Here is a 57457-nt window from a genome sequence, read left to right on the forward strand (position 1 = left end):
ATGGCGGGCTACCTGAAGGCCGGCACCATGAAGAGCAAGGAAGACATCGTCGTGGGCCTGGACACCTTCCCCGAAACGCTGCTCAAGCTTTTCAATGGCGAGAACTTCGGCAAGCTCGTGCTGCAGGTCGCCAAAGACTGACGCGACAGAAACCTGACACGCCAACTGCTCCCGGCGTCCGGTTCGCTTACTTCGCGCTGCGCACCAGGCGAATGGCGGCAGACGTGGCGCGCGGGGCTTCACCCGCGCTGCCGTCGCTGAAACCCACAAAGGTGAAATAGCCCGGGCCGGTGCTGCTGGACGTCCAGAAGCGCGCCACCGGCGTGCCGGGGAAGGCATTCGGGTCTATCGCAGCCTTGTCTACATCAGCTTCCCGCGCGGAAACGATGCTGGAGAGTTCCTTCAAGATGGGCAGGCGCCATTCGGCCCCCGGCGTGGAGGCTGCCTTGGCGCGCGCGGCCGCGTCGGGCGCGCTTAAAAAGGTCGCCTGCCCGGTGCAGGTTTTGCCTTTGAAGACCATGCCCTCCGCGCAACGCCGCCAAATCAGTCCGGTGCGGCTGTCGGTGATGTCCTGGCCGTCGGCGGAGGGGCTGAAGCGCTCTTGCGCAAAACTGAGGCCCGTCAGCGACAACAGCAAAAGGAAAAGACCCACGGTATGAGCAGGAATGCGGTGCATAAAAATCCTCCATGGCCGAAGCGGCCCAGCAAGCCCGTACGACTTGTTACATATGCTAGGCAAATTACGCCTGGTCTGCCATAGGGAAGTTATCTAGTGGGTTGTACCTAGCAGTCAACCCCTGTACACCCCAGTACACCTCGCCCCGAGCAAGTCAGGGCTGGTGCAACTGATAGTCAGGCGCGAGCCCGCCGCCGTCGAGCACCTTCTGCGTGACCTGCTCCACGAGGAAATCCAGCAGCACACGCACACGCGCCGGCAAGCGGCCGCCCCGCCCGACGAACACCGCATGAATGGGCTCGCGCTCACCGGGGTTGAGGTCTTCAGCCACCGGCACCAGACGGCCCGCCTCAATATCGCGGCCGACATGGAACATCGACATGCGAGCCAGCCCCGCCCCTGCCAGCACCAGATGGCGCATCGCCTCGCCGTCGCTGGCTCGCGCATAGCCGGTGATCGGCAACTGCTGGATCTGCCCCTCCACACGCACCGGCCAGTAATGCATATTGCGCTTGAAGGTGTGGGCCAGGCGTTGATGCGCCTCGAGCTCCTTCAGCGTTCGCGGCGTGCCATGGCGCGCAAGGTAGCCAGGGCTGCCGACAATCACCTGCGCCGTGTCGCCCAGCCGCCGCGCGACCAGCTGGGATGACGCGAGCGCCCCCCAGCGGATCGCCACGTCGGTGCGCTCGTCCAGCAGGTCAACTACCCGGTCGGTCAGGGTGATGTCCAGCGTGATGTCGGGATAGCGTTCGTGAAAGGCCGGCACCAGCGGGAGCAGCAGGCAATGGGCAGTCGGCATGCTGGCATTGATGCTGACGCGCCCTCGCGGCATGGCGCCGGCCGCCGCGCCGCGCTCGGCCTCGTCCATGTCGGCCAGCACGCGCGTGCTCTGCTCATAGAAAGTGGTGCCTTCGGGCGTGAGCTGCAGCTTGCGGGTAGAGCGATTGACCAGCCGCGTGCCCAGCCGCGCCTCCAGCCGGGTGACCAGCTTGCTGACGGCCGACGGCGTCATGCACAGCTGCCGGGCAGCGGCGGAGAAACCGCCTTTCTCCACGACCTGGACAAAGGCTTCCATTTCGCCGGAGCGGTTGACGTCGATACGGGGCATATGGTTCCTGCAGGCTTTCCTTGGGGTTTTCGATTGCCATCTCGCCGTTCATTGCCGTTCCGCAGCTTTCGGGTGAACGCCTGAATGCTATGTTTTTAATAGCTGCTTGCGCAAGTATTTAAAGGGCTAGCGGCCGATTTGATCAATAAAACGGCTCTTTTCCGCTCCAGAGACGCGCTATCAAGCAGGCATGTCAAGTAAGCGTTGCAGTGGGCTATTTGGGCCATTTCCGGCGATCAATTTGCCAGTCTTAATGTGAATTGAATTCACAAATGATTGTCATCAAGTCATTCTAGTCAAACTACTATTTCGTTTCCATACTAGTCGCATCCTCTTTTGAAAGCGACTTTCATGGCTGCGAGCAAATCACTTCCTCCTCTGGGCCTGCTGGCCCTCACCGCCGGATCTTTCGGCATCGGCACGACCGAATTCGTCATCATGGGCCTGCTGCTGCAGGTCTCTGCTGACCTCGGTGTCACCATTGCCTCCGCCGGGCTGCTAATTTCCGGCTACGCCCTGGGTGTGGCGGTAGGTGCACCCCTGCTGACGCTGGCCACACGCAAGCTGCCGCGCAAAACCGTGCTGCTGGCGCTGATGGCCATCTTCACGCTGGGCAACCTGGCCTGCGCGCTGGCGCCGGACTACGGCAGCCTGATGGCCGCCCGCGTGATCACCTCGATGGCGCACGGCACCTTCTTCGGCGTGGGCTCCATCGTGGCCACCGGCCTGGTGGCGCCCGAGCGCAAGGCCTCGGCCATTGCCACCATGTTCAGCGGGCTGTCGCTGGCCACGCTGCTCGGCGTGCCTGCGGGCGCCTGGCTGGGCCTGCACTACGGCTGGCGCTCCACTTTCTGGGTCGTCGCGCTGATTGGCTTGCTGGCCTTTGTGGTGCTGGCGATTTTTGTACCGCGCAGCGCGGCCGAAAACGGCACCTCGTCCATCCGCCAGGAGCTGGCCGGAGTGGCCCGCGCGCCGGTGCTGCTGGGACTCTTGATGACCGTGCTCGGCTTTGCAGGCCTCTTTGCCATCTTCACTTACATCCAGCCCATCCTGACGCAAGTCACCGGCTTCAGTGAAGCGGCGGTGTCGCCCATCCTGTTGGTGTTTGGCGGCGGCTTCTTTGTGGGCAACCTGCTGGGCGGGCGCCTTGCCGACCGCGGGCTCCGGATGTCGCTGCTGGTCACGCTGGGGGCGCTGGCGCTCGTGCTGGGCGTGATGGGCTTTGTGTTGCATTCGCCAATCGCCACCGTGCTGTTTGTAGGGCTGCTGGGCGCGGCTTCTTTTGCCACCGTGGCGCCGCTGCAGATGCGCGTGCTGCAGCAGGCGCACGGCGCGGGCCAGAACCTGGCGGCCAGCCTCAACATCGGCGCCTTCAATGTGGGCAATGCGCTCGGCGCCTGGCTGGGCGGCCTGGTGGTGAGCAGTTCCTTTGGCCTGGGCGGCTTGAGCTGGCTGGCCGCACTGATCACCGTCGCCGGCATCGTGGTTGCGCTGTACAGCCTGTCGCGCGACAAGTCTGAAATCCCCGCTAACGCGGCTACCTGCTGAGAACCATCACCATGAAAACCTTCTTTTCTCGGCTACACGTGCTGCAGGCAATACTCTCATTCGCGGTCCTATGCGCCGGCCTTATTCCTCACGCACAAGCAGCCGATGCCGGCGCATGGACCCCAAGCTGGACAGCCAGCCCCCAACCCGTCTGGGGCGGTGATTTTGTGCTGCCACTGGGCCTTCCCGCCACTTTGCGCGACCAGACGGTGCGCCAGGTTGTCCGTGCCAGCGTAGGCGGCCCGCGTGTGCGCATCGTGCTGTCCAACGAATACGGCACGCAAGCTTTGCAGATTGGCGCGGCCCACATCGCGCCAGCAGGCGCTGCAGCGGGCAGCATCGGCGGGCCGGGCCAGGCCGTGACCTTCGGCGGCCAGCCCACGGTGACCGTACCAGCAGGCGCGCCCGTCATCAGCGATCCGATTCAGATCGCGGTCGCGCCGCTGGACCGTCTGGCCATCAGCCTGTACTTGCCACAAACGGCGCCACTCACCACCATCCATTGGGAAGGCTTGCAGCCAGCCCAGATCGCTGCGGGTAATGTCGCGAGTGCAAGCACCATCAAAGCGGACAGCATCGTGAACAGCCGCCTCTTCCTCAGTGCAGTACTGGTGGAAGCCGCGCCCGGCACGCGCAGCGTCGTGGCGTTTGGCGACTCCATCACGGATGGCGCTGCGTCCACGCCGGGCACCGACCAGCGCTGGCCGGATTTCCTGGCACGCCGCCTGGCAGGGCGCAACGTGGCTGTGATCAATGCCGGCATCTCGGGCGGCCGCGTGCTCAAGAACCACATGGGCATGAATGCACTGGCGCGCTTTGACCGCGACGTGCTGAGCCAGCCGGGCATCAGCAGCGTGGTGCTGCTCATGGGGATCAACGACATCAGCTGGCCTGGCAGCACCTTTGAGCCCAACGAACCGGCAACGCAGGCCGACGCACTGATCGCCGGCTACCGGCAACTGATCGCGCGAGCCCGCAGCCGCGGCGTGCGCATCGTGGGCGCCACACTGACACCCTTTGAAGGCGCACTGACCATGCCGGGCTCACCGATTGCCAACTACTACAGCCCTGCAAAAGACGCCGTGCGCCAGCGCATCAACCACTGGATACGCAGCAGCGGCGAATTCGATGCGGTGGCCGATTTTGATGCGGTGGTGCGCGACCCGCAGAACCCGCTGCGCATCTTGCCCGCCTATGACTCGGGCGACCACCTGCACCTGGGCGACGCCGGCAACCAGGCTGTCGCCGAATCAATCAACCTGAAGCTGTTACTGGGTGAACGCTAGAGCCTTTAAAGCTCAGCCACCCACCACCAGGCGCAGGCCGGGCATCAGGCTTTCGGTTTCGGCGCGCCGCTGCAGCGCCATGCGCATGTTCATCTGCGCGACTTCGGTGTGTTCCACGGCCAGGGCCTGGGCGCGCGCGCCCTCTCCAGCCTTGAGCGCAGCGAACAGCATGTGGTGCTGCCGGTGCGCGTAATGCATCCAGTCGCGGTCTTGTTCCAGCGTGGACTGCATGGGCAGCATGGCCGACGCCGAGGCAAAAGGCAGCTTGTCGTTCAGTTCGATGGCGCGCTGCAACGCCCGGTTGCCGCTGGCATCCAGAATCAGCGCGTGAAAGCGGTCGTTCATGGACGCATAAGCCGCGTAGTTGTCATAACCCAGCGGGTTGGCGGCCAAAGCCCGGTCGCCTTCGTCCAGGCAGGACTGCAAATCCAGCTGCAGCTGGCGTGACACGCCGTGCTCGGCCACCAGCCGTGCCGCCATGCCTTCGAGGTGGCCGCGCACCGCGATGGCATCGGCCACTTCGCGCGGCGTGAACTGGCGCACCAGGTATTTGCCGGTGTCGTTGGCCTCGACCAGCCCCTCTTGCTCCAGCGTGACCAGCGCGGCCCGCACCGGGGTACGCGAGGCGCCCAGGCGCTCAGCCAGTTGCTGCTCGGCCAGACGCTGGCCGGGCTCAAACTCGCCGCGCAGAATCAGGTCACGCAACTGCATCAAAACGGTTTCTTGCAAGTTCATGGCGGTGAATGTACACTGAATTTTAATTTTGGTATACCGTTTTAAAGACTGCCCATGAACGCTGAACAAAATGAGTTGTTGACCCGCATCACGCCGGGCACGCCCTGCGGCAAGCTGCTGCGCCAGTACTGGCAGCCCGCCGCACTGGTGGATGAGTTCAACCCGGTGCTGGACCCGCGCATGGCCCTCCGCCCGGTCAAGGCACTCAAGCTGTTTGGCCAGGATTTGGTGCTATTCAAGGACGCATCCGGCGCATGGGGTTTGCTGGACCGCGACTGCGCGCACCGCGGCGCCGACCTGTCCTTTGGCCGCCGTGAAAGCCTGGCCCAAGGCGGCGGCCTGCGCTGCCCTTTTCACGGCTGGAAATTCGCCACCGACGGCCGCTGCCTGGAGACGCCAGCCGAGCCCAGCGGCAGCAAGCTGTGCGAACGGGTCCGGCAGCGCAGCTACCCCGTGATTGAAAAAGCCGGCGTGCTGTTTGCCTGGCTGGGCGACGAAGGCAGTACCCCACCACCCTTCCCCGCTTTTGATTGCTTTACCGCGCCGGCCACGCACAGCTTTGCCTTCAAGGGTTTGTGGAACGCCAACTGGCTGCAGGCGTTTGAAGTGGGCATTGACCCGGCGCACCCGTCTTTCCTGCATCGCTTTTTGCAAGACAACCCGCTCGACGAAATCGGCGAGAACCCGGCCGGCAAACAGTTTCGCAGCGCCAGTGCCGGCAGCAAGGACGGCGAGCAGTGGCCGATGACGCGCATCATGCGCGAGTTCGCCCAGCCCGACATCAGCTTCGAGAACAAACCCTGGGGCATGCAGCTGACCGCGCTGCGCGCCATGACCGACAAACTCACGCACGTGCGCGTGACCAACGCCATCTTCCCGGCCACCTTTGTGATCCCGCTGTCGGAAACCATGACGATCACGCAGATGCACGTGCCGGTGGACGACACCCACACCTACTGGTACACCTTCTTCACCAGCTTTGCCGGCCCGCTGGACCGCGAAAGCATGCGCGCACAGCGTCAGCAGTTCATTGAACTGCCCGACTACATTCCCAAGGCCGGCCGCCACAACGGCTGGGGCTTCAATGCCCAAGAGCAGATGAGCACCACCTACCTGGGCATGGGAGAAGAAGACATCAATGTGCACGACCAGTGGGCCGTGGAAAGCATGGGCGCCATCCAGGACCGCACGCGCGAACACCTGGGCACGTCCGACAAGGTCATCATGGCCAACCGGCGCGTGCTGCTCAAGGCGATTGACACCGTGCAAAACGGCGGCGTGGCGCCCGGCATTGCCGACCCCGCGCAGGCTGCCATGATCACCGGCCCCGATACGGTGGACGGCATCGCACCGGCCGGCGAATGGTCAGACTGGTGGCAGCAGACCGCCCGAGCCAAACGCGACGGTGCGGCGTGGCTGTACACCCAACCCGCGTCACCCGCTCCCGCAACTTCTGCCAGCGCCGCCACGCAGCCATGAGCAGCTTTGCAGCGCAATGCGGCGTACACGACGCCGCAAGGCAGGCTGCACAGGCCCATGCCGTGCGGCGCATAAGGGCCAGCGGACTGGAACTGGTGCGCTTTGCCTGGTGCGACCTGCACGGCATGTTGCGTGGCAAAACCCTGGTGGCGTCTGCAGTCGAGCAAGCCATGACAGACGGAGTCGGCATGGTGAGCACATTGTTGCTCAAGGACACAGCCGACCGCACCGCCTACAAGGTGTTCGAAGCCGGCGGCGCCGCGGAATTACCGGGTTTTGAATTTGGCGGCAACGTGATGTTGCTGGCCGACCCGTCCAGCCTGAAAGAATTGCCCTGGACGGAAAAAACCGGCTGGCTCCAATGCCAGCCGTGGTTTCCCGACGGCAGCCCGGTGGCATTCGACACACGCCGCGTACTGCAAAGCGCGCTCGCCAAACTGGCCGAAGCTGGCTACGGCATGAAGTGCGGGCTGGAAATTGAGTTCCACATTTACCGGATCACCGAAGGTGGGCACACCCCTCAACTCGATCCGGAGCTGGCTGCCTGGCCAGGCTTGCCCCCCAATGTGAGCATGATCCATCCGGGCTACCACCTGCTGTCTGAGCAGTGGTTTGACATGGCGGAAGAGCCTTTGCGCATCGTCCAGCAAACGGTACAGGCACTGGGATTGCCTCTGCTGTCGCTGGAAATCGAACTGGGCCCCAGCCAGGTCGAGGCCGTGTTCGACGCCACCGATGCGTTGACAGCCGCAGACAACATGGTGCTGTTTCGCAGTGCGGTGAAGCAGGCCTTGCGGCGGGCCGGTTACCACGCCACCTTCATGTGCCGCCCGCCTTTCCCGAACATCATGTCCAGCGGCTGGCACCTGCACCAGTCACTGGTGGACCTGAAAACCGGCGCCAATGCCTTTAAGCGCCAAAGCCCCGCAGCCGGAACAACCCCTGAAGATGCACAGTACACATTGACCGAAACCGGTGAACATTACCTGGCCGGTCTGCTGGCGCATGCACGCGGCATGACTGTGCTGTGCACGCCCACCATCAATGGTTTCGGTCGCTTTCGGCCGAACGCACTGGCGCCGCAATCCATCTTGTGGGGCCGGGACAACCGCGGCGCGATGCTGCGCGTGGTGGGCCAGTGCAATGACAACGGCACGCGCATCGAAAACCGCATCGGCGAACCCGCCGCCAATCCGTATCTGTATCTCGCCTCGCAAATCCACGCCGGGCTGGACGGCATGGCACGCCGCCTCAAGGCCCCGCCGGCCACCGATGCACCTTATGGCGATGCCGCCGAAAAAATACCCACCAGCCTGGGAGAAGCCCTGCAAGCCCTGCAAGGCGACACGGCACTGGTGGAGGCATTCGGCAGCGCATTCGTTGCTTGTCTCACGCGGATCAAACAGGCTGAAATCACCCGCCATGCTGAAGCCGACGACCAGGACGACTGGCAAAAACGAGAATACTTCAGCCGGATCTAGCCGCTGCGTGCCCCATTAAAAAACCATGATCACCATCCATTTCATCGAACCGGGCGGCCGCTCCACGCCGGTCAAAAGCAAGGTCGGGAAAAGCCTGATGGAGGCCGCCGTGGCCGCCGGCATTGACGGCATCGCCGCCGACTGCGGCGGCCTGCTGACTTGCGCCACCTGCCATGTTCATGTGCTCGAGCCATTTTGTTCTGACCCGGCAACACTGCCACCGCCTGACGGCGAAGAGCTCGGCATGCTGGCATTCACCGCCTCGCCGCGCCTTGCCAACAGCCGTCTCAGTTGCCAGATCACGCTCACGCCAGACCTGGACGGATTGAGGGTAGAGTTGCCTGCTACCCAATATTGAACGGCGGGGGTACACACCCCGGCAAAACAACCAAACAGGACCTTCATGATTCTCGAACTCGCCGACATCCGCATCCACCCCGGCCAGCAGGCCGCTTTTGACGAAGCCATCCAGCGCGGCATCCGCGAAGTGATTTCCAAGGCCAAGGGGTTTCAGGGTTTCAAGGTCAACAAGGGCATTGAAAGCCCCGAACGCTACATCCTGCAGATCTTCTGGGATACGCTGGAAAACCATACCGTCGACTTTCGTCAGTCCCCGGCATTTGCCGACTGGCGCGCCATCGTCGGGCCGTTTTTTGCCGGCGCCCCGACGGTGGAGCATTTCGACCTTGTCGCCAAGTCTGCGTGAACCCTTGAATCAGCCCGGCGGGCAGATGTAAAAAGGGGCCATTCGGCCCCTTTTTTTTATGCTTCACCCCTCAGGCTAGCTCGCTGCGTTTTCGTGTCCGGTGATCAGCTTTGCCAGCAGCCGGCCCAGCTGCGCCCGCTCATCCGCGTCAAGCGGGCTCACAATGCGCTGTTGCGCCTTGCCGACAGCACGCTTCATCTGCAGCGCGACTTTCTCGCCTTCGGGTGTTGTCCACAGCAGCTTGCGGCGTTTGTCAGCCGGGTCCGCCTGGCGCTTGACCCAGCCCTTGACCTCCAGCCGTCCAATCACCGAACCAAATGTGGCCGGGTCAAAAGCCACCCGGCCTGACAGGGTGATCTGGTCTTCGCCAGGGTCATCCATGAGCGCGTTCAGAATGGCAAACTGCACGGGAGTGACATCAAAACCGGCGGTCTCTTCCATGAAGATTGAGACCGCGAGTTGTTGCGCCCGACGGATCAGGTGCCCAGGGGCCTCGCTGAAGTTAAAGCTTTTTGCCATTTGCCGAGTTTACCGTTCGGGTCTGCGCTCAGGGTATGTACTAGGGAATGCACATCGTATGCATACTTATCATAATTGAACTCTCAGGCTCACGTTCTTATGGCAAACACATCCCCCCTCCTCGTCTCGGGCGGCGGCATTGGCGGACTCGCCGTGGCCATGGTGCTTGCCCACGATGGTCACGCCGTGACCGTGCTGGAGCAGGCAACATGTTTTGGCGAGATCGGCGCCGGCATCCAGCTCGGCCCCAACATTTTTCGAATGTTTGACTACCTGGGTCTCACGCAAGCCGTTAACCGGGTGGCTTTCTTTCCTGCCGGGCTCGGCATGAACGATGTGCGAACGGGCGAGAAGGTGGTCCGCGTTCCGCTGGGCGATCTGGCCCGGGCCACTTATGGCTTTCCTTACGGTGTGATTTACCGGGCCGATCTGCACCAGGTGTTTCTGGACGCCTGCCGCGCACAGCCAAACGTGACACTGCGCACCCAAGCCAAAGTCGAGTCGTTTGAACAATCTGCAGACGGCGTGACCGTGCACCTGAACGGAGGCGAAACGATTCACGGCAGTGCCTTGATTGGCGCTGACGGCATGTGGAGCCGCATTCGCGAAGCGGTGGTCGGCGACGGAAAACCCCGCGTGTCGGGCCACATCGCCTACCGCGCGGTGCTCAAGCGCGAGGAAGTGCCGGCCCATCTGTGGAGCGACGATGTGCTGCTGTGGGGCGGCGAGAAAACCCACCTGGTTCATTACCCCCTGCGCCGCGGCGAACTCTTCAACCTCGTGGCCGTTTTTCACAGCAACAAATACGACGAGGGATGGAATACGTTTGGCGACACAGCCGAGCTCAACGACCGCTTTGCCGATGCTTGCCCGCAGGTCAGGGAACTGCTGGGAAAAATCGACACCTGGAAAATGTGGGTGCTGTGCGACCGCGAGCCCGTAAAAAACTGGACCGACCGGCGCGTGACGCTGCTGGGCGATGCGGCCCACCCCATGTTGCAGTACCTCGCCCAGGGCGCTGGCCAGGCCATAGAAGACGCCGTCGTGCTGCGCGAGGCGCTGCGTTTTACGCGAGGGGATGTCCCGCAAGCCTTCCAGAAGTACCAAAAGGCCCGGTACTTGCGCACCGGCCGCGTGCAACTGACCGCCCGTTTTTACGGCGACATCTACCACGCGGCTGGCGTGCAGCGCGAGCTGCGCAACCAGCTGTTCCAGAGCGGCACCGAGAGCGCGGGCTTCGCGGGCCTGAAATGGATGTATGACGGAATCGAGCCGTCAAAACTGTTCCAATGACGGTTTCAAAAGTCCCAGGGATTGTCATGACTCTTCTTCCCAGCATCTCTTTTCCCAGCCCCTCTGTTCTCCGGATTGTTGCTACGCTTTTGATAGCTTCTTGCGCTCATTCCTCCTGGGCCGCAGGCCCAAAAGACTTAAAAAATTCGGTTTGGCCGACCCGGCCATTGCGTATCCTGGTGGGCTTTCCGGGCGGCTCCACGCCCGACATGGCGGCCCGCACGCTGGCCGAGCCCCTGAGCCGCGCCTTGGGCCAGCCGGTGATCGTGGAAAACAAACCCGGGGCGTCAGGCAACATCGCGGCCGACCAGGTCGCCAAGGCCACCGACGACCACACGCTGGGCGTCGTGATCAACGGCAACCTGACTTCCGCCAAGCTGCTGTACCCCAAGCTGCCCTATGACCCGGCCAAAGACTTTGCGCTGGTTTCGCTACTGACCACCGCCCCGCTGGTCTTGGTGGCACCCGCAGCTGAACCCGGCGGCGCTGAATTCTTCAACGCCGCGCGCCAGGGGGGCAGCCAGTGGAACTACGGCTCGGTCGGCAACGGCTCGGTCGCCCACCTGGGCATGGAGCTGCTGAAAAGCCGCGTACCCGGCCTCACGCCGGTGCATGTGCCTTTTGCCGGTAACCCGCAGGTCGTCACCGCCATGCTGGGCGGCCAGATCCAGATGGCGCTGATTCCACCGGGCGTGGCCATGCCGCATGTGCGCTCGGGCAAGCTCAAGGCGATTGGCCTGGCCGGCGGACGCTCGTCTCTCGTACCCGAAGTGCCACCGCTGGCCGATGCCGGCGTGACCAACGTCAATCTTGAAGTGTGGACGGCGCTGATCGGTCCGGCGAGCCTTTCCAAAGCCGCCCAGGCGAGGTTGGCGCAAGAAGTGCCGCGCATCATCCGCGATGCGGACACACGGCAAAAACTGTTCAACCAAGGCTGGCAGGCTGTGGGCACCTCGCCCGACGGCCTGAACAGCCGCGTGAAGGATGAAGCCGCCATCCTCGGCGGCATCATTCAGTCGCGCGGCATCAAGATCGAATAAATGATGCCCCCACGTTCGCTCACTGCGTGTAGCTCTCGAGGCCTTGCAGGCCGCGGCTCGCGAGACGCTTCGCCTCTGTCGCCTGTCCAAAGCTGCTCAAGCAGCTTTGGAGCCGCAGGCTCCAGCCCCTCGGGGGCCGCCCGCCTGCGGCCCGGCAAAGCCGGTTCCGCGACTCAGACTGGGTTAAAGACTTCAGGGAACACAACCAGGGTGCCGCGGGACTGGCTTTGCCAGACCGCAGGCGCCGCCCCCTCGAGGGGGGAACAAGCTACACGCAGTGAGCTTGGACAGGGGTGGGGTAATTCACCGCCCCCTCGAGGGGGGAACGGGCTACACGAAGTGAACCTGGACAGGGGGGAGACGTGATTACCGAACCTGCACGCACGCTGTCCGTCTACGGCGAGTTTGACGTCGTCGTTGTCGGCGGCGGCCCCGCTGGCCTGGCCGCCAGCGTCAGCGCCGCACGGCGCGGCGCGCGTACCTTGCTGGTCGAGCGCTATGGCTTTCTGGGCGGCATGGGCACCGCCGGCGGCGTTACCAATTTCGCGGGCCTCTACGGCCGCAAAAACGGCCAGATGCAACAGGTGGTGCGCGGCGTGGCCGACGACCTGCTGCAGCGCATTGACGCGCTGGGCGGCCTCAACGCACCGCAGGACGGCATGCAGGGCCGCATCCGTGTGCGGTCCTATGACGTGTCGGCCTACAAATGCGCGGCCGACCAGTTGCTGGTGGCCGCTGGCGTACACCTCCTTTTTCACGCATGGGCTGCGGCCGTGGTGATGGAAGGCGATCGCATCAACGCCCTGGTGGTGGAGACCAAATCCGGCCGCCAGGCGATACGCGCCGCGCGCTTCATCGACTGTTCGGGCGACGCCGACGTGGCGAACTTCGCGGGCGTGCCCTTCGAGCTCGGCGACGGCCACGGCAGCGCGCTGTTTCCGTCCACCATGTTCCGCGTCGGCCATGTCGATGCGCCCCGCGCGCTGGCGGCCGTGGGCGAGTTCAAGGCCATCAATACCCTGATGGCCGAGAGCCAGGCACGCGAGCCGGGCCGCTACAAATTCCCGCGCGAAGGCGCGATCCTTCGGCCGCAGAAGAATCCGGCCGAATGGCGCGCCAACGTTACGCAAATCCGCAATGCCCAAGGCACCGCCATGGATGCCACCGACGCGCGGCAGCTCAGCGAAGGCGAGCTCGAAGGCCGACGCCAGATCACCGAATACTTCCGCTTCCTGCGCGAGCAGGTGCCGGGCTTTGAAGACTCCGCCATCGTCGACATCGCACCGCAAGTGGGCATCCGCGAGACACGCCGCATCCAGGGCCTCTATGCCTTGAGCGGTGAAGACATCCTCTCGTCGGCGCGCTTTGACGACGCCATCGGCATCAACGCCTGGCCGATGGAACTGCATGCCGACGGCCGCATCGACTGGCAGTTTCCGCGCAATGTAGACGCGGCGCAGGGCCGCGCCTACAACGACCTGCCCTGGCGCATGCTGGTGCCCCAGGGCGTGGCCAACCTTCTGGTGGCCGGCCGCTGCGCGTCGATGACGCATGAAGGCCAGTCGGCCGCGCGCGCCAGCGGTGGCTGCTTTGTGATGGGCCAGGCCGCGGGCACGGCCGCTGCGATGCTCGATGCCGGCAAAAGTTTTGCCGACGCGGACGTGAGACAGCTGCAGCAGCTGCTCACGCAAGACGGCACCTATTTCGACAACGGCGATCGTTAAAACCAGAGACTGGACCGCCCATGGACATGACGCCCCCACCCGCCCACAGCCAGAGCGCAGCGCCCAACAGCGCCGCACGCAAGGCTTTTTACGACGCCATTTCGGCGCACAGCATGACGCCGCTGTGGGAAGTGCTGCACGCGCTGGTGCCGCAGTCGCCCAGCACGCCATGCCAGCCGGCGTTGTGGAAATACGCCGACGTGCATCCCTACCTGATGAAGGCGGGAGAGCTCATCACCGCCGAGGAAGCGGTGCGCCGCGTGCTGATTCTTGAAAACCCCGGCCTGCGCGGGCAGTCGTGCATCACGCAATCCCTCTACGCAGGCCTGCAGGTCATCTTGCCGGGCGAAGTGGCGCCCAGCCACCGCCACACGCAAAGCGCGCTGCGTTTCGTGGTTGAAGGCCACGGCGCTTTCACTGCTGTGGACGGCGAACGCACGCAGATGAAGCCCGGCGACTTCATCATCACCCCGAGCTGGACCTGGCACGACCATGGCCACGAAGGCCGTGTGGAATCGGATACACCCGTGGTCTGGCTGGACGGCCTGGACATCCCCATGCTGCGTTTTTTTGATGCCGGTTTTGCAGAAAACGGCACAGCCAAACAGCAGGAAGTCACCAAGCCCCAAGGCATCAGCACGCACCGCTACGGCGCCAACATGCTGCCCATGCGGTATGACTCGCCGTTCGGTGAAACCTCGCCCATCTTCAGCTACCCCTATGACCGCACGCGCGAGACGTTGCACCAGCTGGAAACCCATGCCGACATCGACGTCTGGGACGGCATCAAGCTGCGCTATGTGAACCCGGCCACCGGCGGCTCGCCCATGCCCACCATGGCGACCTTCATGCAGCGCCTTCCGGCAGGCTTTGCAGGCAAGGCCTGGCGCCAGACCGACGGCGCTGTCTTCAGCGTGGTCGAGGGCACCGGTTCCGTCAGTGTTGAGCGCGACGGGAAAATCTCGACTTTCGAATTTGGCCCGCGCGACCATTTTGTAATTCCGTCGTGGCACACTGCGCAATTGCGTTCGGCGCAAGGTTGTGTGCTGTTCAGTTTTTCAGACCGCCCGGTGCATCAGGCATTGGGCATACACAGAGAAGAAAGGTTGTCATGAGTTTTGTCATCACCCCACCGGCCGCAGTGTCCGTCCCCGTCGTCGGCACCAAAGACCGCTTTCCGGTTCATCGCATTTATTGCGTGGGCCGCAACTACGAAGAGCACGCCAAGGAAATGGGTTTTACCGGCCGCGAGCCGCCCTTCTTCTTCCTCAAGCCCGCTGATGCTGCCGTGGTGGTGGACGCCGGCGCCACAGGCTCCATTCCCTACCCGTCGCTCACCAAAAACCTGCACCATGAAATCGAGCTGGTCGTGGCTATCGGCACGGGCGGCAAAAACATCAAGGCGGCTGACGCGCACAAACATATCTATGGCTACGCCGTCGGCCTGGACATGACGCGCCGCGACCTTCAGGGCGAGATGAAAAAGCAGGGCCGTCCGTGGTGCATCGGCAAGGCGTATGACCACTCGGCGCCGATCGGCCCCATCACACCGGCAGCACAGGCCGGCGATGTTGCTAACGCCGAGCTCTACATTCAGGTGAACGGAAAAGACCGCCAGCGCAGTAGTGTTTCCAAGCTGATCTGGAACATCGCTGAAACCATTGAACATCTGTCCGTTGCCTGGGAACTCCAACCCGGCGACCTGATTTACACCGGCACACCTGAAGGTGTTGCGGCGGTGGTCTCGGGCGACACCATGGTCGGCGGCGTGGCCGGTCTGGAGACACTCACTGTCAAAGTCATCTGAAAATTGGCCCCGGGCGGGCTTACTTTGCCACCGGGCAGTTGCGCGATGAACGCGCAGCTGCTTTAATCACCGCGCAAATATGCCCTTTAATTCGGGGTAACCCGCCTGCCCGTTCGCACCTTCAATTCTGATAATCGGCTTACCCGGTTTTTGGGGAGCTCCCAAACGCCACGCCCTGATTTTGGAGAGTCTTCTTGAAAGTCCTGCAGTCCCTTGCAAAACTCTGCGCCGTGCTCGCGGGCGTATTGCTCACAACCATCACCCTGATAACCTGCGCCAGTCTGATAGGCCGCAACCTTCTGGGCGCCACGCTGGTCGGCGACTTTGAACTCACCGGCGTGGTCGCCGGCGCGGCGATCGCGATGTTCATGCCCTTTTGCCAGGCCAAGCGCGGCAACATCATTGTGGATTTTTTCACCGCAAAGCTGGGGCAGGCCTCCAACGACAAGCTGGACCGTTTCGGCGCATTACTGCTGGGCGTGATGTTCGCCTTGCTGGCCTGGCGCACCACGCTGGGCGGCATCAATTCCTACGTCACGCATTCAGAGACACAGATCCTCGGTTTTCCGGAATGGACGGTCTACGCCGCCATGGTTCCGCCCTTTGTGCTGACCTGTGTGATTGGGCTGCACCAGTGCCTGTTCGGATTTGGCGACAGCCATGACGAACAAAGTGAGCTTGACGAGCTGGAGGCGCACATATGAGCGCGATCTCGCTCGCCCTCGTCATCTTCGGCATCATGCTGGCCTTCATGGTCGTCCGCGTGCCCATCTCTGTCGCCATGTTCACGGCGGGCGCCATCGGCTACGTGATGCAAACCGGCTGGGGACCGTTTTCCAGCTTCATCAACACCCAGGCCTTCGCACGTTTTGCCAGCTATGACCTCTCAGTAATCCCGCTCTTCATCCTGATGGGGCATTTCGCAACGCAAGGCGGCATCAGCCGTGCCCTGTTTGGTTTCGCGGCCGGTGTGATGGGCCGCTTCAAGGGCGGGCTGGCCATGGCGTCCATCCTGGCGTGTGCCGCCTTCGGTGCGATCTGCGGCTCCTCGGTGGCCACCGCCGCCACCATCACCGGCGTCGCGCTGCCCGAGATGAAACGCCACGGCTATTCGGGCCGGCTTGCCACTGGCACGCTGGCGGCCGGCGGCACGCTGGGCATTTTGATACCGCCGTCCGTGCCGCTCGTTATTTACGCCATCCTCACCGAGCAAAACATCGCCAAGCTGTTTGCTGCGGCTATGGTGCCGGGCATCATCGCCATGCTGGGTTACATGGTGGCCATTGCCATCTATGTGCGGCTGGTTCCGGGCCAGGCGCCCGAGGTGGACAACGACCGGCCGCCGCTCACCCTGGCTTCGTTGCTCGGCATCTTGCCCATCGCCGTCATCTTCATCATCGTCTTCGGCGGCATCTACGGCGGTTGGTTTACCCCCACCGAAGGCGCTGCAGTGGGCGCGGCAGCCACCTTGGTGGCGGCCCTGCTCAAACGCGAGATCACCTGGGCCAAGTTCAAGCTGTGCTTTTACGCGACGGCGGAAAGTTCAGCCATGATTTTCCTGATCTTCATCGGCGCCGACCTGATGAATTCCGCACTTGCCCTGACCCAGGTGCCCAATCAGCTCGCCGGCGTGGTCGGCGGCTGGGGCCTGTCGCCCCTGATGGTCGTCACGGCGATCCTGCTGTTCTACGTGGTGCTGGGTGCGGTGATGGACGAGCTCTCGATGTTGCTGCTGACCATCCCGATCTTTTTCCCGATGGTGATGGCCCTGGACTTCGGGATGGCCAAGGAATCCACCGCGATCTGGTTCGGCATCATGGTGTTGATGACTGTCGGCTTCGGCATGCTGGCACCGCCGGTAGGGCTCAACGTCTACGTGGTCAACGGACTGGCCAAGGACGTGCCCATCAGCGAAAGCTACAAGGGCGTCATGCCCTTCCTGATCAGCGACACCCTGCGCACCACCTTGCTGCTGCTGTTCCCCGGCATATCGCTGTGGCTGGTGAAATACGTGAGCTAGGGCTTTCACCGCTTCTCAAACCCGTCCGCTTGCCTTAAGTTACCTACATTGGTTGGCCGCATTGGTCAGCTACCTTGTTCACAGGAGACACGCATGATTCATCGACGAACCCTTCTCAAGACCAGCGCCGCCGCTGCCCTGGGTGCACCGGCCCTGTCGGGCCTGGCCCAACAAGCTGTGACCCTGAAGTTCCACACCTTCATGTCACCCTCGTCCAACGTCTGGCTGGGCATGCACAAGCCCTGGATGGAGAAGGTCGAAAAAGAATCCGGCGGCCGCATCAAGTTTGAAGCCTACCCGGCCATGCAACTGGGCGGCACGCCCGTGCAGCTCTATGACCAGGCCAAGGATGGCGTAGTCGACGTGGTGTGGACCTTGCCCGGCAACACCGCCGGCCGCTTCCCGCGCATCGAGGTGTTTGAGCTGCCTTTCATGATGTCGAACGCCGAAGCCACCTCCAAGGCCTATTGGGAATACGTGCAGACTATGGCTCCGGACGAATTCAAGGACACCCAGGTGCTGGCGCTGCAGGTGCACGGCCCCGGCGTGATCCACACGGTCGACAAGCCCGTCAAGTCGATTGCCGACATGCGCGGCCTCAAGCTGCGCGCACCGACGCGCCAGGTCACCAAACTGATGGGTGTGCTGGGCGCGACGCCCGTGGGCATGCCACTGCCGCAAATCCCTGACGCACTCAGCAAGGGCACCATCACCGGCTGCGTGATTCCCTGGGAAGTCGTGCCTTCGGTCAAGGTCAACGAGCTCACCAAGTTCCATGCAGAGTTCGACCCGGCCGGCGGCAGCCTCTACACCACCACGTTTGTGATGGCCATGAACAAAGCCAAGTACAACTCGCTGGCGCCTGACCTCAAGAAGGTCATCGACAACAACTCCGGCATGGCCACCTCGGCCTGGCTGGGCAAGGTGCAGCAGGGCAACGACGTGCCCGGCCGCAAGACCGCCAGCGACCGCGGCAACACGATCTACACGGTGAGCGCAGCCGAAGCCCAGGAATTCCGCCGCAAATCACGCACGGTGGAAGTCGAATGGGTGGAGGACATGAACAAAAAGGGCTTTGACGGCAAGAAGCTGCTGGACACGGCACGCGGCCTGATCGAAAAGCACACCAAGACGACAAAAGCCTGATCGGCAGGCCGCGCGTGGCGCGCGCATCAAGGAAACCGGGTTGCTACCCGGTTTTTTTATGCCTTTTCTATTTTGATGCCTTTTCGGCCTGCAAGCCAATGAATACAGGCGCAAGCAGCTCCTGATTTCATAGCAACGCCTATTCAGGCAAAACCTGCACGGTAGCCGGGTTACTGCAGCCGTGTGCTCGTCCTGCGGCGCGTCTGCATAAGAATCCACCCCGCACACCTCATCATTGCAATCCATCCAAGGGAGTCATTTCATGTCACGTTCTTTGAAAAGCCTGGCCACCACCATCGTGGTCTCCAGCCTGGCCGCATCTGCCACCCTTTTCACGCTGCCGGCTCTTGCCGCCGGCCCCATGGTCAAAACCCAGGCGCCCGGCTACTACCGCCTGGCGCTCGGCGACTTTGAAGTCACCGCCTTGTCCGACGGCACCATCAAGCTGCCGGTGAAAGACCTGCTCACCAACACGACGCCGGTCAAGGTCGGCGCAGCGCTGAAGCGCTCGTTTCTGCCTGATACGGTCGAAACCTCGGTCAATGCTTACCTCGTCAACACGGGCAGCAAGCTGGTGCTGATCGACACGGGCGCCTCCGGCCTCTTCGGCCCAACCCTGGGCAGCCTGCAGGCCAACCTCAAGGCCGCCGGCTACCAGCCTGAGCAGGTCGACGAGATCTATATCACCCACCTGCATCCCGACCACGTTGGCGGCCTGGTGACAAACGGGACCATGGCGTTTCCCAATGCCGTGGTCCGCGTCGACAAGGCGGACGCCGACTTCTGGCTGGATGAAGCGAAGATGAAGGCTGCGCCCAAAGAGTCCCAGGGCTTCTTCCAGGGGGCCATGGCGTCGCTCAAGCCTTACGTAGATGCCGGCAAACTCAAGACGTTTGAAGGCGCCACCGAGCTTGTGCCCGGCGTCAAGACGCAACCGACGCACGGCCACACGCCCGGCCACAGCGTGTATGTGGTGGAAAGCAAAGGCGAGAAGCTGGTGCTGTGGGGCGACCTCATGCACGTCGCAGCCGTCCAGTTCGACAACCCGGAGGTCACCATCAAATTCGACTCTGAATCGCCTCCGGCCGCCAAGGAGCGCGCCAAGGCCTACGGCGATGCCGCGAAAAACGGTTACCTGGTCGGCGCAGCGCATATCGCCTTCCCCGGCCTGGGCCATGTCCGCAAGGGCGCCGGCAAGGCTTACACCTGGGTTCCGGTGAATTACTCATCACTGAAATAGAAAATAAAGAAGAATAGCCATCCAGCCCAATTAGGCTGTGCGCCAGCAGCTATTTTTTTGATAGCAACCCAGCGGGCCTGCCGTACGCCGCGGCAGGCCTCACGAGGCGCAAAGCCGCTACACTGGTCAGATGCAACGCCTGCCCCTGAACCACTGCCGCGTCTGCGGCACCGCCGTGGCTTACCGTTTGCCGGATGACGGCGATACGAAGGAGCGGGCCGTCTGCCCGGCCTGCAATGCCGTCCACTACGAGAACCCCCTGAATGTCGTCGGCACCGTGCCGGTTTGGGGTGAAGACGGCGCGCAAGTGCTGCTCTGCAAACGCAACATCGAACCGCGCCGCGGCAAATGGACACTGCCCGCCGGCTTCATGGAGCTGGGCGAGACCACGTCGCAAGGCGCAGCGCGTGAGACCGATGAAGAAGCCGGTGCGCAGTATGAAATGCTGGGCCTTTTCACGGTCATGAACGTGGTGCGTGTCGGGCAGGTGCACCTGTATTACCGGGCACGGCTTTTGAGCACCGAGTTCGATCCGGGCCATGAGACCATGGAAGCCAGGTTGTTCACTGAGACTGAAATTCCCTGGGACGAAATTGCCTTCAAGACAGTGAAGCAGACGCTGGAGCAATACTTTGAAGATCGCCGCAAAGGGTCTTTCGGTATTCACTCGTTTGATATCGAATGAAGATACCCGTGCCGGACTCGCCACTACGGCCCGCGTAAAAGCAGCCGGTAAAATTTCCTTGATCCATTCTTTGACCCCAGCCGCCTGACAACGCTCGGCCGGCTCCTTTCCTTCAACCCCTTCCCCGGATTCCATGTTCAACACCGCAATCTTTTTTCGCATTGCCGACGATTTCGTGCTTCCACCGCTGGAAGCGCTTGAAGAAATTTTCCAGTCCCACCGCTTTGTGCCGTGTGGCGCCACAGAGCCCGAGTCCAGCGGCTGGGTGCCGCCGCGCGGTAACAAGAGCGCCGTGCTGCTCGAAAGCGTCGGCCGCCAGCTGATCGCCCGGCTTTGCACCGAGCGCCGGCCCGTGCCTTCGTCGGCCATCAAGGCCGCCGTGGAAGAGCGCATCGAAAAGTACAAAGAAGAAACCGGCCGCGAGCGCGTGGGCGCCAAAATCAAAAAAGAGTTCAAGCAGGAAGTGATGCTGGACCTGCTGCCGCGCGCGTTCACCAAGCGTTCGACCACCACGCTCTGGATTGACGTGGTCAATAAATTCCTGGTGGTCGACTCCGGCAACCTCACCGGCGCAGACAAGATCGTGAGTTACCTCGTGGAGGCGCTGAGCGAAGTGCCAGGCGCCCTGCCCGGCCTGAAGGCCAGTCCCATCCAGACGCAGATGTCCGCCGCGGCATCGATGTCCCACTGGCTGTCGACCCGCGAAGCCCCCTACAACTTCACGGTAGACCGCGACTGCGAACTCAAGACACCCGATGACCAGAAGTCCACGGTCCGCTATTCACGGCACACGCTGGACATCGACGAAGTGGCCCAACATATCACCGCCGGCAAGCTGCCGACGCAGCTGGCGATGACCTGGAACGAACGCGTGTCCTTCGTGCTGACGGAAACCGCGCAGTTGAAAAAACTCAAACTGCTCGATGTGGTGCTGGACGGCATTCAGGAGAGCGGCAAAGACGACGACGGCTTTGACAGCGATGCGGCCATCATCACCGGCGAGCTGTCTTCATTGATTCCTGACATGCTGGAGGCACTGGGAGGGGAACTCGCGGAGGGATCGGTTACGCCACACCCGGCAAGCTCGGGCGCCACCGATCCGGTAGCAGAACCCGCATAGTGATCGCGGTGGGGAAGCACGTTTTGCGTCTGCAGGGGCGCCCCGTCGCTATTTGCAGGGTGGGAAAACTTGAAAATTCCCGGTGACAGCACCAACTGCACCCAGTTGTATTAGCCGCAGTTGATTGCACCCGCACCGCATCCATCCATCCCGCACGGAGACACAAGCCATGCCCCAACACATCGGTATCGTCGGCTGCTCTGCCGAAGGCGCTGCGCTCTGCTACCAGACCATCTGCGTGGAAGGCGCCCAGGCTCTGGGGCCGCATGCCCACCCGGAGGTGTCGATGCATACACCGTCGCTTTCCGATTACATGGCCTGCATTTACCGCAATGACTGGGATGGCGTGGGCGACATCATGCTCGCTTCTGCGCACAAGCTCGCAAAGGCCGGTGCCGACTTCCTGGTCTGCCCGGACAACACCATCCATCAGGCGTTTTCCTACGTGCAGGAACGTTCCCCACTGCCCTGGCTTCATATTGCTGAGGTTGTGACAGAAGAAGCCGTCAAGCGCGGATATCGGCGCATCGGCATCACCGGCACCCGCTGGCTGGTTGATAGCGATGTCTACCCCGCCAAGCTGGTAGCGCGCGGACTGGAATACCTGCGTCCCGGCGACACGGAGCGCGACGAAATCAACCGCATCATCATGGACGAGCTGGTGTACGGCGCTTTCAAGCCCGAAGCAGTTGCGTATTTCCAGAAAGTCATCGAGCGGATGAAAAGCAGCGGCTGCGACGCAGTCGTCCTGGGCTGCACGGAAATCCCGCTGATCATGAACGACTCGAACTCTGCCTTGCCGACACTGGACTCTACCCGTCTGCTGGCGCGGGCGGCGCTTGCCAGGGCGACACAGGGTGGCATTGCGGCTGCCTGAATGAAAAGGCTTAGCGCTCACCCTGCGTAGCGCGAAGGCGTGAAACAGTGGCCGGCAAGTCCTGCCAGGCGGGTTCTGAGGGGGCGTAGCGGCCGCGCATGTAGGCCACCAACATTGCAACCTGGGCATCGTCCAGGCTATGCCTGAAAGCCGGCATGAAACCGATGTCTGCGCTGGCTGGCGACTGAATACCTTCAAGGATCACCCGCACAAGGTTGTCGGGCCGCTCGCTCTGCAGCTTGCTGTTAAGGGCCAGCGGCACGTTCACCCCCAATAGCCGCGGGCCGTCGCCATCGTGATGGCACGATGCGCACGCGCCATTAAACAAACGCTGGCCAGGGCCCGGCAAGCTCGTGGAAGATTGCTGAGCGGACAACACGACCTGTCTGGCGCGCTGCACGCTCTCGGCTTCTGCAATGGGTTCGTTAAAAGATACCAGATAGGTCGCCATTGCACGGATATCGTCCTCCGGCAAGGCGGCCAGTTCCCTGATCACGGGCGCCATCGGCCCTGCGGCAACGCCGTGCTGCGGTGAGTAGCCGCTACGCAGGTACTGGTACAGCTCTGCGGAGGTCCAGGGTACCGGCGCACGCGAGAGTGCTGTCAGCGCTGGAGCGTCCCAACCATCCACCACCGCTCCACTTAAAAAGGCCTTTTCGCTGCGCTCGGCGCCCGCGGCGTTGCGCGGCGTGTGGCAGGCGCCGCAGTGACCCAGGCCGTTAACCAGGTAGGCACCCCGATTCCATTCGGCAGTTTGCGCCGGGTCGGCACGGTAAGGCGCCGGGTCATGAAACAGGGCGTTCCATCCGGCCATCAGCGGCCGCACACTGAAAGGAAAGGCCAGCCGCGTGGCCGGCGGTTCTGATCGCACGGGAGGCTGGGCCATCAGGTAGGCATACAGCGCCGTCAGGTCTTCGTCGCTGGTTTTGGCGAAGGCTGTATAGGGGAATGCCGGGTACAGATAGTGGCCATCGCGGGAAATCCCTTCACGCATGGCGCGCTGAAAGGCACTGAAAGACCACAGGCCTATGCCGGTGTCCGCATCAGGTGTGAGGTTGGTGGTGACAATTTTTCCGAAGGGCGTATCCATGGCCCTTCCACCGGCATTGGGTGTGCCGCCGGGTGCTGTGTGGCACACCACACAGTCGCCCGCTGCGGCCAGCTGCCGGCCGCGTTCCAGCGTTGCGGCGGTGTAAACAGATGCGCCGCTGTGAGCCACCGGTGCAATGGCCGATCGGCCACCTGCCAGCGCCCACGCGATGCCGACACCCCCCGCGAACAAGGCGCCTGCGCGAGACCACCAGCGCATTCCTTTCGGCCATGCTGCGCCTTTGGGTGCCGCCTTTGGCAGCCGGGGCGGCGCTGCCTGTGGAGCTGGCTCAGTTACGGGTCCGGGGTTGAGCGCGGCGCGCACCACTTCCGGCGTAAAGGGTGGCTGGCGAAACCGCACGCCCGTGGCGTCAAAAATCGCGTTGGCGATGGCCGCTGTTCCGGGCACCGAAGACGACTCCCCGGCACCGAGGGGAGGTTCCCCGGGGCGCGCCATCGTCACGACCTCAATGACCGGCACATCCCTGAAGTTCAGGATGGGATAACTGCCCCACTCGAGGCTGGTCACCGCATTCGTTTGGGGCGACACAGTGACCTGCTCTGTGAGCGCACGGCTTGTGGTTTGCACCACATTGCCGTGAATCTGGTGTTGCACGCCCGCCGGATTGATCAACGTGCCGGCATCATGTCCAACCACCACACGCCGGACATGGACCTCCCCGGTCTCGCGGTTAACCTCGACATCTGCCACCCACGCAGCCCAGGCCGCCCCAAAACCCGGCCATTTGCTGTGGACGTAGCGGGCATATGCAAAGCCCTGCCCCCGCAGCACATCCTGCGGTTCCCCGGCCGCTTGTGCCTGCTGCTGCGGTGCGGTGTGCACCACCCAGCCGGCACGCTCTGCCGTGGCGCGCACCAGCTCGGCGGCACGCGGTTCTTTCAGATAGCGCAGCCGAAACTCCACCGGGTCAACGCCGGCGGCTGTTGCCAGCTCGTCGATGTAGGACTCATGCGCGAATGAATTGGGCAGCGCCGAGACCCCACGCAGCCACGAGGCGCGCAACAGCGGAGCCATGTCGTTGACGGCAATGCGCATGTTTGCATAGTCGTATGGCGGCCGGGCCGTACGGTCACCCATTTCATAAGCCTGCGCGACCGGCTCTATGGTGCGGGTCAGCAAGAGTGCCAGTGTAGGGGCACCGTTTGACGGATAGGAGGTCTGAAAGTCATACGCCGCGACAGAGCCGTCGGCATTGAGCCCGCCGTTCACCTGCATCAACTGGGCCGCGCCTTTAGGCTCCCAGGCGTGCTCCTGCTCACGCGTCAGTTGCACACGCACAGGGCTGCCCGCGGCGCGCGACAGCAGTGCGGCGTCGGCGGCCACATCGTCAGCGCAATTTCGCCCATAGCAGCCGGCCGCTTCCATGCGGATCACGTCGATGCAGATATCGGCCAGGCCGGTCAGGCGTGACAGATCGGCCCGCAGCACGTGCGGGTTCTGCGTGCCCGCCCATACCGTCAAGTGATGTTCCGCCGCCGGGCCGCTCCCCAGGCGGAACGCGGCCCCCTCGGGGGGCAGTGAGCCACACGAAGTGGGGGAACGTGGGGGTACTTCTCGCCAATCGGCGACGGCACAGGAGGGGCCGATGGAGCCATGCATTTGGTAGGGCCACACATAATTGCGGGCTAGGGCCTGGGCAGCACCGACCATCGCCGCGTCCACATCACCGTCATCAATGAGCCTGCGCTGACTGGCGGGATTGCTGCGTATCGCCTGCTCAAGGTCATCCAGGACCGGGAGGCCCGGCCAGGGCTTCCAGCACACGCGCAACTCGCGCAGGGCCTGTTCGGCATGCTCCTCCCGCTCCGCGACGATGCCAACAAAATCGCGAATCACCACGACTGCGCGAATGCCCGGAATGTGGGCGATGGAAGATTCGTCCACCGACTCGAGCGTATTGCCGATGAAGTCGCCGTGGTCCGCTCCGGCGTAGGGCGGCCGCACCACCCGGCCGTGCAGCATGCCGGGCACCCGCATGTCATGCACAAACATCAGTGCGCCGGTGGCCTTGGCGGGAATGTCCAGGCGCGCCGCACTCGTGCCAACGATGCGATAAGCGGACGGATCCTTGACCGGCGTATCCGGCGCCAGCAGAAGTTGTGTGTGCTGCCGGTGCAGCAATGCGCCATAGCCTACCGATTTGTCTTCTTGCCCTGCCACCGACACAATGCCGCCGTGCACAGCCAGCAAGGAGGCGTCCACCTTGAGTACGTCGGCAGCACGCGCCACCAGCCAGGCACGGGCCTGGGCTGCGGCGGCACGCAAGGGAATGGCGTGAACCTGGATGGTCGCACTGGCGATCGTGGCGCCCTGGTTGGGCGCACGCGTCGTATCACCCAGGACCATATTGACCTGCTCCAGCGCAACGTCAAGCTCCTCTGCCACGATCTGGGCCAAGGCCGTCCGGATACCAGTGCCAAGGTCCACATGACCGTTCAACGCCGTCACACTGCCGTCGTCCCACACGGCAACCAGGATTTCGACACCCTCCAGGGGGTTGGCGCTGACAAGTGCGGGTTGGCCCGGGGCCGCCGCAGTCGCCGGTGGCGGCTCGCGGCTCACCAGCAGGACGCCGTTGGCCGCATGAAAGTCGGCGCGCGTCAGCGGCGCATCGGCGCGACGCGTCACGACTGACTCCGTCGGGTGAAATTTTGGCGCGTCAGCTCCGCCGCACGCAATACGGCTTTGACAATTTCGAGATGGGTGCCGCAGCGGCAGAGATTGCCGGAAAGCTCGCGGCGTATGTCTTCTTCTTCCGGTTCGGGGTTTCGCGCCAGCAGGGCAACCGTCATCATGATCATGCCGTTGAGGCAATAGCCGCACTGGGCCGCTTGCTGTTCAATAAATGCCTGTTGAACCGGGTGAAGCGCGTCCAGCGTACCCAGGCCTTCCAGCGTGGTGATCTGGCGGTCTGCCACACCGTGCGCCGGAATGACGCACGCGCGAGCCGCCACGCCATCGACCAGCACAGTGCAGGCGCCACACTGTCCCAGGCCGCAGCCATACTTCGGACCATTCAGTGCGAAGTCGTTGCGCAGCACCGTCAGCAGGCTGGCCTCCACCGTCGCAGGCAGAGTGCGCCTCACCTGGTTAACACATAGCGTGACCGTGCAACCCATATTCATTGAAGCGCAATGAGAGTGCGCATTCGGCTCCCGTTACCGACGGAGCAATGTCTAGACGCTGAGGTAGGCACGGCGTACCTCTTCGTTGCTTGCAAGGTCTGTCATGGTCCCCTGGAAGCGGATCTGCCCTTTCTCCAGGACATAGGCCCTGTCGGAAACCAGCTCGGCGAAATGCATGTTCTGCTCTGACAGCAAGATGCTGACGCCGTGAGACTTCAGCTCCAGAATCATGGTCGCCATTTGTTCAACGATGACGGGTGCGACACCCTCTGAAGGCTCATCCAGCAAAACAAGATAAGGGTTGCCCATCAGTGTCCGTGCCACGGTCAGCATCTGTTGCTCACCACCGCTCATGCGGCCACCGGGCCGGTCAGGCATTTCGCCCAGGTTGGGAAACAGCTTGAAAAGGCGTTCCGGCGTCCACACAGGCGCTTCACTGCCGTCAGGCCAGCGGCGCGGTGCCTGACGCCCTACTTCGAGGTTCTCCATCACCGTGAGGTCGGTGAAGATCCTGCGGTCTTCCGGCACAAAGCCCAAACCCATGCGAGCCGCGTGGTGCGGCTCGCTGCCGGAGATATCTTTGCCAAGGAACGACACACTGCCGCGGCGCTTGTCGAGCATCCCGATCAGTGATTTCAGGGTCGTGGATTTACCGGCGCCGTTGCGCCCCATAAGCGCGACAACTTCGCCGCGCCCGACGGCAAGGTTGACATCGAAGAGGATTTGCGCCGCGCCGTACCAGGCCGACAAACCTTTTGCCTCCAGCAGAATCTCATCGCCGTTGCCCATTACGCTGCTTCCTTCTCGCCGGCTTTTTTCTCGAACGTCTTGCCACTGCCGAAATAGACTTCCTGGACTTTGGGGTGCTCCCGGACCTCGAGCGGTTTGCCTTCTGCGATCAACCGGCCACGCGCCAGCACGATCATGCGGTCGGCATAGGCAAACACCACGTCCATACTGTGCTCGGTAAACAGCACCGCCATGCCCCGCTCAATGACCAGTTGTTTGGTCAGCGCCATCAGGTCGTTCCGTTCCTTGGGCGCCATACCGGCTGTAGGCTCGTCCATCAGCAGCAGCTTGGGTTTGCTGGCCATGGCCATGGCCAGTTCCACACGCTTGACATCGCCATACGCCAGCACACTGCAGGGGCGTTCGGCCTGAGCTTTCATGTTGACTTGCTCGAGCAACGCCATGGCTTCGTCGCGTTTATAGTCCGCCGCGCGGCGCCACATGGAAAACAGCCGGCGATCTGCCGACAACAGGGTCATCTGGACGTTCTCCACGACCGTCAACGAAGAAAAGGTCTCGGCAATCTGGAAGGTACGGCTGACGCCGCGCCGCCAGATTTCACGAGGCGCCAGGCCGACCAGCTCCTGTGATTCCAGCTGGATGGAGCCCGCATCTGCTCGCAGCTGGCCGTTGACCATATTGAACGTGGTTGACTTCCCGGCACCGTTGGGCCCGATCAGGGCCAGCAATTCGCCCGCCGCCAATTCGAAGTTGATACCGTCAACAGCCCTGACGCCACCGAACGATTTACCCAGCCCTGTCACCTTCAACAAGCTCATGGCCTTTCTCCCACGCCGCGATACCGGGCAAACAGCTGTTTGGCAAACCCTGCAATTCCCTGCGGGAACAACAACACCAGAACCAAAATGATGGCGCCGAGCATGGCGCGCCAATAGTCGGTGTTTCTTGCAACGGTATCGTGCAGCCAGGTGAACGTGACCGCGCCCACCACAGGCCCCAAAAGCGTCTGGATACCGCCCAGCAAAACCATCACCAGGCCGTCTATCGACTTGCTCACATGCAGGCTTTCCGGTGAGATGCTGCCTTTGGAAAAGGCGTAAAGCGCGCCGGCCAACCCTGCAAACGCACCCGCGATCACAAACGCAACCCATTGCACGCGTTTGACATTCATGCCGATGGCATCCGAGCGCAGCACCGAGTCACGTGCCGCACGCATGCCATAGCCAAACGGTGAATACAACAACCGGTGCATCAGCAAGACGCCCCCTGCGACCAACACCAGCGTGAGGTAGTAATACATGCGCTTGTCCGCCAGCCACTCCGATGGCCATACGCCGGTCAGTCCGTTGCTGCCACCGGTGAGCGAATCCCACTGATAACAAATTGCCCAGGTGATTTGCGCAAAAGCCAGCGTCAGCATGGCCAGATAGACACCCGACAGCCTGACGCAAAACCAACCATAAATAAATGCGCCCAGTGCCGCCACGAGGGGCGCAACGACCAACGCCAACTCCATGGGCATGTTCAGGCTGCGCACCAGCAGCGCGGCGCCGTAGGCGCCCAGGCCGAAGTAAGCGGCATGGCCGAACGAATGCATGCCCGCAGGCCCCATGATGAAATGCAGGCTGGCGGCAAACAGCACGGCAACCAGCAGATCAATCAGCAGGACCGTGACGTAAGGAGACTGCGATGCCAATACGGGCATCAAGGCCAGCAGCGTCAGCAGGCCGGCGCAACCGTAGGTATACAGGCGCTGCGGCCGGCGTAACGGCTGTTCCGCCGCTTCTGCATGGCGGCTGGGCGCCTGGGGCCTGCCGAACAGCCCCCAAGGGCGCGCAACCAGGACCACGGCCATCACCAGAAATTCCACCACCAAAGTCAATTTGGAAAAGGAAATGCTGATGCCCGCAATTTCGACGAGTCCCAGCCAGATACAGATGGCCTTGAGTTCTGCGATCAGCAGCGCCGCCACATAGGCGCCTGGAATGGATCCCATGCCACCGACCACCACCACCACAAATGCGGCGCCAATAATGTTCAGGTCCATCTCCAGGTTAGCGGGCTCACGCGGCAGCTGAAGCGCGCCGCCAAGACCCGCCAGAAGTGCACCCAATGCAAACACAGCCGTAAATAGCCACGCCTGGTTCACGCCGAGCGCGCTGACCATTTCACGGTCCTGGGTGGCGGCCCTTACCAGCGTACCCCAGCGGGTTTTTGTGAGCAGAAGCCACAGCAGGCCGAGAACGACAGGTCCCGCGACGATGAGAAAAATATCGTAGGAAGGAAACTGGCGTCCAAGAATCGATACAGAGCCGGTCAAGCCGGGAGCTCTGGGACCCAGCAACTCCTCTGCGCCCCAAAACCACAGCACGCCGTCCTTGATCACCAGGCCCAGCGCAAACGTTGCAAGCAGCTGAAAAAGTTCCGGTGCACGGTATACGCGGCGAAGCAACAAGACCTCGACCAGGCCGCCGAGAACGCCCACAGCCAAAGCGGCAATCAGCAAGGCAGGCCAGAAACCCAATGTGCTACCGAGTACGCTGACCAGCGAATAGGCAACGTAAATACCCACCATGAAAAAAGACCCGTGCGCGAAGTTGACAATCCGGGTGACCCCAAAAATCAGCGACAGACCGGCGGCAACGAGAAACAGAGACGATGCGCCAGCCAGCCCGTTAAGCAACTGCACGATAAAGCCTGAAAAGCTCATGAACAAACCTTTTTTGCGGGAAAGTGCAGCCGTTCGGCAGTGGATATCAGCGCTGGGCGCATGACGGAAACCTTGCACGCCCAGGCCGACATCGAAGCATGCGCGGGGACGCAGGCATCCGCCGCCACGCCAAACCTATTTACTCAGCTGCGCGCATTTTTTTCACTTCGGCGTTGCTGGGCTGAACTTTTGAGCCATCGATATACCGGTAGTCCACCATCACGCCTTTGCCGCCTTCATTCTTTGTGCGTCCCACATAAGCGCCCATCGTGGACTGGTGATCTTCCGGGCGGTAAACCACGGGGCCAAAGGGAGTTGTCACATTCAATCCCCTGAAAGCCGTGATGAGCTTTTCGGTGTCTGTCGACTTGGCTTTTTTCATGCCCTCGGCCAATGACTTGATGGCGCTATAACCGACGACAGAGCCCAGGCGCGGGTAGTCCTTGTACTTGCCGTGATAAGCAAGAAAAAAGGCTTTGTGTTCGGGCGTCTGGATGCCGTACCAGGGATACCCGGTCACTACCCAGCCATTCGGCGTTTCTTCCTTGAGTGGGTCGAGGTACTCCGGCTCGCCCGTCAACAGGCTGACGACCTCACGCCCCTGAAACAGGCCGCGGGTGTTGCCTTCACGAACAAATTTCGACAAGTCCGCGCCGAAGAGGACGTTGAAGATGGCATCGGGCTTGGCATCCGCCATGGCCTGCACAACGCTGCCTGAGTCAACCTTGCCCAGCGGAGGCGCCTGCTCGGCAACAAACTCCACGTCGGGTTGGGCGGCTTTCAGCAGGGTCTTGAAGGTCGCCGCAGCGGATTGGCCATATTCGTAGTTGGGGTAAACCACCGCCCAGCGCTTCTTCTTCATTGCAACGGCTTCAGGCACCAACATGGCCACCTGCATGTAAGTAGAGGTCCGCAACCGGAAGGTGTACCGATTGCCGTTTTGCCAGACGATCTTGTCCGTCAAAGGCTCAGCGGCCAGGAAAAAGAACTTCTTTTGCTTGGCGAAATCAGTCAATGCCAAGCCGATGTTTGACAGGAAGGAACCTGTCAGCACATCGACTTTCTCACGCGAGACAAGCTCTTCAGCTGCGCGTACCGCGTCGCCGGGATTCGCGTTGTCGTCGCGAATAATCAGCTGGACCTTTTTGCCGTTGATGCCACCGGCTGCGTTGATTTCCTCAACGGCCAGCTCCATTCCCTTTTTGTACGGCTCCAGGAAGGCCGGCTGGGCCTTGTAGCTGTTTATTTCCCCTATCTTGATAACGCCTTGTGCATGAGCGTTCAGGAATGAGGTCAACCCGAGGAAGGCGACGGCGCTCAGCATTTTCTGGTGCAGCTTCATAAATACTCCTGGTTATCGTGAATCAAATAGTCGGCGAGTGTGGTGAACGATGAGAGGGAGGTGGGAAGGCCGGGCTACCTTAACCCATCCTCGCCCTTGATTTCATGAATTTGAAGCCCTCCCACCCGGGGCAAAGGGCGGCCGCTGTCCGTGACAACGACGGCGACCATAATTTCACCCGCCCGGGGCGCATCGCCGATCCGCGCCTCCATGGCATCAAAGTGGCTGCGCACGAACGCTGCATCCTTATGCCCCAACGGAACGTCAATGGCAGTACCGAGTCCCCCGCGCTTTTTGCTCGACGGCACGAGGGCTGCACCCTTTTCAACCGCCAGCCGCAACGGAGCACCCAGCTTGGGATGCAGTATCGCGGCAGCATGCTCCAGCTCGCCGGCTTCGCCCACGATGGCGGCTTTACCGTAACTCTGAGCGTCGCCAGGGGCGATACCCAGGGCCTGCACGCACTTTTGGCCCAGCAACCCGCCGAGCTCTTCACCGATAACCATCAGCTCGTCGAGCTTTTCCGCGTACACCCCGGCAAAGGGGTTCTCGATCACGGCCATGGCCAACGCCCGTCGGGTTGGCGGATTGACGGTCTTGCCCATCTCGATATGCGTCTCGTCGACCTGGACAACGATTTTCCGGATTTTGGCTGTCATGATTTTTCCTTGTCTCGGTGTCTGCAAAGTATGTGCTTATTGGGCTTAACGCAAACCATCCCATTTGGCGATGGCGTCTGCCGCCAACCCACCCACCCGCGCGTGAATGCGGGGCCCTGTGCTCATCACCAGGATAAATACAATTTCGTCCGGCAGAGGAGCTCCGGGCACACGCACTTCCATGGCATCGAAATGGCTGCGGACATAACTGGCGTTCACGTGCGTTAAAGGAACGTCCAGCGCGGTACCCGGCCCGCCCACTTTTTTGGTCGAAGGAACAATGGACAGCGCGTTACCCGGTTGGCCGGTCTTTTCCTCGACTTGCCCACGCGCATACGCATTGCGGTCACCTTTCCAGCCGAGCAGCTCACGCATCGCGTAGCCACCAGGGACATGCCAAAGCGCACCGTGTTCAAGCTCTCCGGACGCCCCCACAATGGCCCCCTTCCCGTAGCCCTCAATCTGAGTGGCGGAAACATCCATGGCCGCGCGCAGGCGCTCGGCCATCTGGATACCCAGCGGCTGAAGCTGGTCCATCATGGGCAGAATGTTGGGCTCATACCGACCCGCGAACGGGTTGGTCAGCACCGCGGCCACTGCGCCGCGCAGCAATGGCGTTGCCGCTACGGGGCCGAACTCGTGCCGTATTTCTTCCACATGCGTAAATATTCGCCCTACCTGGATCATGGGTTGAAGTCCATTCATTTCATTAAGCAAATACTGAACCACACTGCGTTTCACCGCTGCAGCTCTGCAATCGTTGAGCGGTTGTATCAGAAGTGGTCATCCACTGCTTTTGACACACCAGCGCGGCGGACCAGATCAGACCCTCCGCCCGCAAAGCCTTCGCGCGTTCAAGCCCGGCACATAAGGCCCGGCGGACCACATCGGGTTCCAGCGGCGGCACATCAACCGTCACCCGCATCTCGCCGAGATCAGTGTCATCCTTCAGGTCGCACGCCCGGCTGCGCCGGATTCGCGCGTCGACAACGTCCACTGCATTGGCAATCACGGTTGCTGCGGCATCGGCTTGTGCCGCAGTCCGCGCCAGCACGGTGACACTGTCGGCGACGCCCAGCGAAAAGCTGCGCCCTCGCCACCCACTGGTGGCCACGCCACGAACCGGTAGTGCGCTGGAAACCTCAAAGCGCCCATCGATATGAACCCCGCCTGTCACTTCATCCATATCGAGACGCGCGAGATCGGCGAAAAGGCCGATACGCAGCGATTCCCCAGGGGTAAGGTGCAGCGCAATATCACCGCCGTTGTTGACCCAGGCACGGCTGACGCCGCTTCTGGTGTAGCAGGCGATCAACTCCTGGGCGACGGCGCCGGCAACAGCCGCCATCGGGGTGATGAACCCACGCCGATAAGGCTGGCAGGCCTTCCACATGCGCCGCGCAATGGCGCCCCGCAGCAGGCATTGCCCGCCGACAGGCTGCCGCAAGAAAGGCAGCTCCTCGACCAGCTCGCCGAGGATGCCGGCAAAACGCCGCCACGCATCAGCATGCGCCGCTTGCACTGCGTCGGCATCTCCGTGGGCGTCAATAATGATGTCCATCGGTCCATGCTGGAAATGCCAGCGCCCGTCGGGAAATTGCGTGCAATGGGGGTTCATGCGCAAACGTTTTCAGCCCAGCAGGGGCTCGCGCCCCAACGGCCAGGGGTTGGCGGCGGGTAGCCGAGTCCACTGCAGCCCTGCAGGCGCACCTTCGTTGTGCCACGCTCCGCGATGCAGCACTTCGGCCAGCGTGCGCACGTGGTCGATATGTCCGCCCAGCGTGCGGTAGTCATCCAGCTTCATGCTGAATTCAATGGGCGCCACGATGGCCGGTGTCGGAACGGTTCCAAAGCTGTTGTCCGGCATCCGCATCACGTCGACCATCACCGTGATGCCACCGCCCGGCCAGACGTAGGCTGGCGCCCCGCCGCAGGTCACATTCACCAGCGCGTTCTTGATGGCACGCGTCAGCAGAACGGGATTTTCGGTCACACCGGCGCGCAGGCTGCCGCCGGCCCCGGCAAGAAAAAGCACGGTCGCCAGCGACGGTTCGCAGTTCTCCCCGATACGCTCAACGACGCGGCGCACCTCAGCCGGCATCTCCTGCTCCACAGGAACGAGCCCTTCATCAAGCACATACCAGCCGGCATGCTCTCCGGTGGTGGATGTCATCAACAGGCGCAGGCCCGGCCAGGCGACATCGGCATCCCAAGCTTCAAGAATGGACAGGGGATCGGAGATGTCGGTACCGCCCCATCCCGTTCCAGGATTGGCGACCTGGAAGTAGCGACCCGGCGTGGACTTCCGCCCGCGCATCCGGATACCCGAAGCACGCATGTCAAGACAGCGCCCCGCCTGATGCTCTGTCAATACGCCCGTGATGTGGTCATCGACAACCACGACCTCATCCAGCTGGCCGAACAGCTGCTTGGCAAAAATCCCGACGGTGGCAGAACCGCAGCCCACACGCATGCGTTTTTCTTCCACGCCATTCACGACAGGCGCGCGGCCAGCCTGAATCAACACCTGGGAACCTCCGTCGATCGTGAGCTCCACGGCGTGCTTGTTGCCCAGCGCCTGCATCATCTCGACTGCAACACGCCCCTCCTTCTTGCTGCCCCCCGTCAAGTGATGCACACCACCGAGCGACAACATCTGCGAGCCATACTCGGCTGTTGTCACGTGCCCGACGACTTCACCCTTGCAACGCACGTTGGCTTGCTCGGCACCGAGAAACCGGTCCGTATCAATCTTCACCTTGAAGCTGCAATAGCTGAAGATCCCTTCAGTGACCACCGTAACCAGGTCAACCCCAGCCGCCGTCGACGAAACAATGAACGGGGCCGGCTTGTAGTCGGGATAGGTTGTCGATGAACCGACGCCTGTGACAAACACCTCGTCAGCCAAGAGAAGATCACCACCCCACGAAGTGGTCGCCTCGGAATTTTCACTCCCAGAAAATGTTTCGGGCGCTGACTCGTCGACATCCTTTTGCCCCACGAATGACACGACATGTGCCTCGTCCTCAGACAGCGTACGGCGCAACAACAAGACCGGATCCACCCGGACCAACGTTCCGCTGTGGTTGGCATAGCGATCGCACGCCCCGCTTCGACCATCCGAAATCTGGCAGAGCACAGGGCAGGCATTGCACTCAATTTTCGCGCTGCTCATGCGGTCATTTCGGGGCTTGGCCTTCTCCAGAACTTGCGGAAACACCAGGGCATCCATGCCAGGCAGGCCATCCGTCTTGGTATGTTCAGTCATCGTGTTGCCTTTTGCCTGTCACCAGATTGGAGCAAAATCATCAATGTAGTGCACACTTAATTTACATGTTGCATTCACTACATTTATTTCAATGTAGCGCATATCGATTTACCATGCAATAGGATTTACATGCCATCCGCATTTTTCGCATGCAGCCGAGTTAATTAAATGTTGCGTTCACTACATCTATGTGGCACATTGCCTTTACGACACATGCAATAGAGCCACGAAGCGAGACAACGAAGCAACTCAATAAGCCGCCGGTCTCCTCAACAACCCATACACCATCAACCATAGATCACCATGAGCGCCTTCAATGAAGAAACCGTGCTGTCCGTCCATCACTGGACTGACCGCCTTTTCACCTTTACCACGACACGCGATGCCTCGTTGCGGTTCAGCAACGGGCACTTCACCATGATCGGGTTGAGGGTCAACGACAAGCCGCTGTTGCGCGCGTACAGCATCGTGAGCCCGAATCATGAAGAGCACCTCGAGTTTCTTAGCATCAAGGTGCCAGAGGGGCCTCTGACATCACGGCTGCAGCACATCAAGGTCGGCGACAAAATCATCGTAGGGCGCAAACCGACCGGTACGCTGGTAATCGACTACCTGTTGCCGGGAAAAAGGCTTTATCTGCTCTCGACAGGCACCGGCCTGGCGCCCTTCATGAGCATCATCCGGGATCCGGCGACTTATGAACAATTTGAGCAAATTGTGCTTGTCCATGGCGTGCGCCAAGCGGATGAACTGGCCTACCACGACCTGGTCGTCGACCATCTGCCCCAGCATGAGTTTCTGGGCGACCTGATCTCCAAACAACTGCTGTACTACCCTACCGTCACTCGGGAGGCGTACCGCAACATGGGCCGCGTCACCGACCTGATCGAAAGCGGAAAAATGCTGGCCGACCTTCATCTTCCGCCGCTGGATGCGGCGCATGACCGCGTGATGATCTGCGGCAGTCCGGCCATGCTCAAGGATCTCAAACACATGCTGGCGGGCAAAGGTTTCACCGAAGGCAATACGTCCAAGCCGGGAGACTTCGTGATTGAACGCGCTTTTGCCGAACAATGAGACAGCGTCGGTGTTTGTTATCAGATCGCGCCGAAGCGCCGCGCAGCTTTAAGGCGGTCACACGTCAAGTGCAACCGGATATCCAAACATGACGGTGAAGGCCCCCAAAACCGTCAAGCCCCGCACCGCGCCGATCAAGCGCGCAGCCGCCAAGCGTTCCGGTGCGCGCGAGCAGACCGCACAAACCACGCGCGACAACATCCTGCGTGCGGCGACCAAGGTCTTTGCGCGCTATGGCTATGACGGCGGCAGCGTGGAGAAAATATCCCGGTCGGCCAAATCATTCGATCGCATGATTTACTACTACTTCGGAAGCAAGGAGGGCCTCTTCATCGAAGTGCTGGAAGACATGTACCGCCGCATGAACGATGCCGAGCTCGAGCTTTCACTGGACGTCGAGCATCCGGTGGAATCCTTGACAGACGTGATTTGCTTTGTGGTGTCTTATTACAGCAAGAACCCGGAGTTCATTACCTTGCTCAATACGGAGAATTTGCATCGAGGCAAACACATTGCCAAATCAAAGCGCGCCCGGGAATACTCTTCTCCCGCCATCGCCATCATTCAGCAATTGCTGGAAAGCGGCGTGCGAAAGAAGCTTTTCCGTACAGGCATTGCAGCCCGCGATGTCTATCTACTGATCGCAGCCACGGGTTATTTTTATCTCTCAAACCGTCACACCTTGTCGGTTTTTCTTGGCGAAGACCTGCACACCCCCGAAGCGCTTGCGCAGTGGCAGGCTTTCATCGTTAGCACCGTCCTGCGTACCGTCATGCTGAACCCCTGACCACGAACCCACGCATTTGAAAGGCCGACCATGGCAGAAGCCGCATCCACCGGGAAGTCCGGAAAAGTCGTTATCAAAAACATTGGTTTGCTGCTGTCCGGGGACATCGACTGCCCGGTGCTGGACGCCGACACCATCGTCCTGAATGACGGCATCATCGTAGCAGTCGGAAAAGCCAAAGACTGCGACACCGCTCACGCACAGACCGTGATTGACGTGCACCAGACCTGCGTGGCGCCCGGGTTGATCGACAGTCACGTGCACCCGGTATTCGGTGACTGGACGCCGCGTCAAAACCAGATCGGCTGGATCGACTCCACCATGCACGGCGGTGTCACCACCATGATTTCCGCCGGAGAAGTTCATCTGCCGGGGCGCCCCAAGGACATCGTGGGCCTGAAGGCCTTGGCCATCACGGCGCAGCGCGCATTTGACAACTTCCGCCCGGGCGGCGTCAAGGTGTTGGCCGGTGCACCCATCATCGAAAAAGGCATGATTGAACAGGACTTCAAGGACCTGGCCGATGCCGGCGTGACCTTGCTGGGCGAGGTGGGCCTGGGCTCCGTCAAGGCGGGTTACGAAGCCCAGCAAATGGTGGCCTGGGCACGCAAATACGGCATACAGAGCACCATCCACACGGGCGGTCCGTCCATTCCCGGCTCAGGCCTGATCGACAAGGATGTTGTGCTGGAAGCCGATGCCGATGTCATCGGGCATATCAACGGCGGTCATACGGCGCTGCCTGAAGCACACGTCTGCGAACTCTGCGAGAAGTCATCGCGCGCCATTGAAATTGTCCACAACGGCAACGAGAAAGTGGCGATTGCCGCGGCGCAGGCGGCACTGCAGCTCAAATGCCCACACCGGGTCATTCTGGGAACCGACGGACCTGCAGGGTCCGGCGTGCAGCCGCTTGGCATGCTGCGTCTTGTCGCCCTGCTTTCCAGCCTTGGCAATATTCCGGCGGAGCTGGTCTTCTGTTTTGCCACCGGCAATACGGCGCGCATCCGAAAACTCAATTCAGGCCTGATCGAGGTCGGCCGTGACGCCGATCTGGTTTTCATGGACAAGGCCCAGCACTCTGCAGGCCTTAACCTGCTGGACAGCGTACAACGCGGGGATATTCCGGGCGTCGGGATGGTGATGATTGATGGCCTGGTGCGCTGTGGCCGCAGCCGCAATACGCCGCCCGCCACACAGATCCCGAGCATTGTTCCGGCCTGAGCGGCTTGGCCGCCTGGGCAGCAGCAGTTGCTCCAGAACAGGCCGGTATGCGTAGCGGACGACCCGCCTGAAAACAAAAAAGCCGGTTAGCGTTGCTAACCGGCTTTTTGCTGTTTTATTGGTGTGAAACCGCCCGAAAGATAGCCTGAAACCCGCACCAAATCTACATTGGTCAATTGGAATTTCGGTTCCGCACCCCCATTTGTACCCCCATGCTACAAATGTGGCGTTTTCTCCACTTCAGGAAACGAATTAGCCCCTTGTAACCGCACAAGTCTCGAGGTCGGCGCGACGAGTTAATCGAACGACGACCTTCGCCGAAAGTTTTCCAATCCTGATCAACTGTACAACTTACCGGTTCCAGTGCTTTCCTTAAAAGCCCTCGCTATAGCTGTTTTTCTTGCATGAAGGATCACTGTTGAATTCCACTGAAGTCTGACCCCCAGTGGATCAGATTTCGACTGAATTCAACAGCTCCTGCAATTGGAGGATGTGAGGGGGTGGCAATTCTCTTATGTTTGACGCTTACAGGCACCCGGTTTCTTCTTGCTTCCTCGCGAAAGCAGGCAGAAGCCCCTGAAGTAGCCGCAATAAAACGGGGGATGTTGATGAGTGCAAGGTTCGGCTTCCAGTTGCTGGGATCTTCGGAATCACTGGCGAAAGTGCGTACGCAGATCGAGCGTGTCGCCAGAGTTGATGCGGCGGTTCTCGTCGAGGGTGAAACAGGCACCGGAAAGGAAATGGTGGCACGGGCCATTCACTACGGCAGCAAGAGGGCCGACCGCGCTTTTGTTCCAGTCAATTGCGGCGCGCTGGCGGAAACCCTGGTTGAAAGTGAACTTTTCGGCCACGAGCGGGGCGCTTTCACCGACGCAAAAGTTGCCTCGCTCGGGCTTGTCAGCGAAGCCGGCGGCGGCACACTTTTCCTTGACGAGGTCGACGCGCTCAGCCTCAAGGCCCAAGCCGCACTGCTGCGCTTTCTGCAAGACGGCAGTTACCGCCGCGTCGGCGGGAGTTCGACCAAACAGTCTGACGTTCGTATCGTCGTGGCCAGCAACGCCAACCTCAACGAGCTTGCCGAAGCACGCCGTTTTCGCAAGGACTTGCTATATCGCATCAACGTGTTATCGGTCTATCTGCCAACGCTGCGCGAGCGTGGCGATGACGGGATCGAACTTGCCAGGATTTTCCTGACGCGGCTTGGCCACCATCACGGAAGGCCGCAGGTTCGCCTGACGCCCGCATCGATCGCATTCATCCAGAGCTACACGTGGCCGGGTAATGTGCGTGAGCTCGAAAATGTTGTCCAGCGAGCTTTCTTGCTCAGCGACAGCAACGAAGTCGATATCAGCCAGGCAGTGTCCCAGCCCCGCGGCGAGCGTTCCGCTGCCGAACCGGCGGTCTTTCGCACAGCCAAGCAGCAGGCCGTCAAGGAGTTCGAGCGGCTGTATGTGAGCCGCTTGCTGATGCAAACCAACGGCAACCTGACTCAGGCGGCACTGATCGCGGGACAGGATCGCAGCGCTTTCGGACGGCTGGTGCGCAAACACAGCCTGAGCCCCAGCCGGGCCCAGGCCGCCACCGCTGCCCGCGCCGGTGAAGCCTGAGTCCGAGCGTGCTTGCGAAGTACGGGCTTGTTCTGTTGACCCTGGTATTCGGTATGGCGGCCTTCGCCGCCGGTTTGCTTGCGCCTTCCTCATTCAAGGAAGGTGTGGCAAAAATGGCGCTACAAATCGGAGCGAAAATCCCGGGCCGTGCCGCTCCAGGCACAGCGGCGGCTTCCGCACCAACGGCAACACCTGGCAGCACACCAGCCACCACTGCCGCTTCTGCAGCCGCTTCTACAGCCGCTGCGGCACCGGCAAGCGCGCCGGCCATCGCGGCATCGTCACCCCTGCCTGCGGCCAGCCTGATACTGCCGACAGTGGCCACGGCTTCCCCCAGCTTCGCGCTGCAGGCGGCGCAGTTTTCAACGGCGCAGCCCGCCAGCCAGCTGGCTTCGTCAATACAGGCACAAGGTGTTACCAGCACGGTCGTGCTGATGGGCGAGCCTGAGGGCGGTTCATGGTCAGTGGTCGCCGTCGGGCGTTTTGGCAGTGCGGACGAAGCACTGTCCCAACGCAACTACCTCTCGCTCAAACTCGGGCTGCCACCCAATATGGGCACCATCGCACTGCCGCCCCCACCCAAATAACAACTCAGCGCAGCAAGTGCGCTACCGGGTGCCGCTGCTGTTTGTTGACCCAGCCAGCCTGGCCGTAGGTATCGACATAGCAGACCGTGAGCTGCGCCATGCCAAGCGAGCAAAAGTAGACGTACAGGTTCGCATCCTGCTTCGGCGCCATGTACCAAAGCCAGGGGCGAGTTGCCAGGCCCCAGCTGCCGACACGGTGCACGAGCAGGTCGGCCTGGCCGAGGTCACTGACGAGCGCGACACGGATGTGTGCATCACCCATCGTGGGGGATTCATAGATGCGGGGCACGAATTCCTTTGCGGTTGCGATCTGCCTGCCATTACCAGCGTGAGGGGTTCCAGATCGGGATCATTTGTGTTTCAGACCGCCGGCGACTTCAGCGCGGCATTTCACACAATACTCCATCGCATGCCCCGCACTGACCTCGCTGGTGGCGTGATGATGCACATTGGTCAGCGCGCCGTGCTGCTGGATGTCGTTCCAGGCCATGAACGACGACTCCTTCGCCGCGTACTCGTGCCAGCTGTCCATGCCGGTCATGCTTTTTGCAAGGCCGTCGAGCGTAGCCTGGCGCTGCTGCACGAGCGTGTCATGAGCCGCGATGCGAGTCGCCTCGGCCGCGCGGTAGTTGCCCATGAGCATGTTTTTTCGCGCATTTTTGGTATTGGCGGTGAAGGTCGGTTGGGCGGCCGGCACATAGGCCGGCACCGCCGGCACCAGCCCGGCTGTGAATGCGTCGAGCTGCGCCGCCGCATGGGTGTTGCCGCGCTGGTTCAATTCCTCGTGCGCGGCGATAAGGCTGTGCCCCTCGGCGCAGGAGAGCCCGCGTTTGTCCTCGGCCTCAGTCTGCTGGACATGCCGGTCCATGAGTTTTTTCGCGAGCGGATGGCTGGCGTGGTTCGCCTTCATATAGGCCACACGAGCCTGGTATTTCGGCACGCCGGCGCCTCCATCCGGGACCGGTGTTTTGGCCCAGGCTGTGTTTTTTCCCGTCACAGAAAGCGAAGCATCGCCGCCGGTCAGACGCCCTCCGCCGGGGGCTGTGACCGTCATCGTTGCATGTACGAGATCTCGCGGCGGGGCAACGATGGAAGGCGACGCCGTACGCGTCGTCTTCGGGCCTGATTGCGCAGTGACTGGGTTGGACAGCGCCGGCGTTTGTCGTTTGAATGCCATGGTTTACTCCTATGAAAGCCTGGGGACGGCCGGTGCCGGAACGCTGAAACAGCGTTGATAGCCCGGCCAATGCGCGGGTTTCATGACCGATCCACGCGGAACGGCTCTGATACGTATTGCGTGATGTCACGTGCGCTCCCGCTGGCGGGGGGAGCTTTGGAGGCTTTCCCGCCAATCTGTGAACCGTCATAGCCGCCGCCGGCAACCGCATTTCCGGCTTGTAGCGTGGTACTCCTGCGTGGCGAGCTGGGCTGATCAGGATCAAGCGTGCGCGTCCCGCCGACGCTGATTGCCAGCGCCTGGAAGTGTCGCCGCACGACGGTTTTTTCTGCCGGGCCGAGTGCACCGTGGACCTGGGCGAGTCGCTCCTTGGCCTGGTTACGATCTTCTTCCCAGGTTGCAAGCGCGCGCTTGTCCTTGAGTTTTTCTGCTCCCTCTGCGCGGCTGGCCAGTGCGCCGGGGGCCATTGTAAAAACCGTGGCGGCCGCAGCGGTCACCGCCATGGCGGCGGGTGTCATCGCCACATCCTGCAATGCGGCCATTGAAGCAGCCCGCAACACATCATGCGCGGCAGCCTGACCTGTGCTGCGGACACCGGAGCCACTATGCCCGGCAACGGAACCGCCCGGTCCACTCAGAATAGTACGAGCGGTATCTGTTCTTGCACCGTCACCAGCCTCCATCATCGGTCTTACATTGCTTTCCGGGAAAGTTGCTTGGGAAAAATCTTTCCAGGAAGCTTCTGCCATCACCGGCATGGCTGACATGCCTTTGGCATGTTTCACTCTCTTTTGCAACTTGGGGGTCATGTCCGTCACGACAAACGCCTCGTGGTAGCCGCTGCTGATCCCGTGGCTCGTCGGGTTGGAAGCGTAGCGGAAGGCTCCTTTGGCAAACGCCTTCGATCCGACGACCATGTCTACCACCTGGGGACGAAACCCGCCCTTGGCCTGCATTGGTGTCAGCGTGCGATCTTGCGAGGCCTTGTAGGCCATGACATTGCCAAGCCATTGGTCAGTGCCCTGTCGCCAGCTCTTTTTAGTGGGCATGCCCAGGGGTGCCATGTCGCCGAGCTTGCGGGGTTTTGCCTTGCCGGCCTTCTGGATCGCCGCCAGTTTCACGTCCTTTGTTTTTTGGGGAGAAGGCGAGCCCGGCACACCGGGCAAGGTCTTTCTGGACTTCGTCAGTTTGGTCGGCTTAGGCATCTGGCACTCCAGCGGTCAGGGCTGCGGGCCTGACGCTGCAGGCCCTGCTGTCAACCTGCCGGCAATCAGAACGGCTTGAAGCCCGTGTAATGGCCCTTCTTCTTGAGATCAAACTTCATAAACGACGGCCCCCCAATCTGTTGGCTACCCGTGATCTTGCCCTGGCTCACTGTCGTGTGATGCACCTGATCGGTGTACTCGTGGAGCACATCGTTCTCGATGAAGGATTTGTGAAGCGAATCTTTGGTTGAAACACCCGATGTATTGGCCGAAATTTTGTTACCTGCTGCCAGACGCCTCTGCGTCAGCTGGAAGGCATTCGTCACGCCGCCGCGCCCCCCCCACCGGAGCCATATGCTTGGTCAACGCATTGACCATTGCCCGGATCCTGTCGCAGCCTGTCAGAGCCTTGAAACCTCCCGTAGTCACTATTTTCGCCGCCATGGTGTACTCCTTAAAAAAAAGAAAATGAACTATTCGGCTATGACCGGCCGAACCCTAAAAAACCCAACGCCCGGCTCATAAGACTGGGGCCGCGAGGGCGATGCTGCGTGAAAACATCAAGCGGAGCGTCCGGAGACGATCCGTGCATGCCGCTGGTTTCCCCGCCCTCGTAAACCGGGGAGAACGAATGCACTTCGGAGGAGCTGAAGGTTCGCAGGTTCCGGCCCAGCGACGTGCGGTCGCCACCTGGCGCATGGGTGGTGTCTGGATCGTGGCCGACATATTGCCCTGATGGGTTTCGGCCCACCAATACAACTGCGTGTCCCTGGGTACCGCTATGCCATTCGCTTTGCGGCGTGGTTGTGCCTGTGGCACGCACGAATGCAGGATGTCCCTGGTCCAGCGCTGCATCGTGCTGCGGTGTCCATTCGTTTGAGACTGTTTCCCGCACGGCGCCAACACCTGCCGAGGCCTCGTGGCGCCTGCGCAGATTGTTGTAGACACTGCGCGACACTCCGTCGCATTCGCCATGACCTACGCGTTGGCTTGCCTGCTCGCCAAGCTCTCTCATCATGGCCGAGTAATTTTCATGCATCTGCGGCGACAGGTTCTCGCGCATCTGCGTATCGGTCATAAAAGAGCGAGTGCTTACCGCGGGGCGAAAACCACTTCTCATAGTTGACAGCATCGGGCGGCGCCAGGTCGCGAGGGGTCGTAATCTTGATAACATCAGAAGGCTCCTTTTTTTAACGGGACTGAATTCAACAGGCCAGCGGTACGCCTGTGCTTTCGCAGATGCGCGCAAGCCGCCGGGCAAGTTCGGCTTCGGTACAACAGGCTGCACCGGGCAATGCGAGATACATGAACTGGTAATCCTCATCGGCACCGCATCCTTCGTGCGCGAGTACGACAAATCCGGACTTCTCAAGAATCCGGCACGAACGCAAGTTGCCCTTGAAAACTGCCGTAAAAACATGGCGGATTTCATTACCGGGCAGGCCATGCAACAGCAACCGCACGGCGCGCGCGCCGAAACCAGCGCCTTGATACTCAACACCTATCCAGAAATGGATATGGGCCATATCGGCTTCACGGCGCAAACCGATGGCACCGACCAAACCGAAACTCCGGTGAACAACCGCATATTCGGCCCCGCCGCTGTCACCTATGCGGGCGAGATAGGTTTTCGCCTCCGCTTCGCAGCTTATTGGTGGCAACCCGGCCATGCTGGCGATATTCGGATCCCGGTATTGGTACAGCCAGGCCGGAATATGCAGGGCATCGAGCGGCTCGAGGGAAAGATCGTCGTCGCGCGTCGTGTCGGCCTCATACCAGTTGCTGGCCTGCCAATTGGCGATGCGCTGCTCCAGCAGGTGATGCATGTCTTGCACCCCTGGGTGACCGGCGTCCAGGCGCAGGCATTCACGCAATAGACGCAAGGCGGTGGCGCTTCGGCCGGTTTGGGCTTCCAGTCGCGCACGAAGCAACAGCCAGCCGGTGCGGAGGTCGGCGGGCAAGTCGCCATCGGAAATTTCGGCGAGCACCTCACGCGCCAGCTCCCACTGGCCAATATGCACCAGCAGGCCTGCCAGGCAAAGACCCGCGTCGCCGCGCTGGCGCTGTGTCATCTGCCGCCATGTTCGCGCCAGGCAGCGGCGCAGGGTTTGCAGCGCGCAGCCGTCGACGACATCCAGCAGGCGAAGATCGAGACTGTCGAGGATGGACTGCAGGGTCCATGGATCGTGGCCCGAGCAGCGCAGGCGAAAATTGATTTCGTCGATGCTTTCCACGGGGTCGTGAGGTGCGCCGTGCCACCAGCGTTCAGCTGGATGGGCCTCATCCACCGTGTCGACAAGAGCGCTCCAGCTAGAGGCATCCATGCCGATGGCATCGTCGCGGCAAGCCATATGCTGAATGAATCCAGAAGCGTCCCATTCAAGGTGCGAAACGTGCGCACCGGCGCTCTCCTGATGCAGGCCAAGCGCGTGAAAATTGACCGGCAGTCCCGGTTCGCCGGGAGCGAGTTGTTCAGGAAGCGCCATGCGGTTAAGCCTGATCTGCCGTTCGTCGGCGATTCCCCGGTCTGCCGCCAGCAGCAAATAGCGTCCAGCAGAAAAATCGGCAAGCGCATCCAGCAGGGACAGTGCGGAGTTTGAAAGTAGAACAGTGGCACTGATCAGGCTGACGCGGTAATGGCCCAGCAACGCGGAAGCGGCTGAGGCAAGCTCATCCTCCGCCAGATCCTGCCATTCAGAGGCCAGCGCAAAACGGCCTTCGCTGCCTGGCTGCGCTTGAACCCGCGCCTGCAATAGTTCGCCGTAGTGCACACCGTACAGTTCTGCCGGCAATGCGGAGAACCCGCCTGCCGTCATCGCGACCACCGGGTTGCGTGACCCGAACAGGGCAAAGCGGTTCGCACCGAGCAAAAGCGGGTGGCCGCGCCGAGCCTGCCAGCTTGCCTGGTCAAGCCAGCCGCGCGCGACAAAAGGCTGAAGTGCCGGCTGTTTGAGCAGCGCCAGTGCCGCTTCTTCGCCGGCCTGCGGACACAGCACATACCGGACGGGCCAGCCGAGCATGCCGCAGGCATGCATCTCATCGCGCAAAGTAGCCAGCACAGCTACAGCCAAGGCACCGTCATGGGGCACCATTTCCAGAATGTAGAGCGGTTGGGACAAGTCCAGGCCACCCAGGCGTTCAAGCCTGCTCCAGTACGTGACAATGGCGCGCGCCCAGGCACGCGCCAGACGCGGACCGGCCAGAGCAGCGGCAATGGCCGAACGCTCCTGAAGCAAAAGGGGTGACAGTTCGCAAAGATTTTTCCAGGCCGAAGTCGCGGTGTCCATCGCCGCTGGCGGGGGCGACGGATCAGTCCCCAAGGAAACCGGTACGAGAAGCCCTTGGGGTTCAGGTGATGCGATCATGTTTCCTCCCGCGCTGCGGGTGTTTCAAGCCCTACCAATTCGAAGATATTGAGTTGGCCGCCAAGACGGATAAACACCTCCTGGTAGAGCTCTGCAGTGTTGAGCCGTCCCCATTCGATCGCACGGCGTATCAGGTAAGGCGCCGGGCTGTGCGGATCCATCTTCAGCAGCGCCTCCACCAGTTGCTCCAACATTGCGTAAATCTGGCGCCGGTCATCGATGGCCCACGTCTGGTCACCCACGATGGTCGTTTCATCTGACCCCGCAACGGTGCCAGGCCCCGGCTTGGATTCCCCGCTCACCGTCGCCAGCTTTATCCCGCGCCGCTGCAGCTCGGATTCGGCCAATGCGTGCAGTTGAGTCAGCAAGCCAGCCAGCGCCGACAGACTCGGTCCGTCCACCGCGAAATGGCGGTCGATGCAGTCCCTGAGCGACTGCATTGCTGCCAGCGCATCATGCAACTGCTGGTGCAGCGCCTGATACCAGGCCAATGGCGTCGCGGCGATCGCTGCAGTGATCGTCTCCATGTTGGCATGCTCCTCCTCATCAGCTTGGTTCGCTGCGGCCGCGGCGGCCGGGGCCAGCCGTTCGCGGTGCATGGCAACTTCCCAATCGGCGAGGTTGTAATTGCGATGCATGCCCGTTGAGGTCATGGCGAGCTGCTTGAGCACAAACGGCAAACGGTTGTTGAGCGAGCGCAGGATGTTGGCTCGGTGTTCGCCACCGGAGTCAGCGTCCTGAGGGTAGAGATCGTCCCAGTAATCACGCAACAAGCCATCAAGCAGCAAAAGGCCTGGAGCTATCGCGGAAAACCCATGCTGGTTCACTTCGGCCTCAAGCAGCCAGGCAGCGACCTGCAGGTCCTTGGATTTGGAACAAAGGGCTTCGGTTGCGATGCGGCTCACCACTGGCCAGTCCGCTCGCTTGAGCTTGTGCTCCCACGGACCCAATGGCAAACTCGCATCGTCTTCGCGTCTGGCGTTCTGGATGGTGTTGTAGACACCATTACCCTTGACCGAATAACCGGCGGGATTGCCCGCGTCAATCGGGTCGAGCAGATTTTCGAGTGAACATCCGAGCCGTTCGCCGAAATAACGCTGTGATCGGATCATCAATTCAGTGTTCATGGTTTTGCTCGTTTTTGCGTGGAAACATCTTGCCGCTGCGGTGCAGACTTGGGAAAAGGTCCAGGCCAGACAACGCTTGTACTTGCCTGGGATTTCGGGTCGACACCCGACAAAACCAAGCCGAGGTAAAACGTGGCCTGACCGGTCATGACCGCCGGGGCCGATGTGGGCGTTGCCTGGGTCGTGCGCTGTATCGGTACGCCGAATTCAAGCAACGCCTTGCCCGGCTTGAGGGGATCGGCCGGTCGTGCCGGCGCAGGCTGGTAGCGCTGCAGCATGCGCAGCAACGCCCAGTTGCCGCTTTCAGTAAACGAAGCTGTACTGCCTTCGACCCGGTAGCCGCTTTGCACCGGGTAGGTGGCCGGTCGCCAAACAGACAGCTCGGCCCAATTCAGATCAAGCGCGAGCACCTGGCCGTAGCTCCAGTCCACGGTCGGCGGCTTTCCACCCGGATAGCTCGCCACCCGTGAACCTGAGCTCACAACCCAGCTCACGACCTGTTCACTGCCAGGTGACTCCTGGGGTAGCGCACGGAAAGTGATGTCGAGCTTTAGAGGCTGCGGTGCTGCGCCTATACCCAAGCCCGGGCGCAAAAACTGATCGGCTACATCGAGTTCACTGAGGAACCCGCGTGCCGAAACGGTCCAGCCAGGGGTGCTCAAGCCGGACAGCGACTGCTGGAGCGATTCGCGTTGCGCGGCGTAGTCACTGAAGAAGGCCTGCACCTCAGCCAGCGAGGCGTCCGGACTGCTGGTCTCGCCGAACGGGAACCGCCCCTTGAGCCGGCTGTTGAAGCGTTTGGCCAGGGCATCGTAGGCACTGGTTGCCTGTTCGGTACGACGGTCGACACAGCGCAGGTTCAGTTGCGCAATCAGGTCGCGCCGCCTCTCCGAGAACATGTCGTTGCCGTAGTCGGCTGGCTGGTAGGCCGCCAGCACCTTGCCGCAGTTCGCATAGGTGAGATCGGCAATAGTCTTGAGGAAAAACGTGTCGAGAGCGCCGACCTGCTTGCCCGGGTCCTTGAACTGCACGTAGCTGGTGACCTCATTGATCGTATTACTCCAGTACGGCAAGGTCTGCGCGTTGTCGCGCTGCGCATCGTTGACGCCGTCAGTGTTGCGCAACAGATTCACGAAAGGATCAGCGTAGCCAGCGAGCACCTGCGCGCGCGCAACCTGCCGCGCGAGGTAGTCGCGTATCACCGGCGTGGTGCCCAGGTTCACGAGCAGGCCGTCGGCAGGACCGGCCTCGGGGTCATAAAGCCGGCTGCCACCCACAAGGCCTGAGACGCGGCCGAGAGCATCCGACGAAAAGTCCCGCGCGCACTGTGAAACGCGTCCTGCGCTCGCTGTAAAGCCGAACTGGGTATAGAGCCGCAGGTTGCCGATCAGCGGATCCAGTGCGCGCGAAAAATCACCACTCTGCTGCAAAAGCTGCTGGTCTGCCGCCGAGACCGCGTCAAGTCCCTGAAGCACGAACGACTCAGTTGCAGCCGACTGCGCCGAGCGCATCGCGTCATTCATGACCTGCTCAAGCTGCGCCCTCGCAAGCCGGTCGAACAGCGGTTTGCTGGTTGCCGGCGCACCGAGAGGCGGCAGTCCCTGGCCTGCTGCGAATCGCTGGTAATCAGCGGCGTAATTCATGGACCGGCCGAGGTCTGCCAGGCGCCAGCCCGGCGCTGAACTCACACAGGCAAAGGCTTGCGGGTTCCGGACCTGCATGAAAGTCTGCTGTAGCAGGCTTTCGAGGCCGCGTACCTCTGCCGACAGTGCCGGATTCATGACCAGACTCTGGCCTTGTGCGATGAGCAGAGGCCCATAGGGCGAAAGCTGCATGCCGCGCAGCACCTGCATGGCCGGGTTGTAGCACCTTGCTTCATCAAAACCACCGTCACCTGCCAACAGGTCTTTCGGATAGCCGTACTGCGTCACGAGGGGCGACAGCAGTTGTCGTAATTCCTTCGCGTCATCGGCACAGGGATTGTTGTTCGGGTCCGATGGCACCCATGATTTGGCGACCCAGACCAGCCATGAGGTGAGCCGCCTGGCGTTCTCAACAAGTGGCCCTTTTGCCGGATCAACCCTGGCCAGGAGGCTGGGGCCCATCGAGGCCTCAGCAAGCAAATCGACATGCAGTTGCCGGCTGGAATTCGCCAACTGGCGCGCCCAGTTGCCGCGCGAACGCTCGGGCACATTCACCACGCCGCTGTAAGGCACTTGCTCGAGCGAAGCGGCAACCACGCCGCCAGGCCGCGCCGCAGCAAGGGGCAAGCCCGCTCCGTAGACGTAGAGATAAATCAGGTTGAGATCATCCAGCTTGCGGACAGTGGATTCGGCGGGTATGGCAGTCAAGCGTGCGAAACGCTGGAGCTTGTCTTCCAGGTTGTTCACCTCCAGCGCAAGCACCTTCAGGTTGGCACGGGTTTTGGCATACGCCGAGTTGTTGACTGCGATACCGGCAAGCGTCGGCTCTGACGCCACGACCAGACCAGCGTCGAGCCGCGCGACCCGCGCCTGCAGGCCGCAAGCCAGCGCCGGAAACACCGTTCGCGCCATCACGGTACTGGAGACGGCCTGCACCGCGTTGTTGCTGGCACGCCGATCGACCCAGGACAGCGGCATCGTCGCGAACACCAGGTCGATATCGAGGGCCGAGGCCCGGGACAGCGCATCGTCAATCAATGGGCGGCCAGCGCAGCTCTCCTGTGCACCTGCCAGCGCCTGCGACTGGTAGAGCGCGGCGATGCTCCGACCCAGACCATCAACCTGGCGCTGCAGCCGCCAGCCCGATAACACCAGTGCCAACAGCAGCAACCCGGCCAGCACGATGCAGGCTTGCTGAAGCCGCAGCAGCCCCGGCTCACGCGACCAGAATGACGCCAGCGTGGCGCGCGCCAGCCCGCATTCCCCCAACACCTTTTGCGTAAGGACGTCTTCGGCAAACGAGACATCGGCACGCGGCATGCCTGCTGGCGCGCCGGTGCCTTCGGTGCAGCCCGTGAAATAGACACCTCGGCACAGTGCAGGCTGCGTTGTCGCCGTGTCGTGAAAGACCTCGGCCAGGTAGTCGCGCAAGGGTGCATGCAAACGCTCGAAATGCCTCGGAAACAGAAAAAACGCATCAGCGTCGGCAATCTGCTCCTGGGCCGCAGCGGCCTCTACCTGGATTTCCTTGAGTCGTTCACCGATGTCAACAAATGCCTCGTCAATCCACTGGACCGGGCCGGACTGCAACAGGCCGTCGCGTGCCGACCAGCCAAACATTCCTTCCCTCTGCGAACGCCCCTGCAGACACCAGTACGAAGCAAATCCATCGACCGCGTCGCACTGGCTGACGATCACGTAGACCGGCAAGGCCAGGCTGGTGGCGGAACGCAGGTCGTCGAGCTGTCGCCGGGCATCGAGCGCGAGTTGAAGCACACTCTCACGGCCCGTGCCCAGCAAGCTGCGGGAGGAAACCACCAACAGCACCCCGTCAAGTGCACGTTCAGGCCGCAGGTGGACGAGTCCGCGCAGCACGGCTTGCCAATCTACCGCGTCGGGCCCGGTTTGACCGGCAGCGCTGAGCTTGCCTTGCGGGTCTATGAGTTCACCCTGTGCCAGGCTGTGCCAGGCTGTGTGGGGCACGCCGGCGATCGTCGCCGCCTGTGCGTCTGGCCGTTGCTGGACCTGTCGCAACGAAGCGATCAAGCTGCTTTTACCAGCGCCGGCCTGCCCGATCAAGATGACCCAGGTTTGCCGGTAGCGCTCTCGCGCGCTTTTAGACAGTACGGTGCGCAGTCCGCGCAACCAGGCCAGGAACGACTGCCAGCGCGTTCGCCAGAAACTCGCCGCCAAAACCGGCTTGATGGCGCCGGTGGCCACGATCAATTTGGCCTGGCGCGAGCGCACGATCAACCACAACATCAGAATGCCGAATACTGCCGCGACAGCAGCAAGCACGCCAAACCAGATACTGCTGATGCTGCTCATCTCAGACACCCGCAACCTTGACCAGCGGCTGGATCAGCCATAGCCAGAGCGCCGACGACATCAGCACAAAGCCAAGTGCATAACCCATCGCCAGACGCAGCCACGGTCGCAGAGGCGCGACCCGTGCATCGGCAGTCGACTTGACCGTGTGTTCATAGGCTTGCACAAACAGCCTGCCGTCAGGCTCTGCCGGTCGGCCGTTGACAAAACGGTACAGTCGCTGGCGCAGCGTGTCCAGGAACAGCTGGCCCTGCGCGCCACGGTGCATTCCCTTGAACCCAAGCTGCAGCGCGAGCAGAAAGCAGGCAGCGAGATCGCGATGCAAATTGGATCGGGACACCACAGCCAGCACCTGCTCCACCATGTCGAAGAAGCGGCGCCCAGCCTGGCGCGAACCGAACTGCCGGTGCTCAAGCAAAACCTCGAGCCAGGCATCCTGCGCCGGCCACGAGAGTTCAAGGATGAAAATCTCGTCAGCCAGCACCACCATCACATAGCTGGCTGCCGTATAGGCGCGTTGCTGTGCCTCGCTCGCGGTAGCCCGCATATCGCGTGCCTGGCCGGCCAGAAGGTCGGCCAGGCGCAGGCTCACACGGCCCGCGAGTTCGGCCGGCTCGGCCGGAGGCGCACCGGAGACCCCCAGGTAGGCTTGCAACGACCCGCGTTCGCTTTCCTGCCGCACGCGCGCTACCTCCTCATAGAACTGCGCAAAGCAGCTCAGGAGCGGCATTTCGGGCAAAGCGGCAGGCTGCATGGCTGCGTCCTTCAGGTCCGCGTGCCGGCGGCGCGCGCACGATAAAGCAGAATCATCGCGGGCGGGGTTCCCGGCGACTTCTTGTCGCCGCTAATGACGAGGTTTTGCCCCGGGCCGAACAGTCTGGTCTCGCCCTCCTTGAGCTGCAGCACCTGGTTGTCGACTGCAAACAAGGCCGCCCCCGAGCGAAGGTTGCGCTTCGCAAGTTCCTCGGCGGTCAGGAGGTGCGGCCTCGCGGTCACGCGCAGCCGGGCTGCGGCAGGCAGCAACGCCTCGCTCGCGATGCAGGCGTCAAGCAACCAGCGTTCCATTGACGCGCGTCCATCGGCCTCCAGGCCCTGGCCGCCCTGCGGCCTGAGTTCGACAAGCAGTTGTTCACCCGCGTCAGGAGGCAACACATGTGTAAAAGTGCCGTCGGCATGGCGTTCAAACGGCTGCAGCTCGAAACTGGTATTGATATAGCTGAGCTTGCGCACCACATAGTCCAGCGCACGCCGGAACTGTGGCGAACAGTCATCGTGCTGATAAGCGTCCAGCACCGGCGGGATGGGATTGGCGCCGAACGATGCCATCGCGCCAAGCAGGAGCGCCAGGCTATCGTAGACCGCGCGCGGACTCGACTCGGGGCGCTGCACGATGAGGCTGAACTGCGGCAGCACGGCAGCCAGCCGTCGGGCCATCTCCAGGTGCTTGCGGACATGGGCGCCCTGCAATTCATCGTCCTCGGGACCGTCTCCTTCCCGGTTAGCGCCCAATTCGCGCAGCTTGAGCCACAGCGCTTCATTGAGCAACTGGAGCCGGTGCCGCAAGCCGGTTGCCTTGAGAAAGTCGCCGGCCTGCCAGCACAGCATGGGCGGGTGGTAGGGCCTGAATTCGACATGCCTGTTTTCTTCGCGCCGGAACAACTCGAACAAGGGACAGACCTCGTAGCCGGCCGGGGCCGCGACTTCGGCCGACAGCGAGATCGCCGGCCGCAGGCGGTCGACCGGCACCGATCCGGTCAGGGTGTTCTCGTCAAGCGATACCAGGCCGTGCACAACCTCATTGCGTGCCGGTGTCGTATTCCAGTGATTGGAGGCGTTGCCCCGCACAGGCATGATCAGCGACAACCGCACCCCATCAGGCGTGCGCTGCAACTGCGCGGTGACATCAAGTTCGAGCGTTTTTCCGGTGTACGAACCGGGAAACACAACTGGCGTGCCGTCTGGCATGATGCATTCAAGCCGTTTGATTGCGACGATACCGGCCTTGAGCTTCACCATATCCAGCTGCAGCAGGCTCAACCCCCAGAAATCCGGTGCGACGCACGACAGCCGGTACCTCAACTGCTCCTGCCAGTAAACATCGCTCTGCTGAAAATGCTGGGGTGACAGCAACATCCCTTCGATCCACTGGACACTGTCGGGCAAGGCCGGACCGGCCGCAGCTGAGAACAGCTTCGCTGAAGGCTGGGCGGCTTTTGGCGCTGAAATGGTTTCAGGCATGGGTTCTCCAATCATGAAAGGCAGCTCGTATAGCTGATCTGCGTGCTACGCAGGGTGATCAAAGCGCATTTGTAAGTAGTGATGTTGGCGACAGCCTGACCGCCGGCGCTCACATAGCTTGCGTAGCTGTAGACATAGACGGCCTTGCCGTAACCGCTGGGCAGGGGCTGGTTGGTGACCGTGCTGCCAGGCACAACCTGCACGCCAAGTACTGCGATGCCGCTGGCCAGACCGGCCTGCAGCGCATCGCGATTGGCAAACCAGTCGGGTGAGGTTTTCGGCAAGACGGCGGCCGCGTTCTTGTCGAAGACAAACACCAGGTCGACCTCGGTTCCCATATTCTGGTTGGCATCGATTTCGGCGACGATGTTCAGCGTCTTTAGCGGCGTAGTGGGGCTGTAGTCCAGCGCGTAGCTGATAAACCCGCAACCGGTAACAGCCAGCAATGCCGCGGTGCCGAGAAAAGCGCTGGCGGTGCGAATGATCATCCCAGCACCATCACGCATACCTGCGAAGGCGTGATCGACATACCGATTGCGTTGCCTATCATGCCGTTCTGTCCGACCACACTGGTCAGCCGAGTCGCAAACACGCCGCCCATCGCGACCTTGAAGCTACCCATGAGATATCGGTCCGGCCCTATTTCCATGCCCGAAACCACGCCCAGGTTGACGCCAGGCTCGTCGCCGTTGCTCAACGTGCCCTGCGTCACCAGGTTTTCAGCGAGTCCGCCGCCGATGATCACGCAGGCTTGTGAAGGAATGTGCGAGATCGTGATGACGATATTGGGAAATGGAATAGGCACCGGCCCCACCGGCGTAGGCACCAGACAGACGTCGGGAAACGCGAAATTGATGACGCAGAGGTTCGTATTGGCGAACATGGTTCATCCCAGGCTGATGCGTTCAGCATCGAGCTTGATATCTTCTTCGGCCGTGACCAACGCCTGCCGGCCATGGAGCCGCAGCAGCGCCGAGGCCTGCATGATCCCGTGCTCCACACGCGTTACGAGATGGCGTGCCGACTGCACCATGGTCTCACTGACGGATGCCAGGAAATCCCTTGCGTTGACGCTGACAGAGCCGCTGGCCGACGTCAGCTCGACGTCACCAAGACAACGCAGTGCGATTTGACGGGTGCAGGCCAGCTCAAAAGCTGGCTGGGTGATCGCCATAAGCTCCGCGCCCGGCACGGAAAGCTCGGCACGGCCTGCGCCCGGCGTGTCCGCGGCCGGCTGTGGGCGCAGCAAAATGTGCGTCACGAATAGGCCCGAAGCACTTTGCAGCACGGCCACCGTGTCGCCAGGCAGGGGCGTGAGCAGGCAGGAAACCGCTTGCAACGCAAGCCGGCCGTCCGCCAGCCGCCATTGCGCTTGCCCGAGCGACCGGCCTATGCTCGCCTCTCCCCAACCCTGCATGGTTTCGTGGCGTGCGGGGAGATCGACCAGTTGTGTTGCCTGTTTCATGCGGCTTCCATTTCAAGTGAGCGTTTTTCGGCGGCAGCGCGCGCCTCCTGGGTGCCGAGGGCGGCTGCTACGTTGGCACCAGTGAAATCGGCGTCGGTCCAGACCGCACAGTGAAAACTCGTACGGTCGAGCTTGCAGTACCGAAAATCCATTGCCCGGCCATTCGCATGTGCGAACTGGGCAAACTGCAAGTCCGATCCCGCGAAGACGACACTGTCAAGCCTGCTGTGATCCCAGATCGTTTTCACCAATCCGGCTCCGCGCAGCGAAACTCCGTTGAGTTGGGTTTTTTGCAATACCGCACCTTCGAGTTGGGCGCCGTCAAGATTTACGCGGTCAAACTTCGCTTTTACGAACTGGCAGCGCGTAGCGTCAATTCCGTTCATCAGCGTTGCGCTGAAGCAGGCTTCGGCACAATTCGATTCACGGATGCTGGCGCGGCTCAGATCAGCACCTGAAAAATCGGCGCCCTGAAAAGTGCAGCGCAACAAGCTGGCACCGGCCAGTTTCTGCCCGGCGAAATTGGCTTTGATAAACAGACTGGTGCTGGCTCGCATGCCAGCGAGCCTGGCTCGCTGCAGTTGTGCCTCGTTCAGACTTACCTGCTGCAATTCGGCACCCTGCCAGTCGCTGCCGCCCCACTGGCAATCTGCAAATGCGCTGCGCAGCAAGCGCGCCTCAATCCAGAAAGAGCCGCCGATGTCGCACTTCGTCAACATGGATTTCTCAAGGCTCGCACCGTCCCAACGACTTTGGCGGAGGTCACATTGACTGAAGGCCAGCATTGTGCCGGCCGTACCACGCCAATCGCTGCCAGCCAGACGGCTCTGGCAAAAAGCGGTGCGGCGCAACCCGGCATCGCAAAAGTCGGCCGCGCCGAGTTCGCAATCAATAAAGGACGCCCCCTCCAGCTGGGCACCGGCCCAATGCGAACCCGCCAGCTGGCAGCCGCTGAAAACCGCACCTGTGAAATCGTGGCCGCTTGCATCAAGTCCGGCCAGCATCTGGCCACGCACCGGACGGCCAAGCCGCACCAGGCGCTGAATCTCGGCCCAATCCTGGGCGGAGGCCTGGCTGTAAGTCCTGCTCATGCGAGCCTCCTGCGCGCATCCAGACGTACACCGCGTGTGTCCGCATCAACCAGGCAGACCTCGGTGAGTTCGGCTTCATACAGGCTGGCGTCGCGCAGATCGGCCTTTCCAAAGTCAGCCTTTCGCAACAACGCCTGATAGAAGTCGGTGCCCACGGCACTCGCACCGGGCAGTTGAGCCCTCATCATGAGAGTGCGCGGCAGGCAGGCACCGTCAAGGCTGGCGGCGCTGAGGTCAGCCCGACTCATGTCGCACGCCATGATAAAAGCGCCGTCGAGCCGCGCACCCTGCAACTGGCTTTGCGTCCAGCTTCCGCGTTCAGCGCGCAATCCGGACAGGTCGGCACCACGCCAGTCGCTGTCATTCCCCTGGACCTGGACCAGTCGGGCCTCCCTCCATTTACTGGCCGACAGGTCGGAACCGATCAGTGCACTTCTCTGCCATCTCGAACCCGAAAAATTGGCCTCCTGGGCCTGCAGCTTCCAGGCAACGCATTTGTTGAACGAGGCACCGCACCAGCTACTTCCAGCCATTTTTGCCTGGTTGAAAATTGTTGTATCCAGCGTCGCGCGATCGAAGTTTGCGCCGCAAAGATCTGCGTCGTCGAGTTGAGCGGCTGACAGGTCGCACTCGGAGCCGCAAGCTTGTGTCCAGGTCGCCTTGGAAGCACGGGCCGAACAAAGACTCGCCCCGCGAAAACTCGCTTCGCATGCATGGCTACTGCAGAGGTTGGTCTCATCAAGGTTGGCCTCATCAAGTAGTGCGCCATTGAGCCGCGCCTGCGTCAGTACAGCGCGGCGCAAGTTGCAGCCGCGCAGGTCCGCACCGCTGAGGTCGGCGTACTCCAGCATGCATCCACCAAGGTCAAGGCCCGCAAGTACGGCACCGCGCAGGTCCGCGCCGGCAAGGTCGCGACCGGCAAGCTTTTCTCCGGCCTTCGCCCAGGCCAGCACCTGCGCCCCCAATAGCGACGCGACAGCGGGCGACAGCGCCTGCGCGGGCGACAGCGGGACGGGAGACGCATGGCGGGCTTTGCTTTTGAGTTGCGCGGCAGCCATAAGGTCGGCAAGTTGGGACGGCG

The 57457-nt window shown here is 61.8% G+C and carries 52 protein-coding genes and 1 pseudogene (1 of these 53 cut by a window edge); 24 read left to right on the forward strand and 29 right to left on the reverse strand.

What is annotated here, in order from left to right; genetic code table 11:
* A pseudogene (locus ABI546_RS18820) lies at nucleotides 1–141 on the forward strand (NADP-dependent oxidoreductase); the annotation flags it as partial.
* 46 nt (nucleotides 142–187) lie between these two features.
* On the opposite strand, the gene ABI546_RS18825 reads toward ABI546_RS18820, so the two are convergent.
* Together ABI546_RS18825 and ABI546_RS18830 are read right to left on the reverse strand one after the other, a co-directional pair.
* Entirely contained in the window at nucleotides 188–676 is a 489-nt protein-coding gene (locus tag ABI546_RS18825; RefSeq protein ID WP_348049053.1) for a DUF1566 domain-containing protein, read from the reverse strand.
* 154 nt (nucleotides 677–830) lie between these two features.
* Entirely contained in the window at nucleotides 831–1784 is a 954-nt protein-coding gene (locus ABI546_RS18830; protein ID WP_348049055.1) for a LysR family transcriptional regulator, read from the reverse strand.
* Between the two features lie 351 nt (nucleotides 1785–2135).
* On the opposite strand from ABI546_RS18830, the gene ABI546_RS18835 reads away from it, so the two are divergent.
* Nucleotides 2136–3332, forward strand: coding sequence for an MFS transporter (locus ABI546_RS18835; RefSeq protein ID WP_348049057.1), 1197 nt, complete (start codon nucleotides 2136–2138; stop codon nucleotides 3330–3332).
* 11 nt (nucleotides 3333–3343) lie between these two features.
* Complete coding sequence (locus ABI546_RS18840; protein ID WP_348049059.1) at nucleotides 3344–4618, forward strand: SGNH/GDSL hydrolase family protein; 1275 nt, start codon at nucleotides 3344–3346, stop codon at nucleotides 4616–4618.
* A gap of 12 nt (nucleotides 4619–4630) precedes the next feature.
* Here ABI546_RS18840 and ABI546_RS18845 read toward each other — a convergent pair whose 3' ends face one another.
* Nucleotides 4631–5353: a GntR family transcriptional regulator gene (locus tag ABI546_RS18845; RefSeq protein WP_348049061.1), complete on the reverse strand. Its 723-nt coding sequence runs from the start codon at nucleotides 5351–5353 to the stop codon at nucleotides 4631–4633.
* Between the two features lie 54 nt (nucleotides 5354–5407).
* Between ABI546_RS18845 and ABI546_RS18850 the strand changes: the two genes are divergently transcribed.
* From ABI546_RS18850 to ABI546_RS18865, 4 genes are read left to right on the forward strand one after another with little or no spacing between them, the layout of a single operon-like run.
* Nucleotides 5408–6832 carry a Rieske 2Fe-2S domain-containing protein gene (locus ABI546_RS18850; protein WP_348049063.1) on the forward strand — a complete coding sequence of 475 codons (1425 nt, stop codon included), beginning with the start codon at nucleotides 5408–5410 and terminating at the stop codon, nucleotides 6830–6832.
* Entirely contained in the window at nucleotides 6829–8313 is a 1485-nt protein-coding gene (locus tag ABI546_RS18855) for a glutamine synthetase family protein (RefSeq protein ID WP_348049065.1), read from the forward strand. Before ABI546_RS18850 ends, ABI546_RS18855 begins: the two co-directional genes overlap by 4 nt.
* 25 nt (nucleotides 8314–8338) lie before the next feature.
* Nucleotides 8339–8671: a 2Fe-2S iron-sulfur cluster-binding protein gene (locus ABI546_RS18860; protein WP_348049067.1), complete on the forward strand. Its 333-nt coding sequence runs from the start codon at nucleotides 8339–8341 to the stop codon at nucleotides 8669–8671.
* Between the two features lie 45 nt (nucleotides 8672–8716).
* A complete protein-coding gene (locus ABI546_RS18865) occupies nucleotides 8717–9019 on the forward strand; it encodes an antibiotic biosynthesis monooxygenase family protein (RefSeq protein WP_348049069.1) in 303 nt (100 codons plus the stop codon).
* A gap of 75 nt (nucleotides 9020–9094) precedes the next feature.
* On the opposite strand, the gene ABI546_RS18870 is transcribed toward ABI546_RS18865, so the two are convergent.
* Nucleotides 9095–9538, reverse strand: coding sequence for a MarR family winged helix-turn-helix transcriptional regulator (locus ABI546_RS18870; protein ID WP_348049071.1), 444 nt, complete (start codon nucleotides 9536–9538; stop codon nucleotides 9095–9097).
* A 99-nt stretch (nucleotides 9539–9637) separates the two neighbouring features.
* On the opposite strand from ABI546_RS18870, the gene ABI546_RS18875 reads away from it, so the two are divergent.
* From ABI546_RS18875 to ABI546_RS18930, 12 genes are all read left to right on the forward strand, one after another.
* Nucleotides 9638–10831, forward strand: a complete 1194-nt coding sequence (locus ABI546_RS18875) for a 3-hydroxybenzoate 6-monooxygenase (RefSeq protein ID WP_348049073.1) — start codon at nucleotides 9638–9640, stop codon at nucleotides 10829–10831.
* 26 nt (nucleotides 10832–10857) lie between these two features.
* Nucleotides 10858–11871 carry a tripartite tricarboxylate transporter substrate-binding protein gene (locus ABI546_RS18880; protein ID WP_348049076.1) on the forward strand — a complete coding sequence of 338 codons (1014 nt, stop codon included), beginning with the start codon at nucleotides 10858–10860 and terminating at the stop codon, nucleotides 11869–11871.
* 362 nt (nucleotides 11872–12233) lie between these two features.
* The gene (locus ABI546_RS18885; RefSeq protein ID WP_348049078.1) at nucleotides 12234–13595 is read left to right on the forward strand and encodes an FAD-dependent oxidoreductase; all 1362 of its coding nucleotides are present in this window, start codon (nucleotides 12234–12236) and stop codon (nucleotides 13593–13595) included.
* A gap of 20 nt (nucleotides 13596–13615) precedes the next feature.
* The gene (gtdA, locus tag ABI546_RS18890; protein WP_348049080.1) at nucleotides 13616–14710 is read left to right on the forward strand and encodes a gentisate 1,2-dioxygenase; all 1095 of its coding nucleotides are present in this window, start codon (nucleotides 13616–13618) and stop codon (nucleotides 14708–14710) included.
* A complete protein-coding gene (locus ABI546_RS18895) occupies nucleotides 14707–15402 on the forward strand; it encodes a fumarylacetoacetate hydrolase family protein (protein WP_348049082.1) in 696 nt (231 codons plus the stop codon). Before gtdA ends, ABI546_RS18895 begins: the two co-directional genes overlap by 4 nt.
* 194 nt (nucleotides 15403–15596) lie before the next feature.
* Complete coding sequence (locus ABI546_RS18900; protein WP_348049084.1) at nucleotides 15597–16106, forward strand: TRAP transporter small permease; 510 nt, start codon at nucleotides 15597–15599, stop codon at nucleotides 16104–16106.
* On the forward strand, nucleotides 16103–17422 hold the full coding sequence (locus ABI546_RS18905) for a TRAP transporter large permease subunit (protein WP_348049086.1): 1320 nt from the start codon (nucleotides 16103–16105) through the stop codon (nucleotides 17420–17422). Before ABI546_RS18900 ends, ABI546_RS18905 begins: the two co-directional genes overlap by 4 nt.
* A gap of 93 nt (nucleotides 17423–17515) precedes the next feature.
* Complete coding sequence (locus ABI546_RS18910) at nucleotides 17516–18568, forward strand: TRAP transporter substrate-binding protein (RefSeq protein ID WP_348049088.1); 1053 nt, start codon at nucleotides 17516–17518, stop codon at nucleotides 18566–18568.
* 262 nt (nucleotides 18569–18830) lie between these two features.
* Nucleotides 18831–19808 carry an MBL fold metallo-hydrolase gene (locus tag ABI546_RS18915; RefSeq protein ID WP_348049090.1) on the forward strand — a complete coding sequence of 326 codons (978 nt, stop codon included), beginning with the start codon at nucleotides 18831–18833 and terminating at the stop codon, nucleotides 19806–19808.
* Between the two features lie 130 nt (nucleotides 19809–19938).
* A complete protein-coding gene (locus ABI546_RS18920) occupies nucleotides 19939–20493 on the forward strand; it encodes an NUDIX hydrolase (protein WP_348049092.1) in 555 nt (184 codons plus the stop codon).
* A 133-nt stretch (nucleotides 20494–20626) separates the two neighbouring features.
* The gene (locus ABI546_RS18925) at nucleotides 20627–21613 is read left to right on the forward strand and encodes a recombination-associated protein RdgC (protein ID WP_348049094.1); all 987 of its coding nucleotides are present in this window, start codon (nucleotides 20627–20629) and stop codon (nucleotides 21611–21613) included.
* A 169-nt stretch (nucleotides 21614–21782) separates the two neighbouring features.
* Nucleotides 21783–22490, forward strand: coding sequence for an amino acid racemase (locus ABI546_RS18930; protein WP_348049096.1), 708 nt, complete (start codon nucleotides 21783–21785; stop codon nucleotides 22488–22490).
* 10 nt (nucleotides 22491–22500) lie between these two features.
* Here ABI546_RS18930 and ABI546_RS18935 read toward each other — a convergent pair whose 3' ends face one another.
* The 10 genes from ABI546_RS18935 to ABI546_RS18980 all read right to left on the reverse strand — a co-directional run bounded on the left by ABI546_RS18935 (nucleotide 22501) and on the right by ABI546_RS18980 (nucleotide 35455).
* Entirely contained in the window at nucleotides 22501–26229 is a 3729-nt protein-coding gene (locus tag ABI546_RS18935) for a molybdopterin cofactor-binding domain-containing protein (RefSeq protein WP_348049098.1), read from the reverse strand.
* The gene (locus ABI546_RS18940; protein ID WP_348049100.1) at nucleotides 26226–26726 is read right to left on the reverse strand and encodes a (2Fe-2S)-binding protein; all 501 of its coding nucleotides are present in this window, start codon (nucleotides 26724–26726) and stop codon (nucleotides 26226–26228) included. Before ABI546_RS18940 ends, ABI546_RS18935 begins: the two co-directional genes overlap by 4 nt.
* A gap of 51 nt (nucleotides 26727–26777) precedes the next feature.
* Nucleotides 26778–27515, reverse strand: coding sequence for an ABC transporter ATP-binding protein (locus tag ABI546_RS18945; RefSeq protein ID WP_348049102.1), 738 nt, complete (start codon nucleotides 27513–27515; stop codon nucleotides 26778–26780).
* Nucleotides 27515–28294 (reverse strand): ABC transporter ATP-binding protein, encoded by a 780-nt coding sequence (locus tag ABI546_RS18950; RefSeq protein WP_348049104.1) that lies wholly within the window; start codon nucleotides 28292–28294, stop codon nucleotides 27515–27517. The genes ABI546_RS18945 and ABI546_RS18950 overlap by 1 nt, the downstream gene beginning before the upstream one ends.
* A complete protein-coding gene (locus ABI546_RS18955; RefSeq protein ID WP_348049106.1) occupies nucleotides 28291–30186 on the reverse strand; it encodes an ABC transporter permease in 1896 nt (631 codons plus the stop codon). Before ABI546_RS18955 ends, ABI546_RS18950 begins: the two co-directional genes overlap by 4 nt.
* Before the next feature lie 139 nt (nucleotides 30187–30325).
* Nucleotides 30326–31528, reverse strand: a complete 1203-nt coding sequence (locus ABI546_RS18960; RefSeq protein ID WP_348049108.1) for an ABC transporter substrate-binding protein — start codon at nucleotides 31526–31528, stop codon at nucleotides 30326–30328.
* Nucleotides 31529–31602: 74 nt separating this feature from the next.
* A complete protein-coding gene (locus tag ABI546_RS18965) occupies nucleotides 31603–32187 on the reverse strand; it encodes an amino acid synthesis family protein (protein WP_348049110.1) in 585 nt (194 codons plus the stop codon).
* 45 nt (nucleotides 32188–32232) lie between these two features.
* The gene (locus ABI546_RS18970; RefSeq protein WP_348049174.1) at nucleotides 32233–32874 is read right to left on the reverse strand and encodes an amino acid synthesis family protein; all 642 of its coding nucleotides are present in this window, start codon (nucleotides 32872–32874) and stop codon (nucleotides 32233–32235) included.
* A 22-nt stretch (nucleotides 32875–32896) separates the two neighbouring features.
* Nucleotides 32897–33805, reverse strand: coding sequence for a UPF0280 family protein (locus ABI546_RS18975; RefSeq protein ID WP_348049112.1), 909 nt, complete (start codon nucleotides 33803–33805; stop codon nucleotides 32897–32899).
* Between the two features lie 12 nt (nucleotides 33806–33817).
* A complete protein-coding gene (locus ABI546_RS18980) occupies nucleotides 33818–35455 on the reverse strand; it encodes a 6-hydroxynicotinate reductase (RefSeq protein WP_348049114.1) in 1638 nt (545 codons plus the stop codon).
* Between the two features lie 303 nt (nucleotides 35456–35758).
* Here ABI546_RS18980 and ABI546_RS18985 point away from each other — a divergent pair, with 303 nt between their 5' ends.
* The 5 genes from ABI546_RS18985 to ABI546_RS19005 all read left to right on the forward strand — a co-directional run bounded on the left by ABI546_RS18985 (nucleotide 35759) and on the right by ABI546_RS19005 (nucleotide 40737).
* Nucleotides 35759–36532: a ferredoxin--NADP reductase gene (locus ABI546_RS18985; protein ID WP_348049116.1), complete on the forward strand. Its 774-nt coding sequence runs from the start codon at nucleotides 35759–35761 to the stop codon at nucleotides 36530–36532.
* Between the two features lie 88 nt (nucleotides 36533–36620).
* Nucleotides 36621–37319: a TetR/AcrR family transcriptional regulator gene (locus tag ABI546_RS18990; protein WP_348049118.1), complete on the forward strand. Its 699-nt coding sequence runs from the start codon at nucleotides 36621–36623 to the stop codon at nucleotides 37317–37319.
* A gap of 30 nt (nucleotides 37320–37349) precedes the next feature.
* Nucleotides 37350–38543 carry an amidohydrolase family protein gene (locus ABI546_RS18995; protein ID WP_348049120.1) on the forward strand — a complete coding sequence of 398 codons (1194 nt, stop codon included), beginning with the start codon at nucleotides 37350–37352 and terminating at the stop codon, nucleotides 38541–38543.
* Between the two features lie 608 nt (nucleotides 38544–39151).
* Nucleotides 39152–40150 (forward strand): sigma-54 dependent transcriptional regulator, encoded by a 999-nt coding sequence (locus ABI546_RS19000; protein WP_348049122.1) that lies wholly within the window; start codon nucleotides 39152–39154, stop codon nucleotides 40148–40150.
* An 8-nt stretch (nucleotides 40151–40158) separates the two neighbouring features.
* Complete coding sequence (locus ABI546_RS19005) at nucleotides 40159–40737, forward strand: SPOR domain-containing protein (RefSeq protein WP_348049124.1); 579 nt, start codon at nucleotides 40159–40161, stop codon at nucleotides 40735–40737.
* Between the two features lie 4 nt (nucleotides 40738–40741).
* Here the strand turns inward: ABI546_RS19005 and ABI546_RS19010 are convergent, their stop codons facing one another.
* The 15 genes from ABI546_RS19010 to ABI546_RS19080 form a co-directional block, all read right to left on the reverse strand.
* Entirely contained in the window at nucleotides 40742–41026 is a 285-nt protein-coding gene (locus ABI546_RS19010; protein WP_348049126.1) for a DUF6150 family protein, read from the reverse strand.
* 60 nt (nucleotides 41027–41086) lie between these two features.
* Nucleotides 41087–41914: a hypothetical protein gene (locus tag ABI546_RS19015; protein ID WP_348049128.1), complete on the reverse strand. Its 828-nt coding sequence runs from the start codon at nucleotides 41912–41914 to the stop codon at nucleotides 41087–41089.
* Nucleotides 41915–41994: 80 nt separating this feature from the next.
* Entirely contained in the window at nucleotides 41995–43119 is a 1125-nt protein-coding gene (locus ABI546_RS19020; RefSeq protein ID WP_348049130.1) for a hypothetical protein, read from the reverse strand.
* A 65-nt stretch (nucleotides 43120–43184) separates the two neighbouring features.
* Nucleotides 43185–43445 carry a hypothetical protein gene (locus ABI546_RS19025; protein WP_348049132.1) on the reverse strand — a complete coding sequence of 87 codons (261 nt, stop codon included), beginning with the start codon at nucleotides 43443–43445 and terminating at the stop codon, nucleotides 43185–43187.
* A 155-nt stretch (nucleotides 43446–43600) separates the two neighbouring features.
* The gene (locus tag ABI546_RS19030) at nucleotides 43601–44197 is read right to left on the reverse strand and encodes a hypothetical protein (protein WP_348049134.1); all 597 of its coding nucleotides are present in this window, start codon (nucleotides 44195–44197) and stop codon (nucleotides 43601–43603) included.
* 127 nt (nucleotides 44198–44324) lie between these two features.
* On the reverse strand, nucleotides 44325–46484 hold the full coding sequence (locus ABI546_RS19035; RefSeq protein ID WP_348049136.1) for a GNAT family N-acetyltransferase: 2160 nt from the start codon (nucleotides 46482–46484) through the stop codon (nucleotides 44325–44327).
* Nucleotides 46481–47611: a type VI secretion system protein TssA gene (gene tssA, locus ABI546_RS19040; RefSeq protein ID WP_348049138.1), complete on the reverse strand. Its 1131-nt coding sequence runs from the start codon at nucleotides 47609–47611 to the stop codon at nucleotides 46481–46483. Before tssA ends, ABI546_RS19035 begins: the two co-directional genes overlap by 4 nt.
* Nucleotides 47608–51582: a type VI secretion system protein gene (locus tag ABI546_RS19045; protein ID WP_348049140.1), complete on the reverse strand. Its 3975-nt coding sequence runs from the start codon at nucleotides 51580–51582 to the stop codon at nucleotides 47608–47610. Before ABI546_RS19045 ends, tssA begins: the two co-directional genes overlap by 4 nt.
* A gap of 1 nt (nucleotide 51583) precedes the next feature.
* Nucleotides 51584–52336, reverse strand: a complete 753-nt coding sequence (locus ABI546_RS19050) for a DotU family type IV/VI secretion system protein (RefSeq protein ID WP_348049142.1) — start codon at nucleotides 52334–52336, stop codon at nucleotides 51584–51586.
* Nucleotides 52337–52347: 11 nt separating this feature from the next.
* On the reverse strand, nucleotides 52348–53820 hold the full coding sequence (tssK, locus tag ABI546_RS19055) for a type VI secretion system baseplate subunit TssK (RefSeq protein WP_348049144.1): 1473 nt from the start codon (nucleotides 53818–53820) through the stop codon (nucleotides 52348–52350).
* An 11-nt stretch (nucleotides 53821–53831) separates the two neighbouring features.
* Nucleotides 53832–54308 (reverse strand): hypothetical protein, encoded by a 477-nt coding sequence (locus ABI546_RS19060; protein WP_348049146.1) that lies wholly within the window; start codon nucleotides 54306–54308, stop codon nucleotides 53832–53834.
* Complete coding sequence (locus tag ABI546_RS19065) at nucleotides 54305–54703, reverse strand: DUF4150 domain-containing protein (RefSeq protein WP_348049148.1); 399 nt, start codon at nucleotides 54701–54703, stop codon at nucleotides 54305–54307. The genes ABI546_RS19060 and ABI546_RS19065 overlap by 4 nt, the downstream gene beginning before the upstream one ends.
* A 3-nt stretch (nucleotides 54704–54706) precedes the next feature.
* The gene (locus ABI546_RS19070) at nucleotides 54707–55285 is read right to left on the reverse strand and encodes a DUF3540 domain-containing protein (protein ID WP_348049150.1); all 579 of its coding nucleotides are present in this window, start codon (nucleotides 55283–55285) and stop codon (nucleotides 54707–54709) included.
* A complete protein-coding gene (locus ABI546_RS19075; RefSeq protein ID WP_348049152.1) occupies nucleotides 55282–56070 on the reverse strand; it encodes a pentapeptide repeat-containing protein in 789 nt (262 codons plus the stop codon). Before ABI546_RS19075 ends, ABI546_RS19070 begins: the two co-directional genes overlap by 4 nt.
* Before the next feature lie 302 nt (nucleotides 56071–56372).
* Nucleotides 56373–57457: the end of a DUF2169 domain-containing protein gene (locus tag ABI546_RS19080; RefSeq protein ID WP_348049154.1), read on the reverse strand. It continues 1537 nt past the right edge of the window; 1085 of the gene's 2622 nt are visible here — the last part of the coding sequence; its start codon lies beyond the right edge, outside the window — the gene reads right to left on this strand; it ends in the stop codon at nucleotides 56373–56375.

Source organism: Polaromonas sp. (assembly GCF_039932935.1).
GTDB lineage: Bacteria > Pseudomonadota > Gammaproteobacteria > Burkholderiales > Burkholderiaceae_C > Polaromonas.

Excerpts from the sequence above, each read along its gene's own strand:
- ABI546_RS18825 (WP_348049053.1), bottom strand. The coding sequence starts at position 676 with ATGCACCGCATTCCTGCTCATACCGTGGGTCTTTTCCTTTTGCTGTTG.
- ABI546_RS18830 (WP_348049055.1), bottom strand. The coding sequence starts at position 1,784 with ATGCCCCGTATCGACGTCAACCGCTCCGGCGAAATGGAAGCCTTTGTC.
- ABI546_RS18835 (WP_348049057.1), top strand. The coding sequence starts at position 2,136 with ATGGCTGCGAGCAAATCACTTCCTCCTCTGGGCCTGCTGGCCCTCACC.
- ABI546_RS18840 (WP_348049059.1), top strand. The coding sequence starts at position 3,344 with ATGAAAACCTTCTTTTCTCGGCTACACGTGCTGCAGGCAATACTCTCA.
- ABI546_RS18845 (WP_348049061.1), bottom strand. The coding sequence starts at position 5,353 with ATGAACTTGCAAGAAACCGTTTTGATGCAGTTGCGTGACCTGATTCTG.
- ABI546_RS18850 (WP_348049063.1), top strand. The coding sequence starts at position 5,408 with ATGAACGCTGAACAAAATGAGTTGTTGACCCGCATCACGCCGGGCACG.
- ABI546_RS18855 (WP_348049065.1), top strand. The coding sequence starts at position 6,829 with ATGAGCAGCTTTGCAGCGCAATGCGGCGTACACGACGCCGCAAGGCAG.
- ABI546_RS18860 (WP_348049067.1), top strand. The coding sequence starts at position 8,339 with ATGATCACCATCCATTTCATCGAACCGGGCGGCCGCTCCACGCCGGTC.
- ABI546_RS18865 (WP_348049069.1), top strand. The coding sequence starts at position 8,717 with ATGATTCTCGAACTCGCCGACATCCGCATCCACCCCGGCCAGCAGGCC.
- ABI546_RS18870 (WP_348049071.1), bottom strand. The coding sequence starts at position 9,538 with ATGGCAAAAAGCTTTAACTTCAGCGAGGCCCCTGGGCACCTGATCCGT.
- ABI546_RS18875 (WP_348049073.1), top strand. The coding sequence starts at position 9,638 with ATGGCAAACACATCCCCCCTCCTCGTCTCGGGCGGCGGCATTGGCGGA.
- ABI546_RS18880 (WP_348049076.1), top strand. The coding sequence starts at position 10,858 with ATGACTCTTCTTCCCAGCATCTCTTTTCCCAGCCCCTCTGTTCTCCGG.
- gtdA (WP_348049080.1), top strand. The coding sequence starts at position 13,616 with ATGGACATGACGCCCCCACCCGCCCACAGCCAGAGCGCAGCGCCCAAC.
- ABI546_RS18895 (WP_348049082.1), top strand. The coding sequence starts at position 14,707 with ATGAGTTTTGTCATCACCCCACCGGCCGCAGTGTCCGTCCCCGTCGTC.
- ABI546_RS18905 (WP_348049086.1), top strand. The coding sequence starts at position 16,103 with ATGAGCGCGATCTCGCTCGCCCTCGTCATCTTCGGCATCATGCTGGCC.
- ABI546_RS18910 (WP_348049088.1), top strand. The coding sequence starts at position 17,516 with ATGATTCATCGACGAACCCTTCTCAAGACCAGCGCCGCCGCTGCCCTG.
- ABI546_RS18915 (WP_348049090.1), top strand. The coding sequence starts at position 18,831 with ATGTCACGTTCTTTGAAAAGCCTGGCCACCACCATCGTGGTCTCCAGC.
- ABI546_RS18920 (WP_348049092.1), top strand. The coding sequence starts at position 19,939 with ATGCAACGCCTGCCCCTGAACCACTGCCGCGTCTGCGGCACCGCCGTG.
- ABI546_RS18925 (WP_348049094.1), top strand. The coding sequence starts at position 20,627 with ATGTTCAACACCGCAATCTTTTTTCGCATTGCCGACGATTTCGTGCTT.
- ABI546_RS18930 (WP_348049096.1), top strand. The coding sequence starts at position 21,783 with ATGCCCCAACACATCGGTATCGTCGGCTGCTCTGCCGAAGGCGCTGCG.
- ABI546_RS18940 (WP_348049100.1), bottom strand. The coding sequence starts at position 26,726 with ATGAATATGGGTTGCACGGTCACGCTATGTGTTAACCAGGTGAGGCGC.
- ABI546_RS18945 (WP_348049102.1), bottom strand. The coding sequence starts at position 27,515 with ATGGGCAACGGCGATGAGATTCTGCTGGAGGCAAAAGGTTTGTCGGCC.
- ABI546_RS18950 (WP_348049104.1), bottom strand. The coding sequence starts at position 28,294 with ATGAGCTTGTTGAAGGTGACAGGGCTGGGTAAATCGTTCGGTGGCGTC.
- ABI546_RS18955 (WP_348049106.1), bottom strand. The coding sequence starts at position 30,186 with ATGAGCTTTTCAGGCTTTATCGTGCAGTTGCTTAACGGGCTGGCTGGC.
- ABI546_RS18960 (WP_348049108.1), bottom strand. The coding sequence starts at position 31,528 with ATGAAGCTGCACCAGAAAATGCTGAGCGCCGTCGCCTTCCTCGGGTTG.
- ABI546_RS18965 (WP_348049110.1), bottom strand. The coding sequence starts at position 32,187 with ATGACAGCCAAAATCCGGAAAATCGTTGTCCAGGTCGACGAGACGCAT.
- ABI546_RS18970 (WP_348049174.1), bottom strand. The coding sequence starts at position 32,874 with ATGATCCAGGTAGGGCGAATATTTACGCATGTGGAAGAAATACGGCAC.
- ABI546_RS18975 (WP_348049112.1), bottom strand. The coding sequence starts at position 33,805 with ATGAACCCCCATTGCACGCAATTTCCCGACGGGCGCTGGCATTTCCAG.
- ABI546_RS18980 (WP_348049114.1), bottom strand. The coding sequence starts at position 35,455 with ATGACTGAACATACCAAGACGGATGGCCTGCCTGGCATGGATGCCCTG.
- ABI546_RS18985 (WP_348049116.1), top strand. The coding sequence starts at position 35,759 with ATGAGCGCCTTCAATGAAGAAACCGTGCTGTCCGTCCATCACTGGACT.
- ABI546_RS18990 (WP_348049118.1), top strand. The coding sequence starts at position 36,621 with ATGACGGTGAAGGCCCCCAAAACCGTCAAGCCCCGCACCGCGCCGATC.
- ABI546_RS18995 (WP_348049120.1), top strand. The coding sequence starts at position 37,350 with ATGGCAGAAGCCGCATCCACCGGGAAGTCCGGAAAAGTCGTTATCAAA.
- ABI546_RS19000 (WP_348049122.1), top strand. The coding sequence starts at position 39,152 with ATGAGTGCAAGGTTCGGCTTCCAGTTGCTGGGATCTTCGGAATCACTG.
- ABI546_RS19015 (WP_348049128.1), bottom strand. The coding sequence starts at position 41,914 with ATGGCATTCAAACGACAAACGCCGGCGCTGTCCAACCCAGTCACTGCG.
- ABI546_RS19020 (WP_348049130.1), bottom strand. The coding sequence starts at position 43,119 with ATGCCTAAGCCGACCAAACTGACGAAGTCCAGAAAGACCTTGCCCGGT.
- ABI546_RS19030 (WP_348049134.1), bottom strand. The coding sequence starts at position 44,197 with ATGACCGATACGCAGATGCGCGAGAACCTGTCGCCGCAGATGCATGAA.
- ABI546_RS19035 (WP_348049136.1), bottom strand. The coding sequence starts at position 46,484 with ATGATCGCATCACCTGAACCCCAAGGGCTTCTCGTACCGGTTTCCTTG.
- tssA (WP_348049138.1), bottom strand. The coding sequence starts at position 47,611 with ATGAACACTGAATTGATGATCCGATCACAGCGTTATTTCGGCGAACGG.
- ABI546_RS19045 (WP_348049140.1), bottom strand. The coding sequence starts at position 51,582 with ATGAGCAGCATCAGCAGTATCTGGTTTGGCGTGCTTGCTGCTGTCGCG.
- ABI546_RS19050 (WP_348049142.1), bottom strand. The coding sequence starts at position 52,336 with ATGCAGCCTGCCGCTTTGCCCGAAATGCCGCTCCTGAGCTGCTTTGCG.
- tssK (WP_348049144.1), bottom strand. The coding sequence starts at position 53,820 with ATGCCTGAAACCATTTCAGCGCCAAAAGCCGCCCAGCCTTCAGCGAAG.
- ABI546_RS19060 (WP_348049146.1), bottom strand. The coding sequence starts at position 54,308 with ATGATCATTCGCACCGCCAGCGCTTTTCTCGGCACCGCGGCATTGCTG.
- ABI546_RS19065 (WP_348049148.1), bottom strand. The coding sequence starts at position 54,703 with ATGTTCGCCAATACGAACCTCTGCGTCATCAATTTCGCGTTTCCCGAC.
- ABI546_RS19070 (WP_348049150.1), bottom strand. The coding sequence starts at position 55,285 with ATGAAACAGGCAACACAACTGGTCGATCTCCCCGCACGCCACGAAACC.
- ABI546_RS19075 (WP_348049152.1), bottom strand. The coding sequence starts at position 56,070 with ATGCTGGCCTTCAGTCAATGTGACCTCCGCCAAAGTCGTTGGGACGGT.